At 74.5% G+C, this 55,278-nt stretch carries 54 protein-coding genes (1 of these 54 only partly in view); 22 read left to right on the top strand and 32 right to left on the bottom strand.

What is annotated here, in order from left to right; all coding sequences use genetic code 11:
* Positions 1-257, bottom strand: partial view of an ATP-dependent Clp protease ATP-binding subunit gene (locus F8279_RS07675; RefSeq protein WP_091428017.1) — the beginning only. It extends 2,293 nt beyond the left edge of the window; 257 of the gene's 2,550 nt are visible here — the first part of the coding sequence; the start codon lies at positions 255-257; its stop codon lies off the left edge, out of view.
* Between the two features lie 111 nt (positions 258-368).
* Between F8279_RS07675 and F8279_RS07670 the strand changes: the two genes are divergently transcribed.
* The 5 genes from F8279_RS07670 (at position 369) to F8279_RS07650 (ending at position 5,402) form a co-directional block, all read left to right on the top strand.
* Positions 369-746 (top strand): hypothetical protein, encoded by a 378-nt coding sequence (locus F8279_RS07670; RefSeq protein ID WP_151499489.1) that lies wholly within the window; start codon positions 369-371, stop codon positions 744-746.
* Between the two features lie 175 nt (positions 747-921).
* Positions 922-1,182, top strand: a complete 261-nt coding sequence (locus F8279_RS07665; protein ID WP_091428014.1) for a hypothetical protein — start codon at positions 922-924, stop codon at positions 1,180-1,182.
* An 8-nt stretch (positions 1,183-1,190) separates the two neighbouring features.
* The gene (locus tag F8279_RS07660) at positions 1,191-2,069 is read left to right on the top strand and encodes a hypothetical protein (RefSeq protein WP_091428012.1); all 879 of its coding nucleotides are present in this window, start codon (positions 1,191-1,193) and stop codon (positions 2,067-2,069) included.
* Entirely contained in the window at positions 2,062-4,734 is a 2,673-nt protein-coding gene (locus F8279_RS07655; RefSeq protein WP_151499488.1) for an FtsK/SpoIIIE domain-containing protein, read from the top strand. Before F8279_RS07660 ends, F8279_RS07655 begins: the two co-directional genes overlap by 8 nt.
* Complete coding sequence (locus F8279_RS07650) at positions 4,731-5,402, top strand: hypothetical protein (protein WP_091428008.1); 672 nt, start codon at positions 4,731-4,733, stop codon at positions 5,400-5,402. Before F8279_RS07655 ends, F8279_RS07650 begins: the two co-directional genes overlap by 4 nt.
* Positions 5,403-5,495: 93 nt before the next feature.
* Here F8279_RS07650 and F8279_RS07645 read toward each other — a convergent pair whose 3' ends face one another.
* Together F8279_RS07645 and F8279_RS07640 are read right to left on the bottom strand one after the other, a co-directional pair.
* The gene (locus tag F8279_RS07645) at positions 5,496-6,773 is read right to left on the bottom strand and encodes a cupin domain-containing protein (RefSeq protein ID WP_091428007.1); all 1,278 of its coding nucleotides are present in this window, start codon (positions 6,771-6,773) and stop codon (positions 5,496-5,498) included.
* A 3-nt stretch (positions 6,774-6,776) separates the two neighbouring features.
* Positions 6,777-7,079 carry a hypothetical protein gene (locus F8279_RS07640; RefSeq protein ID WP_026268594.1) on the bottom strand — a complete coding sequence of 101 codons (303 nt, stop codon included), beginning with the start codon at positions 7,077-7,079 and terminating at the stop codon, positions 6,777-6,779.
* A 185-nt stretch (positions 7,080-7,264) separates the two neighbouring features.
* Here F8279_RS07640 and F8279_RS07635 point away from each other — a divergent pair, with 185 nt between their 5' ends.
* Both F8279_RS07635 and F8279_RS07630 read left to right on the top strand, forming a co-directional pair.
* Positions 7,265-8,008 (top strand): PIG-L deacetylase family protein, encoded by a 744-nt coding sequence (locus F8279_RS07635; RefSeq protein ID WP_151499487.1) that lies wholly within the window; start codon positions 7,265-7,267, stop codon positions 8,006-8,008.
* 9 nt (positions 8,009-8,017) lie between these two features.
* The gene (locus tag F8279_RS07630; RefSeq protein WP_151499486.1) at positions 8,018-8,827 is read left to right on the top strand and encodes a DUF72 domain-containing protein; all 810 of its coding nucleotides are present in this window, start codon (positions 8,018-8,020) and stop codon (positions 8,825-8,827) included.
* Here the strand turns inward: F8279_RS07630 and F8279_RS07625 are convergent.
* From F8279_RS07625 to F8279_RS07580, 10 genes are all read right to left on the bottom strand, one after another.
* Positions 8,812-9,240 carry a DUF2267 domain-containing protein gene (locus F8279_RS07625; protein WP_091428002.1) on the bottom strand — a complete coding sequence of 143 codons (429 nt, stop codon included), beginning with the start codon at positions 9,238-9,240 and terminating at the stop codon, positions 8,812-8,814. The two genes, F8279_RS07630 and F8279_RS07625, sit on opposite strands and share 16 nt — an antisense overlap.
* 5 nt (positions 9,241-9,245) lie before the next feature.
* Complete coding sequence (locus F8279_RS07620) at positions 9,246-9,428, bottom strand: hypothetical protein (protein WP_013476990.1); 183 nt, start codon at positions 9,426-9,428, stop codon at positions 9,246-9,248.
* A gap of 95 nt (positions 9,429-9,523) precedes the next feature.
* Entirely contained in the window at positions 9,524-10,393 is an 870-nt protein-coding gene (locus F8279_RS07615; RefSeq protein WP_091428000.1) for a DUF72 domain-containing protein, read from the bottom strand.
* A gap of 47 nt (positions 10,394-10,440) precedes the next feature.
* Positions 10,441-10,839: a TraR/DksA C4-type zinc finger protein gene (locus tag F8279_RS07610; RefSeq protein ID WP_073829706.1), complete on the bottom strand. Its 399-nt coding sequence runs from the start codon at positions 10,837-10,839 to the stop codon at positions 10,441-10,443.
* A 182-nt stretch (positions 10,840-11,021) separates the two neighbouring features.
* On the bottom strand, positions 11,022-11,651 hold the full coding sequence (locus F8279_RS07605) for a uridine kinase (RefSeq protein ID WP_151499485.1): 630 nt from the start codon (positions 11,649-11,651) through the stop codon (positions 11,022-11,024).
* A gap of 98 nt (positions 11,652-11,749) precedes the next feature.
* A complete protein-coding gene (locus tag F8279_RS07600) occupies positions 11,750-12,361 on the bottom strand; it encodes a winged helix-turn-helix domain-containing protein (protein ID WP_151499484.1) in 612 nt (203 codons plus the stop codon).
* Positions 12,362-12,652: 291 nt separating this feature from the next.
* A complete protein-coding gene (locus F8279_RS07595) occupies positions 12,653-13,246 on the bottom strand; it encodes a winged helix-turn-helix domain-containing protein (RefSeq protein ID WP_091427995.1) in 594 nt (197 codons plus the stop codon).
* A 52-nt stretch (positions 13,247-13,298) separates the two neighbouring features.
* The gene (locus F8279_RS07590) at positions 13,299-13,796 is read right to left on the bottom strand and encodes a rhodanese-like domain-containing protein (protein WP_091428185.1); all 498 of its coding nucleotides are present in this window, start codon (positions 13,794-13,796) and stop codon (positions 13,299-13,301) included.
* A 38-nt stretch (positions 13,797-13,834) separates the two neighbouring features.
* Entirely contained in the window at positions 13,835-14,287 is a 453-nt protein-coding gene (locus F8279_RS07585; protein WP_091427994.1) for a cysteine dioxygenase family protein, read from the bottom strand.
* Positions 14,288-14,391: 104 nt separating this feature from the next.
* Positions 14,392-14,769 (bottom strand): signal peptidase I, encoded by a 378-nt coding sequence (locus F8279_RS07580; RefSeq protein ID WP_091427992.1) that lies wholly within the window; start codon positions 14,767-14,769, stop codon positions 14,392-14,394.
* A 70-nt stretch (positions 14,770-14,839) separates the two neighbouring features.
* Between F8279_RS07580 and F8279_RS07575 the strand changes: the two genes are divergently transcribed.
* Both F8279_RS07575 and F8279_RS07570 read left to right on the top strand, forming a co-directional pair.
* The gene (locus tag F8279_RS07575) at positions 14,840-15,232 is read left to right on the top strand and encodes an ankyrin repeat domain-containing protein (protein ID WP_013476997.1); all 393 of its coding nucleotides are present in this window, start codon (positions 14,840-14,842) and stop codon (positions 15,230-15,232) included.
* Positions 15,233-15,255: 23 nt separating this feature from the next.
* A complete protein-coding gene (locus tag F8279_RS07570; RefSeq protein ID WP_192580648.1) occupies positions 15,256-16,236 on the top strand; it encodes a DUF3500 domain-containing protein in 981 nt (326 codons plus the stop codon).
* On the opposite strand, the gene F8279_RS07565 is transcribed toward F8279_RS07570, so the two are convergent.
* The 6 genes from F8279_RS07565 to F8279_RS07540 form a co-directional block, all read right to left on the bottom strand.
* Entirely contained in the window at positions 16,214-16,966 is a 753-nt protein-coding gene (locus tag F8279_RS07565) for a class I SAM-dependent methyltransferase (protein WP_091427989.1), read from the bottom strand. The genes F8279_RS07570 and F8279_RS07565 overlap by 23 nt on opposite strands.
* Positions 16,967-17,018: 52 nt before the next feature.
* The gene (locus F8279_RS07560) at positions 17,019-17,534 is read right to left on the bottom strand and encodes a DUF2231 domain-containing protein (RefSeq protein WP_091427987.1); all 516 of its coding nucleotides are present in this window, start codon (positions 17,532-17,534) and stop codon (positions 17,019-17,021) included.
* A 76-nt stretch (positions 17,535-17,610) separates the two neighbouring features.
* On the bottom strand, positions 17,611-18,327 hold the full coding sequence (locus tag F8279_RS07555; protein WP_225853181.1) for a GAF and ANTAR domain-containing protein: 717 nt from the start codon (positions 18,325-18,327) through the stop codon (positions 17,611-17,613).
* Positions 18,328-18,530: 203 nt separating this feature from the next.
* Positions 18,531-20,825: an accessory Sec system translocase SecA2 gene (secA2, locus tag F8279_RS07550; protein WP_091427984.1), complete on the bottom strand. Its 2,295-nt coding sequence runs from the start codon at positions 20,823-20,825 to the stop codon at positions 18,531-18,533.
* A gap of 152 nt (positions 20,826-20,977) precedes the next feature.
* Positions 20,978-22,066 (bottom strand): zinc-binding dehydrogenase, encoded by a 1,089-nt coding sequence (locus F8279_RS07545; protein ID WP_151499481.1) that lies wholly within the window; start codon positions 22,064-22,066, stop codon positions 20,978-20,980.
* Positions 22,059-23,081, bottom strand: coding sequence for a Gfo/Idh/MocA family protein (locus F8279_RS07540; protein ID WP_091427107.1), 1,023 nt, complete (start codon positions 23,079-23,081; stop codon positions 22,059-22,061). Before F8279_RS07540 ends, F8279_RS07545 begins: the two co-directional genes overlap by 8 nt.
* 247 nt (positions 23,082-23,328) lie before the next feature.
* Between F8279_RS07540 and F8279_RS07535 the strand changes: the two genes are divergently transcribed.
* The 5 genes from F8279_RS07535 to ctaD all read left to right on the top strand — a co-directional run bounded on the left by F8279_RS07535 (position 23,329) and on the right by ctaD (position 29,013).
* Positions 23,329-24,312 (top strand): glucosyl-3-phosphoglycerate synthase, encoded by a 984-nt coding sequence (locus F8279_RS07535; RefSeq protein ID WP_225853182.1) that lies wholly within the window; start codon positions 23,329-23,331, stop codon positions 24,310-24,312.
* A gap of 28 nt (positions 24,313-24,340) precedes the next feature.
* Positions 24,341-25,495 (top strand): glycosyltransferase, encoded by a 1,155-nt coding sequence (locus F8279_RS07530; RefSeq protein WP_091427108.1) that lies wholly within the window; start codon positions 24,341-24,343, stop codon positions 25,493-25,495.
* A gap of 107 nt (positions 25,496-25,602) precedes the next feature.
* A complete protein-coding gene (locus F8279_RS07525; protein WP_091427350.1) occupies positions 25,603-26,055 on the top strand; it encodes a DUF4383 domain-containing protein in 453 nt (150 codons plus the stop codon).
* A gap of 135 nt (positions 26,056-26,190) precedes the next feature.
* Complete coding sequence (locus tag F8279_RS07520; protein ID WP_091427109.1) at positions 26,191-26,922, top strand: ATP-binding protein; 732 nt, start codon at positions 26,191-26,193, stop codon at positions 26,920-26,922.
* 87 nt (positions 26,923-27,009) lie between these two features.
* A complete protein-coding gene (ctaD, locus tag F8279_RS07515) occupies positions 27,010-29,013 on the top strand; it encodes a cytochrome c oxidase subunit I (RefSeq protein ID WP_151499480.1) in 2,004 nt (667 codons plus the stop codon).
* Positions 29,014-29,110: 97 nt separating this feature from the next.
* On the opposite strand, the gene F8279_RS07510 is transcribed toward ctaD, so the two are convergent.
* Complete coding sequence (locus tag F8279_RS07510; protein WP_091427111.1) at positions 29,111-30,244, bottom strand: SigB/SigF/SigG family RNA polymerase sigma factor; 1,134 nt, start codon at positions 30,242-30,244, stop codon at positions 29,111-29,113.
* Between the two features lie 244 nt (positions 30,245-30,488).
* Positions 30,489-31,859: a hypothetical protein gene (locus F8279_RS07505; RefSeq protein ID WP_175438895.1), complete on the bottom strand. Its 1,371-nt coding sequence runs from the start codon at positions 31,857-31,859 to the stop codon at positions 30,489-30,491.
* 233 nt (positions 31,860-32,092) lie between these two features.
* Here F8279_RS07505 and F8279_RS07500 point away from each other — a divergent pair, with 233 nt between their 5' ends.
* Positions 32,093-32,317: a CDGSH iron-sulfur domain-containing protein gene (locus F8279_RS07500; RefSeq protein WP_091427113.1), complete on the top strand. Its 225-nt coding sequence runs from the start codon at positions 32,093-32,095 to the stop codon at positions 32,315-32,317.
* Positions 32,318-32,422: 105 nt separating this feature from the next.
* On the opposite strand, the gene F8279_RS07495 is transcribed toward F8279_RS07500, so the two are convergent.
* The 3 genes from F8279_RS07495 to F8279_RS07485 are packed head-to-tail and all read right to left on the bottom strand — an operon-like array spanning position 32,423 to position 36,386.
* Positions 32,423-33,469, bottom strand: coding sequence for an iron-containing redox enzyme family protein (locus F8279_RS07495; RefSeq protein WP_091427114.1), 1,047 nt, complete (start codon positions 33,467-33,469; stop codon positions 32,423-32,425).
* 51 nt (positions 33,470-33,520) lie between these two features.
* A complete protein-coding gene (locus F8279_RS07490; protein WP_091427115.1) occupies positions 33,521-35,269 on the bottom strand; it encodes a thiamine pyrophosphate-binding protein in 1,749 nt (582 codons plus the stop codon).
* A complete protein-coding gene (locus tag F8279_RS07485) occupies positions 35,262-36,386 on the bottom strand; it encodes a Vms1/Ankzf1 family peptidyl-tRNA hydrolase (protein WP_091427116.1) in 1,125 nt (374 codons plus the stop codon). Before F8279_RS07485 ends, F8279_RS07490 begins: the two co-directional genes overlap by 8 nt.
* 142 nt (positions 36,387-36,528) lie before the next feature.
* On the opposite strand from F8279_RS07485, the gene F8279_RS07480 reads away from it, so the two are divergent.
* Together F8279_RS07480 and F8279_RS07475 are read left to right on the top strand one after the other, a co-directional pair.
* A complete protein-coding gene (locus F8279_RS07480) occupies positions 36,529-37,077 on the top strand; it encodes a hypothetical protein (protein WP_175438888.1) in 549 nt (182 codons plus the stop codon).
* 36 nt (positions 37,078-37,113) lie between these two features.
* Positions 37,114-38,004: an alpha/beta fold hydrolase gene (locus F8279_RS07475; protein WP_091427117.1), complete on the top strand. Its 891-nt coding sequence runs from the start codon at positions 37,114-37,116 to the stop codon at positions 38,002-38,004.
* On the opposite strand, the gene F8279_RS07470 is transcribed toward F8279_RS07475, so the two are convergent.
* A complete protein-coding gene (locus F8279_RS07470; protein ID WP_225853180.1) occupies positions 37,985-38,326 on the bottom strand; it encodes a DUF3817 domain-containing protein in 342 nt (113 codons plus the stop codon). The two genes, F8279_RS07475 and F8279_RS07470, sit on opposite strands and share 20 nt — an antisense overlap.
* A gap of 186 nt (positions 38,327-38,512) precedes the next feature.
* On the opposite strand from F8279_RS07470, the gene F8279_RS07465 reads away from it, so the two are divergent.
* Entirely contained in the window at positions 38,513-39,991 is a 1,479-nt protein-coding gene (locus tag F8279_RS07465) for a glutamate--cysteine ligase (protein WP_091427119.1), read from the top strand.
* A gap of 13 nt (positions 39,992-40,004) precedes the next feature.
* On the opposite strand, the gene bla is transcribed toward F8279_RS07465, so the two are convergent.
* The 3 genes from bla to F8279_RS07450 form a co-directional block, all read right to left on the bottom strand.
* Positions 40,005-40,931 (bottom strand): class A beta-lactamase, encoded by a 927-nt coding sequence (bla, locus tag F8279_RS07460; protein WP_091427120.1) that lies wholly within the window; start codon positions 40,929-40,931, stop codon positions 40,005-40,007.
* Between the two features lie 184 nt (positions 40,932-41,115).
* A complete protein-coding gene (locus F8279_RS07455; RefSeq protein WP_091427121.1) occupies positions 41,116-41,724 on the bottom strand; it encodes a DUF6518 family protein in 609 nt (202 codons plus the stop codon).
* Positions 41,725-41,773: 49 nt separating this feature from the next.
* Entirely contained in the window at positions 41,774-42,064 is a 291-nt protein-coding gene (locus F8279_RS07450) for a helix-turn-helix domain-containing protein (RefSeq protein ID WP_091427122.1), read from the bottom strand.
* A 66-nt stretch (positions 42,065-42,130) separates the two neighbouring features.
* On the opposite strand from F8279_RS07450, the gene map reads away from it, so the two are divergent.
* Positions 42,131-42,904, top strand: coding sequence for a type I methionyl aminopeptidase (gene map / locus F8279_RS07445; protein ID WP_091427123.1), 774 nt, complete (start codon positions 42,131-42,133; stop codon positions 42,902-42,904).
* Positions 42,905-42,958: 54 nt separating this feature from the next.
* Here the strand turns inward: map and F8279_RS07440 are convergent, their stop codons facing one another.
* On the bottom strand, positions 42,959-43,606 hold the full coding sequence (locus tag F8279_RS07440) for a maleylpyruvate isomerase family mycothiol-dependent enzyme (protein WP_091427124.1): 648 nt from the start codon (positions 43,604-43,606) through the stop codon (positions 42,959-42,961).
* A gap of 237 nt (positions 43,607-43,843) precedes the next feature.
* Here F8279_RS07440 and F8279_RS07435 point away from each other — a divergent pair, with 237 nt between their 5' ends.
* Positions 43,844-44,467, top strand: coding sequence for a calcium-binding protein (locus F8279_RS07435; protein ID WP_091427125.1), 624 nt, complete (start codon positions 43,844-43,846; stop codon positions 44,465-44,467).
* Between the two features lie 123 nt (positions 44,468-44,590).
* Positions 44,591-47,413 (top strand): AfsR/SARP family transcriptional regulator, encoded by a 2,823-nt coding sequence (locus F8279_RS07430; protein WP_091427126.1) that lies wholly within the window; start codon positions 44,591-44,593, stop codon positions 47,411-47,413.
* A 5-nt stretch (positions 47,414-47,418) separates the two neighbouring features.
* Here F8279_RS07430 and treZ read toward each other — a convergent pair whose 3' ends face one another.
* From treZ to glgX, 3 genes are read right to left on the bottom strand one after another with little or no spacing between them, the layout of a single operon-like run.
* Positions 47,419-49,152 (bottom strand): malto-oligosyltrehalose trehalohydrolase, encoded by a 1,734-nt coding sequence (treZ, locus tag F8279_RS07425; RefSeq protein WP_091427127.1) that lies wholly within the window; start codon positions 49,150-49,152, stop codon positions 47,419-47,421.
* Positions 49,149-51,449, bottom strand: a complete 2,301-nt coding sequence (gene treY / locus F8279_RS07420) for a malto-oligosyltrehalose synthase (protein WP_091427128.1) — start codon at positions 51,447-51,449, stop codon at positions 49,149-49,151. Before treY ends, treZ begins: the two co-directional genes overlap by 4 nt.
* A 3-nt stretch (positions 51,450-51,452) precedes the next feature.
* The gene (gene glgX, locus F8279_RS07415; protein WP_091427129.1) at positions 51,453-53,573 is read right to left on the bottom strand and encodes a glycogen debranching protein GlgX; all 2,121 of its coding nucleotides are present in this window, start codon (positions 53,571-53,573) and stop codon (positions 51,453-51,455) included.
* Between the two features lie 315 nt (positions 53,574-53,888).
* Here glgX and F8279_RS07410 point away from each other — a divergent pair.
* Positions 53,889-55,278 (top strand): glycosyltransferase family 4 protein (locus F8279_RS07410; protein WP_151499479.1); only part of this gene is annotated, 1,390 nt, incomplete at its 3' end.

Genomic DNA, 55,278 nt, shown 5'->3' with positions numbered 1-55,278 from the left:
GCGCCGGCCCGGCGTACCAGGTCGCGCAGCGGCTCGCGCTGCAACGCCGCCCAGAGCAGGTGGTCGGTGTCCAGGTCGTTGCTGTGCTTCTGAGCGGCCCGGCGGGCCGCGTCGGCGAGCATCTCCCGGGCGTCCGCGGTCATCAGGCGCGTGATGTCGACCCGGTGCGCCGGCCGGCGTCCCCCCTCGCCCCGGCCGAAGTATCGGGCCAGGAACTCGTCCCAGGGGTCGTTGCCGAAGTCACCCGGTCCCATCATCTCGTCCTCCGCAGTCAGTCGGCACGACCGGCACCTGGCACGCGCGGCACGGTCGGCGGTGGCTACCCGGCGGTCGGCGCGACAAACGCGGCCGGATGGCAGGCTGGGGGCATGGAGAGCAGACCGCTGCTGATCGTGGACGGCGCGAACGTGGTGGGCTCGCGCCCGGACGGCTGGTGGCGGGACCGGGCCGGCGCGGCGGCCCGGCTGCGCGACGCGCTGGCGCCCGTCGGCGAGGCGGGCGTGCCGCCGGAGCTGCCGCCGCCGGTGCAGGTGGTGCTGGTGGTGGAGGGCGCGGCCCGGCACGTGGCGCCCGGGCCCGGCGTGGAGGTCGTCTCCGCACCCGGCTCCGGCGACGACACGATGGTCGAGCTGGTCGCCGCCGCGCCTGATCGGCGGCGGGTGGTCGTCACCGCCGACCGGGAGCTTCGCGAGCGGGTGGCCGCGCTCGGCGCGGAGGTACGCGGCCCGCGCTGGCTGGGCCGTTAGGCCGGCCGGTCCCGTCCGCAGGACCGAGCAGCCCGCCGACGGGACCAGCGGCGAGGTCTTCGCGCACGTCAGGACCGGAACCGGACAGCGGGGTCGCAACGCCGCGAGGGTGGATGTTCGTCCACCCGCCGGGATGGGTTGTAATGGAGATCTCTTCCGCCCCCAGGAGGTCCCCGTGGCGAGCGTCGCCGAGCTGAAGGCCGCCATCGATGTCGCTCTCCAGCAGATCGGTGACGGCCAGACAGCGGTGCAGGCAGCAGGCGAGAAGCTGGCCGAGGCGCAGCAGACGCTGGCCGGCGCGCTGGAGGGCAGCGGCCACGAGACGGTCGAGGCGGCCCAGGCGTCGCTGACACAGGCCGGCCAGGAGTTGGAGGAGTGTCTGGCCGCGACACTCGTCGCGGTGGAGCAGGCTCAGATCTACGTCGCGACGCTCTGAGGCCGGCCGTGTCCATCGTCGAGGACATCGGCGCGCAGGTGCGCGCCGCCGCCGAGGAACTGCCGCTGGCACAGCTCGCCGCCGCGCTGGAGAAGCTCGGCCAGGCGCAGGAGCGGCTGCGCTGGGTACGCCAGGAGTCGTCCGACCCGATGGGGGTGCCGGAGCTGTCCTCGGCCACCGAGCACGCCGAGACCGCCGGCTACGCGCTGCGCGTGGCGCAGGAGCAGCTCACCGCGTACCTGGCCGCGATCGGGCTGGCGCCGGACGGCGCGCGGCCGGCGCCGCCGGGCGAGCGGCCGCCGAAGCACGACACGCCACGCGGCGAGGACCCGCCCGCACCGGGCCCGGCCGCCGAGCCGGGCGAGCAGCCGGCGGTACGGCGCTGGTGGGCGGTGCGGGTGGCGGAGCTGACCGGCGGCCGGGAGGGCGCGCCGGACGAGCCGGACGAGCGCGTCGAGGACTCCCACGAGCTGCTGCGCCGGGTGGTCGCCGGGATCCGCTCCGGCGACCGGGACCGGCTGCACCGCGAGCTGCGCCGGGCGCACGCCGACGTGGGGCTGGGGCTGGCCGCGATCACCCCGCCGCTGCTGCGCGAGCTGGCCGGTGAGCTGCTCGGCCATCCGCCCCGCGCGGACGACCTGCCCCGGCTGCGCGGCGCGCTGGACTCCCGGGTCCGCGACCTGCTGCCCGGACTGCCGCGGCCGGTGCTGGACACGCTGCTGACCCGGGTGTGCCGGATGCCCCCGCCGCGCCGCGACGACGACGCGGAGCAGCCGCACGCGGCCGACCCGGCGGTCACCGCGGGCGTGCTCGCCGGCGTACTGCTCGACCGGCTCGGCCGGGATCTGCCCAAGGACACCGACGATCGGGAGCCGTCCCGTGGCTGACGTCCGCGCGCAACTGGTGACGCGGGTCCGGGGGATGCTCTCCGAGGCCCTGGGCGCCACCCGTACCCGGCTCACCGCCGCCGAGGCCGAGCTGGCCGCCGGGCGGGACCGGCTGGCCCGTACCCGTAAGGCCGCCGCGGCCGTTCCCGCCCGGGTGGGCGCCGCCCGCGACCGGCGCCTGGCCGAGATCGACGCCCGGCACACCGCCCGCCTCGCCGAGCTGGCCCGCCGGGCCGCCGCCGCCGCGGAGCGGGAGGCGCCGGGCGCGGCGTCCGCGCCCTGGGACCGCTGGCGGGCCACGCCCGCCGGCCGGTCCGAGCCGCCCGGCGCGTTGCGCGTCGGCACGGTACGCCTCGACGGCGCCGAACCGGTGCCGGCGCTGGTCCCGCTCCTGGACGCCGGACACGCGCACCTGGGCGGCGGCGACCGGGACGGGCTGGCCGCCGTGGTGCCCGCGCTGCTGCTGCGCTCGGTCGGGCGGGCCGACCCGGGCGCGGTACGGCTGTACGGGTACGACCCGGAGCACCTGGGCGGCGGCCTGGCCGGGTTCGCGCCGCTGGGCACGGCCGGGCTGCTCACGTTCGTCGGGCCGGGCGGACTGGGCCGGCTGCTGGACGACCTGGTGGAGCAGATCCGCCGGATCAACGCCACGGTTCTCGCCGGTGAGTACGGCTCGCTGCGCGAGCTGGCCGCCGCGACCGGACGCCGCCCGGAGCCGTGGCGGGTGGCGGTGCTGCTCGGCGGCGACGAGTTGTCCCGGCACGAGCGCGGCCAGCTCGACCGGGTGGTACGCACCGGGGCCGCCTGCGGCGTGCACCTGGTGGTCCGCGGCATCGAGTTGCCGGACGACCCGACTGTCACCCGGATCACCGTGGAGCCGGACGACGCCCGGGTGGCCGGGCTGCCGGTGGTGCTCGACGCGCCGCCGCCGCCCGCCCTGGTCACCGAGACGTGCCGTACCGTCGCCTCCCGGGTGGCCGCCGGCCCGCCGCCGACGCCGTTCACCGACCTGCTCCCGCCGCCGGACGAGTACTGGCGGGAGGACTCGGCGCACGGGCTCAGCGCCCCGGTCGGCGAGGGCCCGCACGGGCGGCAGGTGCTGCTCACGCTCGGCGACTACCCGCCGCACGCGTTGATCGGCGGTCCGTCCGGCACCGGCAAGACGAACCTGATCTTCGCCTGGATCGGTGCGCTCGCCGCCCGCTACTCCCCCGCCGAGCTGGAGTTCTATCTTCTGGACTTCAAGGAGGGCGTGTCCTTCGCCCGGTTCGCGCAGGGCCGGCGCGACCCGAGCTGGCTGCCGCACATGCGGCTGGTCGGCATCAACGTCAACACCGACCGGGAGTTCGGCCTGGCGCTGCTGCGCTTCCTCGCCGACGAGCTGCGCCGGCGCGCCGACGCGGCGAAGAAACACGAGGTCACCAAGCTGGCCGAGCTGCGCGCGGTGGACCCGGACGGGCACTGGCCGCGCATCGTGGCGGTGGTCGACGAGTTCCAGGCGCTGCTCGCCGGCCGGGACGTGGTCGCCCGGGAGGCCGCCGACCTGCTGGAGGACCTGGCCCGGCGGGGCCGGTCGCAGGGCATCCATCTGGTGCTCGCCTCGCAGGACGTGCGCGGCATCGAGGCGCTGTGGGGCCGGCCCGCGCTCGTCGCCCAGTTCACGCTGCGGATCGCGCTGCCGAAGGCGCTGCGCATCCTGGCCGAGCGCAACGACGCGGCGCAGTCGCTGCCCCGCCACCACGCGGTGATCAACGCCGAGTCGGGCCTGGCCGAGGGGAACGAGGTGGCCCGGATCCCGTCGGCGAGCGACTGGGAGACGTGGAGCGAGCTTCAGCACCGGCTGTGGCGGATGCGCCCGCAGGACGCCGCGCCGGCCCGGCTGTTCGACGGCGACGCGATCCCGAAGCTGGCCGACGCGCCGGACTTCCGCGCGCTGACCGCGCCGGAGCAGGGCGTGCCGCGCAGCCCGGTGGCGCTGCTCGGCGAGATCATCGACGTGCAGGCCCGCTCGGCGGCGCTGCGGCTGCCCCGCGCGCCCGGCCGCAACCTGGCGGTGCTGGGCACCCGGGTGGACGAGGCGTGCGCGGTGCTCGACGCGGCCGCCCGGTCGCTGGCCCGGCAGTACCGGCCCGGCACCGCCCGGTTCTCCATCGCCTGTTTGGACCCGGACGCCGACCCGGCCGCCCGCGCCCTGTACGAGGACCTGGAAGGCGACGCCTCCTGGTACGACGAGGAGACCGTGCCGGAGCTGATGGCCGAGGTGGGTGACGGGCTGGGCGCGCCGGGCGCGGCGCGTACCCCGCACTTTCTGCTGCTGTTCGCGGTGGACGCGGCGGCCGCGGCGCTCGCCGGCAAGGCCGGTACGCGGACCGGGCTGGAGCAGTTGCGCCGGATCCTGCACGACGGGCCGGAACGGCGTACGCACGTGCTGGCGTGGTGGCGTGGGGTGGCCCGGATGCGGGTCGACCTGGGCGGCGCGGGCGCGCGCACGGATCAGATCGGCGCCTGGGTGGCACTGGACGTGCAGGGCGGTGAGCTGGGCTCCTCGCTGTATCCGGGCAGCGGGGGGCCGGACTGGTATCCCCGGCCGTGGCGCGGTCTCTACTTCGACCGGGCGGTGCACCGCACGGGACAGGTGATCATCCCTTATGGTCCCTCCCGATGAACGAACCGGTTGCCAGTGAGACGTACAACGCGCAGATCCGCCGGCTCGCCGAGCTGACCGCCCGGGTGTCCGCTCAGCGGGCCGAGGCGCACACCTGGTACGCCCAGCAGGTGGCCGCCGCCGAACGGGCGGTGGCGGAGGCGATTGAGCAGGTGCGGCAGGCCGAGGCGGAGGTGGCCGAGGCGTCCCGGCTGGTGGAGCGCGTCGACGGCGAGGTGACTCACCTGTGGACGCAGTTGCGGGCCCGGCTGGGCATGGGCGCCCGGCGGCTCGGTGACCCGCCCGGCCCGGTACGCGGCGCCGCCGGTGACCCGGTGCCGCTGCTGCGGGCGGTCCGGCAGCTGCTGGAACGCACCGGGGCGCCGGGTGAGCTGCCCGGCTCGGTGAACCCGCTGCTGGTCGCGTGCGGCATCGGCGGGGCGCTGGTGGCGTACGCGCTGGGGGTGGGTGCGCGGGCGCTCGCCGCCGGTTCCAGCGGTGATCTGGCGGTGGGCCTGCCGGTGCTGGCGCTGGTGGTGACGCTGCTCGGTCCGGTGATCGGGCTGGCGCCGGCCCGGCTGCTGGCCGACCGCCGCCACGCGGTGCTGACGCCGCGCCCGATGATCCTGGTGGCCGCCTCCGGCCTGGTCACGACCCTGCTCCTGCTCACGGTGACCTACACCCGCTGACCACCGCCCCTCCCGCCGGCCCGCACGGCGTCGATCATGAGGTTGGCGGCGCGACACGCGTCGCACCGCCGGTCAACCTCATGATCGCGCCCGTCAGGCGGGGGTCAGGACCGCCTCCTTCAGCAGGCGGCGGGCCAGGGTCAGACGGTCGGCGTCGTCGTCCAGGCCGGGCAGGTCGCCGACCCTCGTCACCTCGCCGGTGAGCAGCGCGCGCAGCGCGGCCTCGCAGGTGCCGGGCAGCGTGAGCGTCCGGTCGGGCACGCGCAGCGTGACCCGTCCGTCGACGGCCGGGGTGAGCTGCCAGCGCAGTCCGCCACGCACCGCCACCTCGCTGTCCGCGCTCAGCCGGGCCAGCGCCTCGGCCTGGGCCAGCGGCCGGATCGGCGCCGGGCGGGAGGCCGGCCAGACGCGGGCGCGCAGCCGGCCCGCCACCGCCGCCGGGTCGGCGCGCAGCAGCCAGTCGCGCAACGCCTCGACGGTCTCGGTCAGCTCCGGCTCGATCGCGTCCGGGTCGGCCAGGTCGAGCCCGAACGGCAGGCTCGCGCGCAGCCGCGCGTCCTCGGCGGCGAGCGCGAGCAGCTCCTCGACCACGGCGTACCGGGTCAGCGCCCGGATGCCCACTGTCAGGTGCAGCGAGCTGGACTCCTGCGCCTGGGCGCTGTGCAGCCAGCCGCGCGGCAGGTAGAGCGCGTCGCCCGGTTCGAGCACGACGTCCAGCTCGGGGCGCCCGTCGGCGGTCGCGGAGACCTCGTCGGCCCGGCCGCCCCAGGGCTGGCGCTCCAGCGGGTCGGCCAGCACCGGCGGGTGGATCCGCCAGTGCTTGCGTCCGTCCACCTGGAGCACGAACACGTCGTGGGTGTCGTAGTGGGTGGCGAAGCCCTGGCTGCCGGCCGGGGTCAGGTAGGCGTTCACCTGCAGCGGCTGGGCCAGCGCGGCGCCGAGGTCGCGGACGAAGTCGACGAGCGCCGGCCAGGTTCGGTGCAGGCCCTGCAACACCAGCGTCGCGCCGTCGGCGTACAGCGCCAGCACCTTCTCGTCGAGGACCTGGTCGCCGATCTCGGCGCCCGCGCCACCGCCGCCGGTGTAGCGCGCCGCCGGCACCAGCTGGCCGTCCTTCGCGACCCTGAGGAACGGGGTACGAAGGCCGCGACGGCTGAGCAACTCGTCGGCGTCGGCGGGGCTGAGCAGGTCGGTGAAGCCGTCCGGGTTGGGCAGTTCGGCGGCGCGGGACAGCAGCGGGCTGCGCCCCCAGTGGTCGGCGGCGAACTTGGCCGGCTCCACCGCCACGCACCGGGCCAGCGCCTCGGTCGCGGACAACGGAACCGCCGGGCGGCCGTGGCCACCCGGCGGGTCGACGTGCGTGGTGCTCATGTGTCAGGCGCTGCCGTCGGCGCCGCCGTCGTGCTGGCCGGGGGTCGCGCCGCCGTCGGCCGGACCCTCCGCGCTGCCGTCCGCGCCACCGTCGTGCTGACCCGGGGTCGCGCCGCCGTCAGCGGGGCCCTCGGCGCCGCCGTCCGCGCCACCGTCGTGCTGACCCGGGGTCGCGCCGCCGTCGGCCGGACCCTCGGCGCCGCCGTCCGCGCCACCGTCGTGCTGACCCGGGGTCGCACCGCCGTCGGCCGGGCCCTCCAGGCCGCTGCCGCCGCTGCTCTGGATGTCGTCGTCGTTCAATGCCATGGGTGCTCCCTCGGTGTGCCGCCCCGCGTGGTGCCGGGGTCCGTGTGCAGCGGGTGGTACCCCACGCCCGATCTTCTCTAACCACACCGTAGACGCCCGGACGCCGCCGCACGGACGGTTCCCGGGGCAAGCGGCCGGACCGGGCGGATGCCAGGATGGCGGGAGGACGACGCGAGGAGACGCACGTGACGCAGCCGGAGCCCCTCACCCCGCTGACCGAGGACTGGCAGCGGGCGCTCGCAGTGGTGGCCCACCCCGACGACCTGGAGTTCGGCGCCGCCGCCGCGGTGGCCCGGTGGACCGGGCAGGGCAAGGAGGTCGTGTACTGCCTGCTCACCAGCGGCGAGGCGGGCATCGACGGGATGTCGCCGGAGCGCGCCCGCGTGGTGCGCGAGGAGGAGCAACGCGCTTCCGCCGCCGTGGTCGGGGTGTCGCAGGTCGAGTTCCTCGGCCTGCCCGACGGGCTGCTGGAGTACGGCGTGCCGCTGCGCCGCGCGATCGCCGAGGTGGTGCGCCGGCACCGGCCGGACGTGGTGCTGACGAACAACTTCCGGGAGACCTGGGACGGGGCGTACGCGCTGAACCAGGCCGACCACATCGCCTGCGGCCGGGCCACGCTGGACGCGGTCCGCGACGCCGGCAACCGGTGGATCTTCCCGGATCAGCTCACCGGCGGCACGCAGCCGTGGTCGCGGGTCCGCGAGGTGTGGGCGGCCGGGTCGCCGGCGGCCCGGCACGGGGTGGACGTGACGGACACGTTCGACAGGGGCGTCGCGTCGCTGCGGGCCCACGGTGCATACCTGAGCGGCCTCGGCGACGGCAGCTTCGACGCCGAGGAGTTCCTGGAGGGCATGGCCAGGCCGGCCGGGCGCCGGCTCGGCGCGCGGTTCGGCGCCACGTTCGAGGTCTTCCCGATCAACCTTCAGTAGGGCACGGAGATGTTCCTGGTCGGCACATCGGGCTGGCAGTACCGGGACTGGCGGGAGCGGTTCTACCCGGCCGGGCTGCCACAGCGGCGCTGGCTGGAGCACTTCGCCGCGCGGTTCGCCACGGTCGAGGTGAACAACGCGTTCTACCGGCTGCCGGAGCGGGACACATTCGTCGCGTGGCGGGAGCGTACGCCCGGCGACTTCTGCGTGGCGGTGAAGATGAGCCGTTACCTGACCCACGTGAAGCGGCTGCGCGACCCGGCCGAGCCGGTGGCCCGTTTCCTCGACCGGGCGTCCGGGCTGGGCGACCGGCTGGGGCCGGTGCTGGTGCAGCTCCCGCCGACGCTGCGGGCCGACCCGGACGCGCTGGCCGGCGTGCTGCGCCTGTTCCCCGCCGACGTGCGGGTGGCGGTCGAGCCGCGGCATCCGTCGTGGTGGACCGACGAGACCCGGCGGGTGCTGGAACGGCACCGGGCGGCGCTGGTCTGGGCCGACCGGCTCAGCCGGCCGGTGACCCCGCTGTGGCGCACCACCGACTTCGGTTACCTGCGGCTGCACGAGGGCCGGGCCCGGCCGTGGCCGCGCTACGGCCGGGCCGCGCTGGCCGGCTGGGCGCGCCGGCTGGCCGGGGCGTTCGGCGACGGCGAACCGGCGTACGTCTACTTCAACAACGACCCGGGCGGCGCGGCGATCGTCGACGCGGTCGCGTTCGCCGGACTGGCCCGGCGGGCCGGGCTGCCGGTGTCGCGGACACCTGCGGCCCGCCCCGCCGAGGGGGCGGGACGGGCCGGGCCGGTGCCGGATCAGGGAATCATCTGACGCAGGTCACCCGGCATGGTGGCCTTCACGTCCTCCCACTCGCCCTGGGTGACGTGCCGGCGCAGCGTGTCCAGCACGACCTGCACCACCCGCTGCGCGCCGCCTTCGACGTCGTACGGGAAGCCCTGGCGCACCTCGTACAGGAAGTCGTCGCGGTTGAGCTTGATCGGCACGTTCTCCGGCTGCCAGCCGTCGAAGTAGATCCCGCGCACCAGCACCGGCAACTGCTGGGCGAACTCGGTGCTCTCCTGCACCGGCAGCCGGTCCCGCAGCAGGTGCAGCACGGTACGCAGCGCCGCGTAGGACTGGTTGCGCCGTTCCTTCGGCCAGCCGTACGCGGACTCGATCTCCTTGAGGATCACGTTCGTCTTGTCCAGCGAGGACTCGAACGCGGACAACAGCTGTTCGGCCATCGGGCTCACCCCCGTGCTTCGGTCTCCCAGCGTCGGTCGTCGGCGCGGCGCGGCGGACCGCTGGGGCCCCGCCACAACCGGGTCGGGCTGAACCGGCCGGGCCGTTCGCCCCGCCGTGCCGCCTCGGAGCTGCCGACCACGTGCAGTACGCCACCGCGGCGTCGGTCCGCCACCACCCGTACCGTCATGACCCACCTCCTCGTCACGGCGCCCGAGCCGGCGCCCACTGCCCATGCTGCGGCGGGCGCGGGTGAGCCGGCCTCACCCGTACCGGGTGAGACGCTCAGGCGTCCAGCAGGCCCGCGAGCGTGGTGCCGTTGCGCTGCGCGTAGTCCTGGTAGCAGTTGTTCATCAGCACGTGCGTCTGCTCGGCCTGGCCGGCCAGCTCGCGCAGCTTCGGCGCCCAGTCGCGCAGCTCCCGCTTGGAGTAGTCGTAGCCGAACTTCTCGTGGATGTCCTTGCTGGTCCACTTGTCGCTGTGCCCGTGGAACCGGACCACCGCGAGGTCAGCGGTGGCCGCCAGCACCGGGGGGATGGACGACTTGTGTCCCTGCGGCATGTCCACGCAGACGAACGGCAGCTCGTGCTCGCGCAGGAAACCGAGCGTCTCCTCGGCGTTGTCGCCGTCGAACCAGGAGGCGTGCCGGAACTCGAAGACCGGGCGCAGCGGCGCGCACCGCCGCGCCACTTCCAGCAGGTACTGCTTGTTGGCCCGCTTGATGGTGAACCAGGGCGGGAACTGGAACAGCAACGCGCCCAGCTTGCCGGCCTCGACGAGCGGGTCGAGTGCGGACAGGAACCGGGTCCAGACCTCCTCGTACGCCTGCGCGGGCAGGTCGTCCGGGTAGACGTTGCGCTTGTCGGTCTCGGGGCGCAGGTCCTTGTAGAGCGCGGAGACGCGGGTGGGGTGGCCGGTCAGCAGGCTGAACGCCTTGACGTTGAACGTGAACCCGGCCGGGGTGCGCTCGGCCCACAGCCGGGCGGTCCGCTCGGCCGGTGGCGAGTAGTAGGTGGCGTCCACCTCGACCAGCGGGAACTGCCGGGCGTAGTAGGACAGCCGCTTCTCCGGCGTGTCGGCGCTCGCCGGGTACCAGCCGGAGTCGAGCAGGGTCCGGTCGGTCCACGAGGCGGTGCCCACCTTTATCTCACCCATGGCAGGAGTCCACCGCGTCGGGGACCGACCGGCAACCGGAGCGGCGTTCAGGCCGCCCGCCGCTCCCGGGTCTGCTTGCAGGCCACGCAGGAGGTGGCGGACGGGAAGATCTCCAGCCGCTCCACCGGGATCGGGGCGGTGCAGCCCTCGCAGAAGCCGTAGGTGCCCTCGTCCAGGCGGGTCAGCGCGTGCTCGAACTGCGCCCGCCGCTCCAGGATGGTGCGCAGCAGCGACTGGGCGGTGTCCCGCTCGGCGGTCTTGGTGCCGCTGTCGGCCTGGTCGTCGCCGGCGGTGTCGCCGACCTCCACCAGCCGCAGCACGTGGCTCTGCGCCAGCGTGTGCTCGTACTCGGCGGTCAGCTCGTCGTACCGCGACCGCAGGGACTGCCGGATCTGGTCGGCCTCCGCCTGGGAGCGGCCGGTGGCTGTCGTGTCGTGGACGAGCATCGCTGCCTGCCTTTCCTACGTCCTCATACCGGACCGGGGCGGCCAGCGCCCCGGACCCGGTCCGACTGTGGAAGCGCGGGCTACGAGATCACCCGTGCTCTGTGAGCCGGGCGATTACCCCCGCCCACGGCGGGCCAAACCGGCTATTTCCTGAGTGTTTCCGGTGAGTCCGCAGCCGCTGGTCAGGCGGCCTCGACGAGTGCCGGACGGCGCGGGTCGTCGGCCCGGACCACCACGTCGGCGAAGGACGCGGGGACGACCTCGTCGGCGTAGCGGGCGAAGGCGGGCAGCGTCCAGCGCAGCGCCGGGTCGGTACGCCGCGCGAGCGCCGCCGGGGAGAGCACGAGATGGACCGTGACGTCGAACGGCAGCGCGCCGCCGAGCAGCAGCGCACCGCTGACCAGGACCACGCCGCCGGGCGGCAGATCCACGTACGCGGCCCGGCTGGCCCGGTCGGCGGCGGCGTCCCACAGCGACGGCAGCAGCCGGCCCGAGCCGTCCGGACCGGCCGGGTCGAGCACCTCGCGGCGCAGCCCCGGTTCGTCGAGCCAGCCCTCGTAGTAGGCGTCCGGGTTGGTGCGGCCGTACTCCAGGCGTACCGAGGCGGGGCGGAGGAAGTCGTCGGCGCGGACGTGCAGCACCGGCCGGCCGGCGGCGCGCAGCGGGTCGACGAGCGCTTCGGCGAGCGCGTCCGGCCCGGCGGCGGGCGGGCCGTCCACGGCGACCCGCAGCCGGCCGGGCGTCCCGGTGCGGGCGAGACGCCCGGCCAGCTCGGTGACGAGCAGGTCGGGGCTGATCGGGCGCACGCGCATCGGACCATCGTGCCGCGCGGGCGCGCCGGTCACCACATGATCGCTCCGGGCGGTCGGGGCTCCGTCCGGCGGCGGTCGTCGGGTGGTGGTTCGGGTGGTCAGCCCGTGGGGTCGATGGTGACCCGGGCGTCGTCGGCGAGCCGGTAGCCGACGCCGTAGACGGTGGTGACGAGCGGGACGTCCACGCCGACCTTGCCGCGCAGCCGGCGTACGTGCACGTCGACGGTGCGGACGCCGGCGTGCTCGTATCCCCAGACCGCGTTGAGCAGTTGCAGCCGGGTGAACACCCGGCGCGGGTGGGCGACCAGGTGCAGCAGCAGGTCGAACTCCAGGCGGGTCAGCGGCAGCGGCTCGCCGTCACGCAGCACCGACCGGGACGACGCGAGGATGTGCAGGGTCGGGATGGTCGGGGCGAGCGGACGCGCCGGAGCGCGGCCGGCCGGAACGGCGTCGGGCCGGCGTTCGGCCGGGACCGTGCCCGCGCTGACCACCGCGTCGCCGCGTTCGAGCATCTCGCGGGCGGCGTCGAGCAGCCGGAGGGCGGCCGGGGTGAGCGACTCCTCGCAGGCCAGGGGGATGTTGAGGGTGACGGTGAGCATGGGCGCGGCGGCGGTGTTGGCGGGACGACGCTGGCCGCCGGGGGGACGACCGGGGACCGCGGGTTGGGACGTATGCCATCCGGCGCGCGACGAGGCGGGGCTGACCGACATGGTCCTCCTTGGGCTGGTCCGGGTATCTCCCCACGGCCCGGGACGCCGCTTCATCGATGCTTCCCGGCGTCTCTGCGAGGGTCAAGGGGCGGCCGCGTTGCATGAATGTGACATTTGACGAACACATCGCAGCCGTGCGCTCGCTCTGCGTGCGAGGCCCGTTGATTACAGCAGAGCACCGATTCGCGGTGGTACGGGGGGTCTCCCCGCGGGTTCACAATGGCGGATCGGCCGCAGACGTGGACGCGGCGCACCCCGGGTCCGGGTGCGCCGCGTGCCGGTCGGCCGAGGTCAAGCGTCGCGGTCCACGACGATCTCGGCGTCGTCGGCGAGGCGGTAGCCCACGCCGTACACGGTGGTCACCAGCGGCGTGTCCGGCCCGAACTTGGCCCGCAGCCGGCGGACGTGCACGTCGACGGTGCGCGCCACCGCGTGTTCGTAGCCCCAGACGTTCGCGAGAAGTTGCAGGCGGGTGAACACCCGGCGGGGATGTTCGGCGAGGAACAGCAGCAGGTCGTACTCGATGCGGGTCAGCGGGATCTCGGCGCCGCCGTGGCGGACGCGCCGGGTGCCGGTGAGGAGGCGCACGCCGCCGGGGGCGGGCGCCACGAGGGCGGGCGCGTCGCCGCGGCGCAGGTCGAGCACGGTACGGGCGGCCGGGCGGTCGTCCGGTCCGGCCGGCCCTTCGCCGGACGCGGCCAGCCCCTCCCCGGATGCGGCGAGTTCGTCGAGCAGGTCGACCAGGCGCGCGAGGCCCGGCGTCAGCGGCCCGGCGCCCAGGTCGAGCGTGATGGTGAGCGTCGGTGCGGTACGCGGCCGGGGCGGCACGGCCCGGTCGGGGCGGCCCGATCGGGCCGGACGGGTGGTGAGGGCGACGACGGACATGGGAGCCTCCTGTGCGGGCGGTCGCCCCGCCCCGCCGGATGCGGCGGGACGGTCAGCGGAGCGCCCCGCCGGCGGTGACCGGGGGCGCGGCGGACGAGGGTCGGGTCGGCGGGGTGGGACCGAGGGTGGGCAGGCCGGCGATCTGCCAGGCGGCGAAGCCGCCGACGACGTCGGTGGCCCGGTGCAGGCCGATGTCCTGGAGCGCGGCGGCGGCCAGCGACGAGGTGTAGCCCTCCTGGCAGAGCACGATCACCGGGACGTCGTAGCCGGTGGCCTGCGGCAGCCGCGCCGCGCAGCGCGGGTCGAAGCGCCACTCCAGCACGTTGCGCTCGACCACGAGCGAGCCGGGCACGGTGCCCTGCGCGGCGCGCTGTGCGGCCGGGCGGATGTCCACCAGCAGCGCGCCGCCCCGGCACGCCAGGTGGGCCTGCTCCGGGTCGAGGCGGTGCAGCCGGCCCCGGGCGGCGGCGAGGATCTCGTCGATGCCCCGCGAGCCGGGCGGCGGGACCGGACAGCGCTCGGTTGCGGTGGTGGGGGTCTGCTGCGCCATCGTGGCGTCCTTCCGTTCGTCGGGGTTGCGGGGGCGGCTCACCAGGCCACGCCGGCTCGGGCGACCTCGGCGACCCGGAGCCGGCCGGCGACGAGGTGGTAGCGGGTCATCCGGGTCAGCGCCGGGCGGTACACGTGCACGCTGACGGCGGGCTCGTCGCCGCGGTTGGTGACCTGGTGCACGTGCCGTACGCCGAAGCGCCGGCCGGCGCCGGCGGCGAGCCGGTGCGGGCGCAGCCGCCCGCCGCTCACCGTCTCCTCGGTGAGCACGCCGGCCACGACCAGGAACGCGCCGGCCGAGCCGCCGTGGTCGTGCAGGTCGGTGCCCTGTCCGGGCAGCCAGCTGAGCGCCCACACCTCGTGCTCGTCGCCGGCGTCGAGCCGGGCGTACCACCGCTCGGACGCCTCGAAGCGCAGCGGCACCGGCCAGCCGTCCGGGTCGGCCCAGCGGGCGGCGACGGCGAGCAGGTCGGCGGGAACGGTGCTGGTCATCGGCGGGACGTCCTCACGGTGCGGAGCGGATGTGCTCCCCCAGCTTAGACGGTAAAGCCTATCGGTTTAGTAGGTAATACCGAATGCTGGGACGAGGGGCGTACTCACCGTCGCACCGGCGGATCCACCTTGTAACCCGGCACCGACGGCCAACGGACGGTGAGCACCGTGGACTCTCGCTCGGCGTACCAGGAGTGGTCCACGCCCCGGCCCCACACCACGTAGTCACCGGGCGCGCGCAGCACCACCGTCCGGTCCGGCAACTCGATCCGGAACGCGCCGCTGATCAGCACCAGCAGGGCGGTACGCCGCTCGCCGGTGGCCCACCGGGACCGGGTCTCCCCCGCCGGGTGCACGCCCCACTTCACCTCCACGTCGGTGCTGTGCCGCACGTCCCCGGCCGGCTTGAAGTGGCCCAGCAGCCAGCCCGCGTCGGTCGCGCCGTCCACCGCCGCGTTGCCCACGTACACCCGATCGTCCATGCGTGCGCCTCCCGTACCCGGCTGCGCAAGCTACCAGGCGCGTCCGGCCGCGACGCCATAGCCTGGGCGGATGCCCGACGAACTCGACGACGAGACCATCGCCTTCGCCCACCGGATGTTCGACCTGGCGCGGGCCGGCGCCACCGAGGAACTGGCGGCCAACGTGGACGCCGGGCTGCCGGTCAACCTCACCAACGCCAAGGGCGACACGCTGCTGATCCTCGCCGCGTACCACGCCCACCCGGACACGGTGGCCGCGCTGCTGGCCCGGGGCGCCGACCCCGCCCGGGTGAACGACCGGGGGCAGACCGCGCTCGCCGCGGCCGTGTTCCGGCGCCAGGAGGCAGCGGTCCGCGCGTTGCTCGACGCCGGCGCCGACCCGGACCACGGCGGCCCGTCAGCGGTCGAGACCGCCCGGTTCTTCGAGCTGCCCGACATGCTGGCGCTGCTCGGCCGCGCATGAGCGGCGGGCGGTATACAGGGACGGTGGAGGATCCCGTACCCGAGCAGATGCGCGCGGCGGCCGAGGCGTTCCTCGCGGCGCTGGACGAGCCGGCCCGCGACGCCGCCCGGCACGCCTTCGACGACGAGCCCGCCCGGCGGTGGCTGGAGTACCGGCCACGGCCCCGTCCCGGTGTCGCGCTCGCCGGCCTGGACGTCACCGCCCGCAAGGCCGCGCACCGGCTGCTCGCCACGGCGCTCAGCCCGGCCGCGTACGCGCAGGCCATAGCCGTGATGGCGCTCGAAGAGGTGCTGGACCGGGCCGAGGACTGGCGGCGCGGCCGGCACAGCGGCGACTACTGGGTGGCCGTCTTCGGCGACCCGGCCCGCGACGACGACTGGGCCTGGCGGTTCGAGGGACACCACCTGTCGGTGAGCATGACCGTCGCCGACGACCGGGTCTCCCCCGCCCCGGTCTTCCTCGGCGCCAACCCGGCCACCGTCCGGCACGCCGGACGCCCGGTCTCCCGGCCCCTGGGCCCGGAGGAGGACCTGGCCCGCGAGCTGCTCGACGCGCTCGGACCGGGGGGCCGCTCCGCCGCGATCATCGCCGAGGAGGCGCCCGCCGACATCATCAGCGCCACCCGGGCCGCGGCCCCGGACCGGCTCGACCCGCTCGGCGTACCCCGGGGGCGGCTGCGACCGACCGGCCGGGCGCTGCTCGACCGGCTGGTCGCGCTCTACCTGGACCGGCTGCCACCGGAGCTGGCGGCCCGCGAGTCCGGCCGGCTCGACGGCGGCGAGCTGCACTTCGCCTGGGCCGGCCCGGTCGAGCCGGGCCGGCGGCACTACTACCGGGTGCAGGGCGAGGACCTGCTGATCGAGTACGACAACACCGCCGACGACGGCAACCACGCGCACACGGTGCTGCGCCGCCCCGCCGGTGACTTCGGCGCCGACGTGCTGGCCGCGCACCACGCCGCGGCGCACCCGCCCGGCCCGGTCAGCCCCGGCGCGCCTCGATGAGGAAACGGCGGGCGTACGCGACGAACGGTCCCTCGGCGCGGATCCGCTCGTCCAGGCGGCGCAGCTCGTCCCGGTAGCGGCCCACCGTGAACCCGGGCACCGTCCAGACCACCTTGCGCAGGAACCAGACCACCGCGCCGATGTCGTGGAAGACGGTACGCAGCGTGGCCTCACGCAGGTCGACAACGGTCAGTCCGGCGGCCCGCGCGTCGGCGACAGCCACCCCCGGATGGCGGTGCTCCGGCGGCGGCAGCGGCCCGAGGATCGCCTCGCTCAGCTCCCGCACCGTGCCGGGGCCGATCTGCTGGGACAGGTAGGCGCCGCCGGGCCGCAGCACCCGGGCCACCTCGTCCCACCAGGTGTGCACCGGGTGACGGCTCACGACCAGGTCGAACGTGGCGTCCCGGAACGGCAGCGGCGGCCGGTCGCCCACCCGCACCACTGTCGCGCCGAGCGGGCGAAGGTTGCGCCGGGCCACCGGCACGTTCGGCGGCCACGCCTCGGTGGCGACGAGCAGCGGCGGCGGCACGGGCACCTCGGCGAGCACCTCTCCCCCGCCGGTGTCGATGTCGAGCGCCGCCTCGACGGCGGCCATCCGGTCGCCGACCAGGCGCGCGTACCCCCAGGACGGGCGCTCCTCGGTGGCGCGACCGCGCAGCCAGTCGAAACCCCAGCCCTCGACCGGCGCCGCCTCGGCTTCGGCCACCAGTTCCTCGAACGTGCGGACCATGCCCGCGAGCCTGCCGCCCGGCGGCGGCAGCGGCAACGGATTTCGGCCGGGGTCAGAACGGGCGCGGACGGGGACGGGCGATCTCGACGGTGGACCCGGCGGGCACGTCACCGAACGTCTCGAAGCCGGTCGGCTCGGTGGCCCCGACCCGGTCGAACTGCTGCATCAGCCGGGCGCCCAGCGCCACGCCGACCGCGCCGACCGCCAGCGCGACGAGTTCGGCGGCGAGCAGGACACCCGTCGCGCCCCGCTGCGGCGCGCTGGCCCGGATCAGGCACGACAGCAGGAACAGCGCGGCCATCACGGCGTTCACGAGGTTGAACGTCAGCACGGTCCGGCTGGTGCGCCCGGCGCGGACGTCCCACAGGTCGACCATGCCGGCGACGGTGGTGAGACCGGCGGCGACGAGCGCGGCCACCGCCGTCCAGTAGCCCACCTCGCCGAGGAACGCCGGACCGCCCGCCACGTCGGCGAGGTCGAAGACCGCGGCGCAGACGAACAGGCCGAACGGGAACGTGACAAGCATCGGTTGGATCGGATGCCCCTGCACCCGCAGCCGGCTCTGCATCGCTTCCTCCCCAGGTCGGCGCAGCTCACCAGTCCAGAGTGCTACCCGAGGCGCCGCGAGGCGAAACGACTGTCGCTCAGTTGTCCCGGGGGCGGGAGACGGTCAGCACGAGCCGCTCGGCCACCTCACGCAACGGGATGTCCAGAGAGGAGGCGGCGCTGCGCAGCACCCGCAGCGCCTCCGGGGCGGGACAACCGCGCTGCGTCATGATCACGCCGACGGCCTGCCCGACCACTCCCTCGGCCAGCAGCGAGTCGTCGATCTCACCGGCCCGGCTGGCGGCCCGCTCGCGGTCGCGCGCGGCGGCCAGCAGCAGCCCGGCGTGCTCGGCGAGCAGCATCGCGGTGAGCTGGTGCCGGGGGGTGAGCGCGTCGGGCGACTCGGCGTACAGGTTGATCGCGCCGATGACCTGCTCGTCCACGTCGACCGGCGCGGAGATCACCCCGTGCACGCCGAGCACGCGGGCCCGCTCGCTCCAGGCCGGCCAGCGCGTCTCGTCGGACAGCCCGCCCGCGATGATCATCTCCCGGCGGCGGATCGCTGTCATCGCCGGCGTGTCCGGGCCGTGCCGCAGGTCGTCCAGCTCGGCCCGGTCCGGGTCGGAGGCGGCCACGCCGGCGGGCTCACCGGCGCGCAGCACGGTGAAGCCGCAGCAGTCCACGCCCGGCACGGCGTCGCGGGCGATCCGGACCAGGCGGTCGAGCGCCTCGTCGAACCCGGCCACGCCGATCAGGCCGGCGGTCAGCTCGCGCAGCAGCGCGGCCGTCTCCAGCACACCGAGGTTGTCGATCATGGGTTGGCGCGTGTCGAGGTTCACCGGGCCAGGGCCTCCACCGTTCCCGCGTACGTCCACGCGGTCTCCCCGTCCGGCACCGTTGCCTGTCCCATGTCCGTCCCTCCTGTGGCCGGGCCCCGGCCTACTACCCTCGCAGACCGCGGGTGAAACCGCGCAAAAAGGCCCCTCCCGGTTGCACCGGAAGGGGCCTTCGGCTCCGGTCAGCGCGACCCGGAGATGAGCCGCCGGCCCACCGAGGCGATCAGCCGGTCCAGCTCCGACCCGAACGGGTTGTCGTGCACCAGGTACGTCCAGGTGGCGCTCGGCCGGACCAGCTTCGACGAGTCCGGCTCCCAGCCCTCGTCGAACTCGGTCTCCTCGAACGTGGCCACGGTCCGCGTCTCGATCTCGGGCACCAGCGCGTTGAACGCGGGCACCGCGCTCCGGTGGAACTCGTCGAGCGGGTCGAGCCGGCCCAGCGCCCGCAGGTGCACGCCCTCGCGCACCTCGGACAGCTCGGCCAGGTGGTCTGCCCAGAGCCGGTCCAGGTGGTAGAGGGCGATCTTGCGGGCCACGTCGGCGAGCAGGTCCTCGTCCATCTCGCCGGCCTTCTCCGGCACCCGCTCCAGCAGCATCAGCGCGGCGATGTCGCTGGTCAGCAGCCGCTCCCGGCGCTCGGCGAGCGCCTTGCGCTGCTGCTCGATCACCTGGCTGTAGCGCCACGTGTTGCGGTGGATCTCGTGGTTGACGCCCTCGGCGACCCGCTGGGCGTGCTCGACCGCGTAGTCGACCTGCGGATCGGTGACCAGGCCGTCCGCGTTCATCCGGGGCGAGGCCGGCACGGTGTCGCCGGCGTGCCGGACCACCAGGTCGTCCTCCAGGCTGACGAAGAACACCGACCCGCCCGGGTCGCCCTGCCGGCCGGCCCGGCCGCGGAGCTGGTCGTCGACCCGGCGGCTGTCGTGCCGGCCGCTGCCGATCACGTACAGGCCGCCCAGCTCGGCCACCCGGTCCCGGTCGGCCTGGTCGCTGCCGCCCAGGCGGATGTCCACGCCCCGGCCGGCCATCTGGGTGGAGACCGTCACCGCGCCGTACGCGCCGGCCTCCGCGATGATGCCGGCCTCCTCGTCGTCGTTCTTGGCGTTGAGGACCACGCAGGACACGCCGGCGGCGTTGAGCGCGGCGGCCAGCCCCTCGGACTCCTTGACGTCGAGCGTGCCGACCAGCACCGGCCGCCCCGCCTGGTGGCAGCGCGTGATCTCGTCGACCAGCGCCTCCTCCTTCTCGGCGCGGGTGGCGTAGATCCGGTCCGGCTCGTCCTCGCGTACGCAGGGGGTGTTCGGCGGGATCACCGCGACCTCGAGGCCGAAGAACTCGCGGAGCTGGTCGCCGACGAGCACCGCGGTCGCGGTCATGCCGCAGACCGTCGGGTAGAGCGCGATGTACGCCTGCACGGTGATCGTGCCCAGCACCTCGCCCTCGGCGCTGGCGTCCAGCCCTTCCTTCGCCTCCACGGCGGCCTGGAGCCCGTCCGGCCAGCGGCGGCGCTGGGCGACCCGGCCGCGCATCTCGTCGATCAGCTCGACCGAGTCGTCCCGGACGATGTAGTCCACGTCCCGGTGCAGCAGGGCGTGCGCGTGCAGCGCCACGTTCACCGCGGAGAGCTGCCCGACGTGCTCCTCGTCGTACAGGTCGATGCCGCCGAGCTTGGCCTCGACGGTGGCCAGGCCGACCGAGGTGAAGGCGACACTGCGGCCGTCCTCGGCGACGGTGTAGTGCTTGCCCTTGCGCAGCCCGCGCACCAGCGCGGCGGCCGCGTGCACCGGGTCCTGCTCGCCGCCGACCGCGCCTGCGAGCACCATCGGCACCCGGGCCTCGTCGATCAGGATCGAGTCGGCCTCGTCCACGATCGCGGTCTTCAGCGGCGGCTGCACCCGGTCGGCCAGGTCGGTGACGAGCTGGTCGCGCAGGAAGTCGAAGCCGGCCTCGCTGACCGAGACGTAGGTGACGTCGCAGGCGTACGCGGCGCGCCGCTCCTCGGGCGTGGACGCCTCGTTGACCCAGCCGACGCTGAGCCCGAGCAGGTCGTAGACGGGCGTCATCCACTCGGCGTCGCGGCGGGCCAGGTAGTCGTTGACGGTGAGCACGTGCACCGGGCCGTTGCCCAGCCGCACGTGCCCGTACGCGGCGACCGTCGCGGTGAGCGTCTTGCCCTCACCGGTGGCCATCTCCGCGACCTTGCCGGACAGCAGCGCCATCGCGCCGAGCAGCTGCACGTCGTAGGGGCGCTGGTCGAGCCCGCGCCGGGCCGCCTCGCGACCGATCGCGCAGATCTCCTCGTACCCCGTGGCCCGGCCGGCGGCCTCGGTCAGCTCCGCGTCGGAGAGCTGTTCCAGGTCCGCCTCGCGCGCCTCGATCGCCGGCAGCAGCTTCTCCAGCGGCGCCAGGTCGACTGTCGTCCCCGGGCGCTGGAGGAACCGGCGGAACCTGGTCTTCAACCGTTGCGACACACCCATGAGCGGCAACGGTACGCGAACCGGAGCCGATTGTGACCCCCGCCCGCCGCGCGCCGTGCCCACCCCTTCCGCTCCGCTTCCGTCGATCATGAGGTTGACGGCATTTCGCGTCCGTTTTGTCACCGTCAACTTCATGATCGACGGAGTGGGGGTCAGGGGGTCAGGACTACCTGGAGTTCTGTGCGGCGGCGTTCGGCCAGGTCGGTCAGCAGGGTGGGGGCCTCGTCCAGGGGGACCACGGCCGAGATCAGGTGCTTGCGGATCACGTCCCCGTACTGGCGCAGCAGCTCCACCGTCTCGGCGGACAGCCGCTCCCGGTCCCAGGTCGGGGCCAGCCCGCGCGGCACCCGGCCGATCTGCGCGCAGCGCAGCGACAGCCCGTTGTGGTGGAACTCCTCACCGAGCCGGACCGCGTCCGCGCCGGCCTGGTAGAACGCCAGGTCGATCACCGTGCCCTGCGGGCGCAGCAGGCGCAGCGCGAGCTGCAACGCCCAGTCCTGGCCGCGGCACTGGAAGACCACGTCCGCGCCCCGGTCCCCGGCGGCGTGGTTCCACCGCGTCTTCAGCACCACGGCCGGGTCGTCCGCGTCCGGGTCGAGCGTGTCCAGGCCGAGCGCCTCGGCGACCTGCCGCCGCGCCGGTGTCGGGTCGACCACGACCACCGAGGCGGCGCCGTGGCGGCGGGCGAACAGGGCGGTCAGCAGCGCCACCACGCCGCTGCCGACCACCGCCACCCGGCGCCCGCGTACGCCGTCGCCGAGCGTGCGCACGTCGGCGCCGCACAGGTCGGCGGCGGCGTGCAGCAGCCCGTTGGCGCAGATCGGGCCCATGTGCGCGACGTACACGCCGAGCAGCGGGTCCAGGTCGTCGGGCAGCGGCACGAACCGCTCGGTGAGCGGGTCGGCGACCCAGCCGCTGCGGTGGCCGTACGTCATGGCGCCGACCTCACCCACCGCGACGGCCGGGGTGCGGCTCTCCACCACGCGCCCGACCTGCATGTAGCCGAGCCGGGTCACCGGGTACGGCGTGCTCGCCTCGCCGGGCCGGAACAGCCCCAGCCCGGCGTCCCAGGTGACGTTCAGGTAGGGGTTGGTGCCCTTGACGAAGCTCAGTTCGGTGCCGGCCGACACGCCGCTGTAGAGCGTCTCCACCCGGAACGTGCCCTCGCGCAGCTCCGGCGCGTCCAGTTCGGCCAGCTCGACCCGGCCGGGGCCGCCGACCACCACCACCCGGTCACGCATCGACGCTCACCCCCGCGTCCGCGGCCGGCGCGGTGAGCCGGGACGCCGGGCCGGTCGGCAGCGCCACCGGCCGGCCGGTACGCGCCGACTCGGCCACCGCGAGCGCGAGCCGGTGGGTGCGCAGCGCCTCGGCGTACGGCACCCGGACGTCGTCACCGAGGCCGCACACCGCGTCGACGAAGGCCCGGTCCACTGCGACCCGCGCGCTGTCCGGGTCGGCGGGCAGGTGGCGCTCGCCGTCGGCGTCGCGGACGGTCAGGCCGTCCTCGGCCAGCCACAGCGCCAGCCCGTCGGCGAGGATCTCCACGCCGGCCCGGTGCTTCCAGCCCAGCACGCAGGACGCGGCGAGCGTGCCGACCGCGCCGGAGCCGAAGCGCAGCGTGGCCGCGGTGACCGAGTCGATGTCGGCGCCGTCGACCGGCGGCGGGCTGCCGTCGCCGTACGCGGTCACCTCGACCGCCTCGCCGGCCAGCAACCGGACCAGGTCCAGCACGTGCGCGGCCTGCTCGACCACCGGGCCGCCGGAGCGGTCCCGCCGCGCCCACCAGGCCACCGGCGGCACCTTGTCCAGCCAGGCGCCGTTGACCATGCGCACCGGCCGGTCGGCGAGCAGGCGCCGGGCCTCCTCCACCACGTGCAGGTAGCGCCAGTGGTGCCCGACGCCGGTGAGCAGCCCTCGCTGCTGCACCAGCGCCGCGACCCGCTCGGCGGTGTCCAGGTCCAGCGCCACCGGCTTCTCCACGAACATCGGCACCCCGGCGGCGACCACCGCCTCCTCGGCCGGGCCGTGCGCGAACGGCGGCACGCAGACGTACACCGCGTCCGGGCCGGCCGCGAGCAGCTCGTCCACGTCGCGGAACACCCGGCCGCCGTACGTGCCGGCGAGCGCACCCGCCGCCTCCGGCGCGACGTCCGTCACGCCGAGCAGCTCCACGTCCGCGAAGCCGGTGAGCACCCGGGCGTGGCGTTGCGCCACCCCGCCGGCCCCGACAAGTCCCACCCGGCAGGTACGCATGGACCACAACCTCTCGCACGACTGGAAAGACTGCGGACACCACTCCCCCCGGCGGCGTCGCGCCAAACTCCGCCGACGTGTGCAACGCAACGTTCATCCGCCCGGAACCTCCCGGTACGCGCCAGGTGATCAGGATGATGGGCAAGATCCGGTTAGCGCGGATGCGGGATTGGGAAAACCATGGTCCGCGATTCCACCATCTATGGGGGTGCCCGTGCGGGAATCAGATTCGACCGTCTCACCAGTGGTGGAGGCGTGGGCCACGTACCGCACCAGCACCGCCGCCGACTGGCCGGCGCGACGGCTGGTACGGGCCAAGGGCGCGAGCCGGGTCAGCGTGGTGCTGCCGGCCCGCAACGAGGAGGCGACTGTCGGCGCGATCGTGTCGACCGTCCGGGAACACCTGATGGACCGCGTACCGCTCGTCGACGAGCTGATCGTGGTGGACTCCCGCTCCACCGACCGGACCGCGCAGGTGGCGCGGGCGGCCGGCGCCGAGGTGGTCAGCCAGGACGCGATGACGCGCGGGCTGCCCCGGCTGACCGGCAAGGGCGACGCGCTCTGGGCCGGGCTGGCCGCGGCCGAGGGGGACGTGGTCGCGTTCGTCGACGCCGACCTGCGCGAGTTCCGCCCGCACTTCGTGACCGGGCTGCTCGGACCGTTGCTGACGGACCCGAGCGTGGAGTTCGTGAAGGGCTTCTACCACCGGCCGCTGGTCGGTGCGACGAGTGTGGAACCCGACGGTGGCGGACGGGTGACGGAGCTGATGGCCCGGCCGCTGCTCAACCTGTTCTGGCCGGAGCTGGCCGGTTTCGTGCAACCGCTCGCGGGCGAGTACGCCGGCCGCCGTGAGGTGCTGGAGCGGGTGCCGTTCGTCACCGGGTACGGCGTCGAGACGGCCATGTTGATCGACCTGCTGGAACTGGTCGGGCTGGACGCGCTGGCCCAGGTCGACCTGGGTGAGCGCAAGCACCGGCACCAGGACACCGCCGCGCTGGGCCGGATGTCCGCACAGATCATGCTGACCGCCTGGTCGCGGCTGCAACGACGCGGATGGGCGGCCCCGGGGGTGGCGCCGACCGCGCTGCTGACCCAGTTCCGCCGGGGCGGCTCGGAGACGCTGCCCAACTTGGACCGCGAAATCGTGGTCAACGACGTGTCGGTGCAGGAACGCCCGCCGCTGGCGCAGTTGCGCCACCGTCTCCCCCGCCGCCGGGTGGCGGCCGCGTGAGCGGGGAAACCCGGAGAGAGGACAGCGCATGACGCTCACCGTGCTGATGAACGCCGGGCCGTGGCTGTCCGTGCCGCCGCCGGGCTACGGCGGCATCGAGAACGTGATCGCCACGCTGGTGCCGGAGCTGCGCCGGCTGGGCGTACGGGTGGTGCTCGCCTCGGTGGAGAGCAGCACGCTGCCGGTCGACGAGAAGATCACGGTCTTCCCGGACGGCCAGTTCCACGCGTTGCAGCGGCCGTACAACCAGGTCTGCGGCGTCTCCCAGGCGCACCTGTCCGGGGTGGTGCGGGCGCTGCACGCCCGCGACGACATCGACCTGGTGCACGACCACGTGGAGGCGGTCGGGCTGGCCACGCTCGCCGCGATGGGCCCGGACGCCCCGCCGGTGCTGCACACGCTGCACTGGGACCTGGCCAAGCACCCGGAGCTGTACGGCAACCTCGACGGCGGCGACCGGGTACGGGTCAACGGGGTGTCCGCGTCGCAGCTGGCACGCGCGCCGCAGGCGCTGCGTGCGCACTCGGTGGGGCACGTGCACCTGTCCACCCCGCTCGCTGTCGACGCCGACCGGCACGCGCCGGTGGCGAAGGGCGACCACGTGGTGATTCTCGGCCGGATCAACCCGGGCAAGGGGCAGGATCTGGGCGCCCGACTGGCGCAGGAGGCCGGGTTCCGGCTGGTGCTGGCCGGGCCGGTCGGCCCGTACCACCGGCCGGAGGATCTGGCCGCGGCCGGCGACGAGGCCCGGCAGAACCCGGACGTGCGTTTCTTCTACGAGCAGGTGGCGCCCTACGTCGACGGCGACCGGGTGCGCTGGGTCGGCACGGTGGCCGGGCGGGAGCGCGACGATCTGGTCGCCTCGGCGCGGGCGTCGCTGTTCCCGCTGCGCTGGGAGGAGCCGGGCGGCACCGCGGTGGTCGAGTCGCTGTCGCTCGGCACGCCGGTGGTGGCCACCGCCCGGGGCTGCCTGCCGGAGCTGATCGAGCACGGCCGCACCGGCCTGCTCACCGGCGACGAGCAGGAGCTGGGTGACCTGGTGCTCGCCGCCGGCGGGCTGGAGCCGGCCGAGTGCCGGCGGGAGGCGGCCCGGCGGTTCACCCCGGCCCGGATGGCGCAGCGGTACGTGGAGCTGTACGACCGGGTCCGGACGGGCGCGGCGAAGCCGTTGCAGCCCGCCTGAGCGTCGCCGGCCCGGCCGCCCCGCGCGGCCGGGCCGGCGTTTGCCCCCGGCGGCCGCGGGAATCCGGCGCTTCCCGCGGTGGCGAGGAGGCCGGCGTGACGAACTCGATGGCGCACTCCCGGGCACGGCGCAACCCGGCCGACGGGCGGGCGCCGGTACGCCGGATCGCCTCCGGGTTCGCCGTGCTCCTGCTGCTGCTCGGCGCGCTGGGCTTCGTGCCGGGCGTCACCGGCGACTACGCGGATCTTCGCTTCGCCGGTCCGGGCTCCGGCGCCCGGCTGTTCGGTGTGTTCCAGGTCTCGGCCGTGCACAACCTGGTGCATCTGGTGCTGGGGGTGGCTGGGCTGGTGCTGGCCCGTACCGTCGCCGGCGCCCGCACGTTCCTGGTCGGCGCCGGCGCGGTCTATCTGGTGCTCTGGCTCGCCGGGCTGGCGATCGACGGACGCGACGCGGCGAACGTGCTCGCGGTCAATTCCGCGGACTCGTGGCTGCACCTGCTGCTGGGCGCCGCCATGCTGGCGTCGGGGCTGGTCGCGGCGCGGCGCGGGGACCGCCGCTGACCTGCGCCCCGGCGGCCCGGATGCCCGGTTTCGCCGGCCCGGGGCGCGGGTACGTCCGTAGTCCTCCGGCTGCGGGAGACGGGCGAAGCGCCCCGGCCGGGCGACCCTCCCCGACGAGATGGAAACGAGGCGGCGATGGTGACCCGGATCAGGTGCGAGGTCCGCGACGAGTCGCCGGTCACTGTCGTAAGGCTGGCCGGAGCGCTCGACCTGCACACGATGCGCGCGGTGCACGAGGTGCTCGACCGCTGCCTCGCCGCGCAGCCGGACGCCCTGGTCGTCGACCTGGAGGAGATCGAGGTCGGCGAGCCGCTGGCGCTGTCCGTCTTCGCCGCCGCCGCGCGGCGCGCCGCCGACTGGCCGGCGGTGCCGATGGTGCTCGCCGCTCCCTGCGCCGAGACGGCGGCCTGGCTGAACGAGACCACCGCCTGCCGGGTGGTGCCGGTACGCCGGGACTGCGCCGAGGCGACGGCGCTGGCCGGCGCGTCGGCCGCGCCTCGGCTGCGGGTCCGGCTGGAGCCGGTCGCCGGCGCCTGCCGGCGGGCCCGGGAGCTGGTCACCGAGGCGTGCGGTAAGTGGAACGTGCCGGAGCTGGCCGGCCCGGCCTCGCTGGTGCTCAGTGAGCTGGTCGGCAACGTGGTGCGGCACGCCGGCACCCCGATGCAGGTGACGCTGACGCTGCGCCGGCCGTACCTGCGGGTGGCGGTGATGGACGGCAGCCCGGCCGACGCCCGCGCCGCGAGCAGCCGCGATCCGCGTGCCGAGGGCGGCCGCGGGCTGATGCTGGTGCGCGAGCTGACCCAGCGCTGGGGCAGCACTCCGGTCGGCGCCGGCAAGGTCGTCTGGGCCATGCTCCCGGCGAACTGACCGAATTCTCCGCTCTCGCCTGGTTACATGGACAGAGGGCCGGGTACGCCCGCCCGTCCTGTCTGTCGTCACACGGGGTGAGATGCCATGCCCAAGCGGGTAGTCACGGAACCGGCACGAGACCGGGGGCCCGCGATCCTCGCGCCGGCCCGGTTCGGGGGCTACCCCGGGCCCGTGCGGGAAGCGGTGAAGGGCAACGCGCTGTGGCGGTTGCTGCGGACCACCGACGCCAAGCAGATCGGCCTGCTCTATCTGGTCACGTCGTTCCTGTACTTCATCGTCGGCGGGATCCTGGCGATGGTCATCCGGGTGGAGCTGGCCCGGCCGGGGATGCAGCTCGTCTCCCCCGAGCAGTACAACCAGATGTTCACCATGCACGGCACGATCATGCTGCTGCTGTTCGCGACACCGATGTTCTTCGGGTTCGCGAACTATCTGGTACCGCTGCAGATCGGCGCCGCCGACGTGGCGTTCCCCCGGCTCAACGCGTTCGCGTACTGGCTCTACTTCCTCGGCGCGCTGATGGTGATGGGCGGGTTCGCCACCCCGGCCGGGGCGGCGGACTTCGGCTGGACCGCGTACACGCCGTTGAGCACCGCGCAGCACTCCCCCGGCGTCGGCGGGAACCTGTGGGTGGTCGGCCTGGCCGTGTCCGGCCTGGGCACGATCCTCGGCGCGGTAAACCTGATCACCACGATCGTGACGTTGCGCGCGCCCGGCATGACCATGTTCCGGATGCCGATCTTCACCTGGAACGCGCTGCTCACCAGCGTCCTGGTGATCTTCGTGTTCCCGCTGCTGGCCGCCGCGCTGATGGCGCTCGCCTCGGACCGGCTGCTGCACTCGCACGTGTACGACCCCACCACCGGCGGGCCGATGCTCTGGCAGCACCTGTTCTGGTTCTTCGGCCACCCCGAGGTCTACATCATCGCGCTGCCGTTCTTCGGCATCATCACCGAGATCATCCCGGTGTTCTCCCGTAAGCCGATCTTCGGCTACACCGGCCTGGTGCTGGCCACCGTCGCCATCACGGTGCTGTCGATGACGGTCTGGGCGCACCACATGTTCGCCACCGGGCAGGTGCTGCTGCCGTTCTTCAGCATCCTGAGCTACCTGATCGCGGTGCCCACGGGGGTGAAGTTCTTCAACTGGATCGGCACCCTGTGGAAGGGGCAGCTCACGTTCGAGACGCCGATGCTGTTCGCCATCGGCTTCCTGGTGACGTTCCTGCTCGGCGGCCTGACCGGGGTGCTGCTGGCCAGCCCGCCGGTGGACTTCCACGTGCACGACACCTATTTCGTGGTGGCGCACTTCCACTACGTGCTCTTCGGCACCATCGTGTTCGCCGCGTTCGGCGGCCTCTACTTCTGGTTCCCGAAGATGACCGGGCGGATGCTCGACGAACGGCTGGGGAAGATGCACTTCTGGACCATGTTCATCGGCTTCCACGCGACGTTCCTGGTGCAGCACTGGCTGGGCAACGAGGGCATGCCCCGCCGCTACGCCGACTACCTGCCCGGCGACGGCTTCACCACGCTGAACATGATCTCCAGCATCGGCTCGTTCGTGCTCGGCGCGTCCACCCTGTTCGTGATCTGGAACATCTGGAAGTCGTGGCGGTACGGCGCGATGGTCACAGTGGACGACCCGTGGGGCTTCGGCAACTCGCTGGAGTGGGCCACCACCTGCCCGCCGCCGCTGCGCAACTTCGACCGGATGCCGCGCATCCGCTCGGAGCGGCCGGCGTTCGACCTCAAGTACGGCCCGCTGGTCGCCGACCTGGGCCGGGACCTGCCGCAGCGCACCACCAAGCCGCCGCAGACCTTCCGCGAGGAGATGCACCACGAGCGGCACGAGCCGGAGTCGCCGTCGGCCGGCGGCGCGTACGGCGCGCCCGAGGCGGTGGACTACCAGCCCGCGCCGCAGTCCGGCGCCCGCCCGGTGGAGGTGCCGGCGCCGGAGGAGGTGCGCCGGCCCAGCTTCGAGGAGACCGACGAGCCGGAGGGCAGCGCGCTCAACGCCGAGCGCGACGAGAAGCCGAACGACAGGTGGCGGCACCCGCGCGGGCACGGGGACACCCGGGAGAACTGAGATCCGGACGAGGGCCGGCGCCGTCGGGCGCCGGCCCTCTCGTCGTACGCCGCGCGCCGGCTCCCGTGGCGGGAGCCGGCGCGGTACGTGCGGTGGATCAGTCGGCGGCCGGCAGTCCGGCCGCGGTGAGCGAGCGGCGCACCGCCGGCTGCACCCGGGTCAGCCGCAGCGGCACCCCGGTACGCGCGGCGGCCTCCCGGCCGGCCATCAGCGCGGCGATCCCGCCGGCGTCGAAGCCACCGGCGCCGACCAGGTCGACCACCACCTCGCGGGGTTGCCCGGTGACCGCCTGGAGCACCGCCCGGCGCAACTGGTCCGCGCCGGCCCGGTCCACCTCGCCGCCGACCTCGACGACCACCCGGTCGCCGTTCTGCTTCACCGAGATGCGTGCCCTGCCCGGTTCGGCCTCGGCCGCGCCGTTCTGCCAGGGCGGCGGCGCGTCGGCGAGCATCGCCTGACGCAGCCAGGTCAGCGCCCGCGACAGCAGCCGGGACACGTGCATCTGCGAGATGCCGAACCGGGCGGCGATCTCCGCCTGGGTCTGGTTGCCGTAGAAGCGCATCGCCAGGATGCGGCGCTCCCGCCACGGCAGCCGGTGCAGCAGGCCGCTGACGGTGACCCGGTCGTCCACCGACTCCAGCGCGTGGTCGGACTCGCCGACCAGGTCGCCGAACTCGGCCGAGCTCTCCCCGCCCACCGGCGCGTTGAGCGAGGCCGGGCTGTAGCCGGCGGCCGACTCCAGCGCGGCGAGGATCTCCTCCTCCGGCGTCTCCAGCCGGGCCGAAAGCTCGGCCACCGTGGGGGCGCGGGACAGCTCGCTGGTCAGCGTCGCCGTCGCCTGGCCCACCTCGAGGATCAGGTCCCGCAGCCGGCGCGGCACGTGCACACCCCAGGTGCGGTCGCGGAAGTGCCGTTTGATCTCGCCGACGATGGTGATGGCCGCGTACGCGGTGAACGAACCGCGTTCCGGGTCGTACCTGTCGACGGCGTTGACCAGGCCGAGACGGGCCACCTGCTCCAGGTCCTCCAGCGGCTCACCGCGCCCGCGGTAGCGGCGGGCGAGCCGGCCGGCGAACGGCAGCGCGAACCGGACCAGGTCGTCCCGCGCCTCCTGCCGCCGCTCCGGTGGCAGTCCCTCGATCCGGGCCGCGTACGCGAGCGCCGCCGCGTCCAGGTCCTCCAGACCCCGGTCGGTGGTCGGTGGTGTGGGTGTGGTGGTCTGTCCGAACATCCGCGCCCCCTCGCCGAAGAGCCCCCGCCCGGTCGGAACCGGTCGTGCGCGTGGTCGGACCACGCACCGGGTGAGGAAGTTGGGTTACGTGACGGATACGTCGAAAGCGGTGGCTGCCCGCCGCACGGCGTCGTGGGCCGTTTCGCGGCGAGCGGTCTTCCCGCTCCGTAGGTACTCAATCACGGACCGCAGGATCGCGAGGAAGTTTCGCCAGGTTGGCCGTAGAGCCGTTCCCGGCAGCCGGTCAGCAGACCAGCAGGCCCTGGTGGGCGCCCGCGTCACGTAGCGCGGTGAGGGCCTCGGCCATCCGCAGCGGCAGCGGCGCGGGCAGGTCGCAGGGCTGGTTGCGCAACACCTCCGTGGCACGTCGGGTGGGTACCGAGGCCACCGGGTAGCCGCGGGCGGCACCCCGGTCCAGGGCCCGCCTGCGGCGCCCGAAGCCGGCCACCGCCAGCCACTGGGGCAGCCCCGCGTACGCGGGCGAGCGCAGGCCCGGCGGCTCCGGCAGCACGTCCACCGAGCTGAACGGCTCGCTGCCGGCCAGCCACCACTCGACGCCGGCCACCCGGCGCGCGGTGGCGTTCTCGCACCAGTAGGGCACCAGGCCGGCTCGCAGCACCTGCGCCGGGTCGAGCAGCCGGCCGCACTCCACCACCAGCCGGTTCCCGGTCTTGCCGGCCCGCCGCAGCCAGCGCCGGTACAGGTCGGCGGTCACCGCGCTCAGCGCGTCCGGCTGCGGCACGACCACCCGGTGCAGCGGATGGCCGTGCCGGTCGCCCCAGGAGCGGGCGTCGTGCTCGAAACCGGGCTCCACGCCGTGTTCGGCGAACGCGCCCGCCACCGTGACCTCCGGCGCCTCCCAGCGCGTCTCGTCCCCGCCGGCGGCGCGCAGGACCTGGCCGAGGGCGCGGGCGTCCGGGTGGAAGTCGACCGGGTCCAGGCCGCCGGCCGGGCAGCCGGCCTGGAAGCTGTGCCCGTCGCCGCAGTCGCGTACCGGCCAGGTGCGGGCGTCGTGCAGCAGCAGCACCGGCGCGGCCGGTTCGAGCCGGTCGGCCAGGAAGTGCGCGTACGCCTTCGGCAGCGTGCGCCAGCGCACCGCGAACGTCACCGCCGCGCCGGCCGCCGCACCTCGGCTGGCCGGGCAGTGCACCTGGCGTACGTGTACGCGCGGGTTGCGGTCGAGCAGCCGGGCGGCCAGCGTGGCCCCGTGCGCGAACGCGGCGTCCGGGCGGTCCACCGCGCCTCGGCTCCACTGCCCGGCGACCTCGAACCCGGCCGGTAGCCAGGGCACGCCGAGCGCCACCGCGAGGTGGGCGGCCGCGCCGTGCGGCGAGCCGAGCACCACACCCGGCCAGCGCCGGTCCGGGTACTGTCCGGCGAACCACCCGGCCACCCGCTCGGCGTCCACCGCGGCGATCTGGTCGGCGGTGAGCGCCGCCCGCCCGGCGGCCCGGACGGCGGCGGCACGGCGTACCGGCTCGGGCGCCCCGGTGAGGCGGGACAGCGCGCCCGGATGGCCGAGGTCGCCGCAGTCGTCGCCGCGCAGCGCCCGGGCGGTCGCGGCGACCAGGACCCGGGCGGCGCTGCCGGGCACCACCACCCGCTCCACGGGCAGCCCCGCGCCGCTGACCGGCGTCCGTTCGACTCGTTCGCTCACCACGCGGCCCGGCTTCCCGTCCCTCTGGGGTCTAAACGGGGCATCTCCCCACGGGTCAGGACCAAGGCCCGCCCGGTAACGGCACCGCCCGCGACACCCAGGTACGCCGTCGCGCCGCGTGCCCGCCGTCGCGGGCGCAACAGCGCTCGGGTGCGGGTTTGGGCCGGACCGGGACGGGCACTGCACCGCGCATGCCCGACGACGAGAGCACCCCGGCGGCGACCATCACCCCGTACCGGGACGGACCACTGCTGGTACGCGGCGACTTCGCGCTGGTCACGCCCGAGGGCACGCCGATCGAGACGCGCCGGGGCACCGTCGCGCTGTGCCGGTGCGGCAAGAGCGCGATCAAGCCGTTCTGCGACGGCACGCACAAGGTGGCGGGCTTCCGCGCCGACAGCGACCGCGAGGGCTGACTCCCACCGCCCCTCCCCCGCGATCTTGCACTTGGGCACCCGGCAATCCTCGCGAACCGGGCACCACGGGGGCCACAACCGCAAGATCGCGGGGAACGGGGTGGGTCAGGCTGCGGCGAGGACCTCGGCGGGCGGGCGCAGCGAGGACTCCCCGGCCGACCAGGCGTCGAGCAGGTGCGCGGCGAACAGGGCGTCCACGGCCAGCGCGGCGGCGGCGCCGAACAGCACGTCGGACACGAGCGCCGGCTCGGCCCGGACCAGCCCGCCGCACATGTCGTACGCGGCGACCTGCTCGTGCACGGCGTCGGCCTCGACGTGCTCGTCGTAGAAGCGCGTGGCCACCGCGTCGAAGCCGAGCCGGCGCAGCCCGTTGCCGTAGCGGCGGTTCGGCAGCGACGAGGTCATCTCGTACGCGGCCAGGTGCCCGAGCAGTGCCCCGCGCAGCCGCCGGTGCAGGCCGAACAGCGACATCAGGTTGTTGGTCGCCAGCGTCACCGCCGGCACCCGGTCCAGGTGGGCGGCGTAGCCGGTGTCCAGGCCGAGCCGGTCCATCGTGGTGCGGAACAGCTCGGCGTGCATCCGGTCCAGCCGGCCGTTGCCGTACTCGTCGGTCTGGATCTCCACGAGGGCGGCCTTCGCCGGCCCGCCGAGGCGGGGCAGCGCCCAGCTGTGCGGGTCGGCCTCGCGCAGGTGGTAGATCGAGCGGTGGGTGACGAACTCGCGGAACCGGCCGAGGTCGGCGCGGCGTTGCAGCGCGGCGGCGAGCGGCGGGCCGTCGTCGGCGGCCACCAGGTCGGCCAGCGCGCCCGGCACGGCGGCCGGCAGCACCGCCGGCGACGGGCCGGCCAGCTCGCGCAGCGCCGCCTCGAACGGCCGCTCGGCGCGGGCGCGCAGCGCCAGCAGCGACGGCTCCCACTCCCACGCCTCGTCGACGCCGGACCAGCCCCGGTAGTGCAGCTCGTAGCAGAGGAACAGGGTGAGCTGGAGATCCTCGTCGGTCAGCGGCGCGGCCACCGCGTCGAATGCGGCGCCCAGCCCGGCCGGCAGCTCCCGGGGAGCGTCGCGCAGCGCGGCCAGCAGCGCGGCGGAGACCGGCCCGCGCGCCGTGGGTAGCGGGGCGGGGCCGTAACGACGGTCGGCGGCGACGGACATGGAACCTCCCGGGACGGTTGTGCCTGGTCGCAGTGCCCCGGAGTGATCCGGCTAAACGACCTCGTCCGCCGCGATGGCCTCGGTCTGGATCACCCGCTCCCGCACCCGGCGGGCGGCGTCCCCGTCGGTCACCAGGCCGCGCAGGTCGGCCAGCGCCGGTTCGGGCGCGTCCAGCGGCACGGCCGGGTCCACCACCGCCTCCAGGACGGCCGGCCGGTCGGCCGCGAGCACCTCGTCCCAGGCGGGTCCGACCAGGTCCGGCCGGTCCACCCGGACGCCGTGCAGCCCGAGCAGGCGGGCCCACCCGGCGTACGGCACGTCGGAGCGCCGCCCCCCGGGCGTCCGCCCGCCGCCCACGCCGGACTGGTCCCGGTTGTTCAGCACCAGCACGATCAGGCGGGGATCGCGCCACCGCGTCCAGTGGTGGGCCACAGTGATCAGCTCGGCCAGGCCGTTGAGCTGCATCGCGCCGTCGCCGAGCAGCGCGAGCACCGGCTCGTCCGGGCGGGCCAGCTTGGCCGCGACCGCGTACGGCAGGGCGCAGCCCGTCGAGCCGAGCGTGCCGCACAACTGCGCCCGCACCCCCGGCGGCAGCTCCAGGTGCCGGGCGTACCAGTAGATGACCGAGCCGACGTCGACGGCGACGCCGGCGTGCCGGGGCAGCCGTGCGGACAGCTCGCGGAGCACGAGCTGCGGGTTGACCGGCTCGGCCGGGGCGGCGGCGCGCTCGGCCGCGGTCTCCCGCCACCGGTCCACCATCTTCTCCACCATGCCGCGCCACTCGCGGTGGGGATTCTCCGGCACCCGGGTCAGCAGCGCCCGCAGCGTCTCGGCGGCGTCGCCGACGAGCGGCACGTCCACCGGGTAGCGGGTGCCGATGCGCCGGCCGTCGATGTCGATCTGGATGGTGCGTACCTGGCCCGGCATCGGGAACCAGTCGGTCCACGGGTCGTTGGTGCCGATCATCAGCAGCGTGTCGCAGGAGCCCATGAGCTGCGCGGCGGCGGTGGTGCCGACCTCGCCGAGCACGCCGGTGTGGAACGGCAGCCGCTCGTCGAGCACCGGCTTGCCCAGCAGCGACGTGGCGACGCCCGCGCCGAGCCGGTCGGCGAGCGCGACGATCTCCTCGGCCGCGCCGTGCGCGCCCTGGCCGACGAGCATCGCCACCCGCCGCCCGTTGCCGAGCAGCGACGCGGCGGCGTCCAGGTCGGCGTCGTGCGGCAGCACCCGGGCCAGCGGCTCGCCGGGCGTCGCGGTGACCACCCCGGCGGTCTGCGGCAGCAGGTCCGGTACGGCGGTGACCTGCAACGCGCGCGGCAGCACCACGCAGGTCGGGCTGCGGGTCGCCGCGGCGGTACGGAACGCCTGGTCCAGCAGCGTCGGCACCTGTTCCGGGCTGCGGCCGTAGCGGACGAACTGGTTGCACACGTCGCCGAACAGCCGGCTCAGCCCGATCTCCTCGTGCGCGCCGCCGAGCGGGCCGGTGACGTCCTCGCCGATGATCGCGACCACCGGCTTGCTGTCGAGCTTGGCGTCGTAGAGCCCGTTGAGCAGGTGCACCGCGCTCGGGCCCTGGGTCGCCAGGCACACCCCGACGCCGCCGGTGAACTTCGCGTGCCCGGTGGCCATGTACGAGGCGGTCTCCTCGTGCCGGGCGGGAACGAAAGCCGGGTCCCCGCCCGCGTCGTCGAGCGCGCCCACGAGCGGGGCGATCGCCGCGCCCGGACAGCCGAAGACCCGCGGCACCCGCCAGGCCCGCAGGCGTTCGACCACCAGGTCGGCGACGATGCGCTCAGCCATTGCCCCGCCCCGGCGTGCTCGCGTCGACGTAGCGCAGCACCGCGCCGACCCCGTCGGTCAGCTCCGGCGCCTCCTCGGGCGCGAGCACCGTGAGGTCCGCGTCGGTGCCGATCAGCGCGCGCAGCAACGCCGCGTCGGCGCGTACCCGCTGCGGGTCGGCCACCGACATGCCGGCCAGCTGCGCCGGGTCGGTGGCGATCTCGGTCGGCTCGGGGCCCACCCACAGCTCGCCGTCGGCCGACGGGTCGTCCACGATGAGCATGGTGTCGACCTGGTTGCGTTGCAACGCGGAGACCACGGCGTCGAGTCCGGCGCCGACGTCCTCCTGGACGCCGAAGCGGTCCAGCGCGGCGGCGATCCGCCGGTCGGCGACCTCGGCGACGGTCTGCACCGTGATGTCGTCCATCAGCGTGTCGTCGGCGCCCACGTCACGTGCGCCGGCGTCGGTGCGCACCAGCACGTCCTGCCAGCGCGCGGGGAGCTGGGCGGCGATCATGCCGGTGGCACGGACGTCCCCGGCCACCACCACGACGTCCGCGCCGACCCGCTCGGCCAGGTCGGCGGTGGCCGCCGCGGCGTCACCGGCGTTCTGATGCCACGCCTCCATGGCGGCGCGCTGGTAGCGGGACTGCGACCAGCCGCCCGGCTGCACCCGGCGCAGCTGGCGGCTCTGCCCGCCCTGCACCTGGGCCCGCCGGGGCACCCCGCCGGCGCTGACCGCCACGGCGTCCGCGCCGGTACGGTCGGCCAGTACCCGCACCCAGGCCACCTGCTCGCCGCGCTGGGCCACGAGCGGCATGGTGTGCGGCAGCGCCGACCAGCTCGCCAGGTCGCGCAGCGGCGGCGCGGAGAGGTACTCGGTGAGCACCACGCGGCCCCGGCTGGCGAACACGGCGATGCCGTAGTCGCCGGGCATCGGCTGGTGCCGGCGGACGACCTCCTCCACCGCCTCGACGGTGACCGGGTCGGCGCCCTGCCCCAGCAGATCGCCCTTGAGGGCCCGCCAGCGCAGGTCGACCTGCGCTCGCGCGTCCTGGGTGTCGCGGGAGGCGTCCATGTACACCGAGCACCACGGCCCGGGACGGTCGTAGAGCGGGCGCAGGAAGGACAGCTGCATGCTCGACCCCTTTCCGGCTCGGCCGCACGCATACCCGCGCCCCGGCGGAGTTCACCTGCCGGCTCCCCGGGCGTGACCACCGTTCATTCACGTCGTTCAACCCGAAGGGCCGATACCATCTGTGCACGGAACGGGACTCTCGGTGGTGAACATGGACACGGAGCTGTACACCCGACGCGTCGTCCGCCCGACGGAACGCGTCGTCACCGGGCGTCTGGTCCGGTTGATGGAGGGCTACGCCCGGGAGGTACGGGTCGGGCAGCCCGCGCTGGTCGCGGTGCTCACCGCCGCGGGGGTGGTGGGGCTGCTGCTGAAGGTGGTGCGCGCGTTGCTCAGCAGCGGCGGCGGCGGGGCGCGGCGCAGCTTCAAGGAGCTGAAGAAGGGGCCGGAGTTCCTGGTCACCCCGGTGCGGGTACGCGACGCCACCGGCCGGCTGGTCGAGGTCGAGCTGCACGGCCACCTGCCGCAGAGCGCGCTGCACCCCGGCGACCACGTCCAGCTCACGCTGCGGGCGCAACGCGACGAGGACCTGCCGCCGCGGATCGAACGGATCGTCAACCTGACCACCGGCCAACTGCTGACGCCGCGTACCGCCACGCTCTGGTCGCACCTGGGGCCGGCGCTGCTCCTGCAGGCGATGCTCGGCGCCGTGCTGCTGTTCGGCGTGGCCGCCTGCTCAGCGCTGACATAGGTTTCCCCGTCGCCGGTGGCGGGCACCGCTGCGGCCATGTTCCCCGGCTTCACGCTCACCGAGATCGACGTCGGCGCGGTCCGCCTGCGCGTACGCCACGGCGGCTCCGGGCCGCCCGTGGTGCTGTTGCACGGGCACCCGCGTACCCATGCGACCTGGCACCGGGTGGCGCCGCGGCTGGCCGCGCGGCACACGGTGATCTGCCCGGACCTGCGCGGCTACGGCGGCTCGTCGAAGCCGCCGAGCGACCCGGAGCACACGGTCTACTCCAAGCGGGCGATGGCCGCGGACGTGGTGGGCCTGCTCGACGCGCTCGGGCACCGCCGGGCCGCGGTGATCGGTCACGACCGCGGCGCCTACGTGGCCATGCGGACCGCCCTGGACCACCCGGACCGGGTGAGCCGCCTCGGCGTGCTCGACGGGGTGCCGATCGGCGAGGCGCTGGCCCGCTGCGACGCCCGGTTCGCCGCCCGCTGGTGGCACTGGTTCTTCCTCGGTCAGCTCGCCAAGCCGGCCGAGCGGGTGATCAACGCCGATCCGGACGCCTGGTACGGCGGATCACCGGAGGAGATGGGCGAGCAGGCGTACGCCGACTACCGGCGCGCCATCGGTGATCCGGCGACTGTGCACGCCATGTGCGAGGACTACCGTGCCGGGCTCGGCCCGGACCGGGCGGCCGACGACGCGGACCGGGCCGCCGGGCGCCGGATCGCCTGCCCGGTGCTGTTCGCCTGGTCCGAGCGCGACGACATGGTCGACCTCTACGGCGACCCGGCCGCCATCTGGCGCGACTGGGCCGACGACGTGCGGACCGCGTCGATCCCGTCCGGGCACCACATGGCCGAGGAGGCGCCGCGGGAGCTGACCGACGTGCTGGCCGGCTTCCTCGCGGAGGAGGTCGCCGCGGTCAGCGACCCGCGGGGGTGAGCGGCTGCTCCACCGGAGCCGGCGCGTCGAGCAGGCCCCGGCGGCTCGCCCAGCGCTCGAACAGCACCGTGGCGAACGGGGGCACCGCGCTGGCCAGGGCCAGCCCGGTCTGCACGAGCGTCCAGCGGCGCCGTAGGGCCACCACGAGCGTCAGCACGCCGTAGACCACGAACAGCGCGCCGTGGATCGGGCCGAAGATCTTCACGCCGATCTCGTTGCCGGGCGGGCCGTACTTGACCGCCATGCCGGCCAGCAGCGCCGCCCACGAGCATCCCTCGGCGAACGCCGCCACCACGAACGCCCGGATCCACCCGTCGCGCATCAGCCACTCCCCTTCGCCGTCGGCGGCCATGCTAGCCGCCCGGGCCGGGCCGCCCGGACGGAACCCGCTGCCCCGCGACGGGGATCACCGGGGCCGCCACGGGGTAGAGAAAAGGGCCTCCGGGCCTTTCCTGACCCGTCACTCCGTGCGAGGTTGGGGAGAACCAACGGTGACAGGGTGGTGACCATGGGCGAGGACGTCGGCGTGCGTACCTTCAGCCGGGAGGACCGGGCCCGCTATCGCGACAAGGTCCGGCGGTGCCTGGACGTGTTCGCCGAGATGCTGCGCGAGTCCCGGTTCGACGTGGAGCGGCCGATGACCGGCCTGGAGATCGAGCTGAACCTGGTCGACGACGGTTTCGACCCGGCCATGCGCAACGCCGACGTGCTGGAGGCGATCGCCGACCCGGCGTTCCAGACGGAGCTGGGCCAGTTCAACGTGGAGATCAACGTCGAGCCGCGGCGGCTCGCCGGCACCGGCACCGCGGCGTTCGAGGAGCACGTCCGGGCCAGCCTGAACGCCGCTGAGGAGAAGGCCCGCACGGTGGGCGCGCACATGGTGATGGTGGGGATCCTGCCGACGCTGCGCCCGGAGCACCTGACCGCCGAGACGCTGTCGGCGAACCCCCGGTACGCGCTGCTCAACGAGCAGATCTTCGCCGCCCGCGGCGAGGACCTGCCGATCGCGATCAGCGGAGTGGAGCGGCTGGCCACCACGGCCGACACGATCACGCCGGAGGCGGCGTGCACCAGCACCCAGTTCCACCTCCAGGTCAGCCCGGCGCAGTTTGCCGACTACTGGAACGCGGCCCAGGCCGTCGCCGGCGTCCAGGTGGCGGTCGGCGCGAACTCACCGCTGTTCTTCGGCCGGGAGCTGTGGCGCGAGACCCGGGTGCCGCTGTTCCAGCAGGCCACCGACACCCGGGCGGAGGAGATCAAGGCCCAGGGCGTACGCCCCCGGGTGTGGTTCGGCGAACGCTGGATCACCTCGGTGTTCGACCTGTTCGAGGAGAACGTGCGCTACTTTCCGGCGCTGCTGCCGGTCTGCGACCCGGAGGACCCGGCGGCGACGCTGCACAGCGGCGGAGTGCCGAAGCTGGCCGAGCTGCGCCTGCACAACGGCACCGTCTACCGGTGGAACCGGCCGGTCTACGACGTGCTCAAGGGCCGGCCGCACCTGCGGGTGGAGAACCGGGTGCTGCCGGCCGGGCCGACGGTGCTGGACACGGTCGCCAACGGCGCGTTCTACTTCGGCCTGGTGCGGGCGCTCGCCGAGTCCGACCGCCCGCTGTGGTCGCAGATGTCGTTCAGCGCGGCCGAGGAGAACTTCAACGCCTGCGCCCGGCACGGCATCGACGCCCAGGTGTACTGGCCCGGGCTCGGTTACCTGCCGGTGACCGAGCTGGTGCTGCGCCGGCTGCTGCCGATGGCCCACCACGGACTGGACCGGTGGGGCCTGGACCCGGCGGAACGGGACCGGCTGCTCGGCATCGTCGAGCAGCGCTGCCTGACCGGCCGCAACGGCGCGACCTGGCAGGTGGAGACGCTGCACCGGCTGGAGTCGGCCGACCACATGGACCGGCCGGCGGCGCTGCGCGAGGTGGTCCGCCACTACGTCGACCTGATGCACAGCAACCGGCCCGTGCACGAGTGGCCGATCCCCTGAGCCGGGCCTCCCGTCAGCGCAACGCGGTCACTGTCGCCCGCGCTGCCTGGGCGACCAGGGCGTCGTCGGGCTCCGCGTCGCGGCTGTCGCGACTGGTCATGACCGCCAGCACGATCGGCGCCCGGTCCGGCGGCCACACCACGGCGATGTCGTTACGGGTGCCGTACCCGCCGGTGCCGGACTTGTCAGCCACCTGCCAGCCGGCCGGCACGCCGGCCCGGACCAGCCCGCTCCCGGTGGTGCTGGCCCGCATCCAGCCCAGCAGCAGGTCGCGGTCCGCGGGCGGCAGGGCCTCACCCAGCGCGTACGCCCGCAGCGAGCCGGCCATCGCGCGGGGCGTGCTGGTGTCGCGCTCGTCGCCGGGCGTGGCCGCGTTGAGCTCCGGTTCGGCACGGGCGGGCCGGGTGACCCGGTCGCCGGCCTCCCGGAGCGCCCGCTCGAAGCCGGCCGGGCCGCCGAGCGCGTCGAACAGCAGGTTGCCGGCGGTGTTGTCGCTGTACCGCACCGCCGCCTCGGCGGCGTCCCGCAGCGTCATCCCGGTCTCCACGTGCCGTTCGGTCACCGGGGAGTGCGCCACCAGGTCCACGCGCCGGTAGCGGACCACCCGGTCCCGCTCGGCGTCGGACGTGGCGGCCAGCATCGCGCCGGCCGCGAGCGCCTTGCACGTCGAGGCGTACGCGAACCGCTCGTCGGCGCGGTGTGCGAGGGTGCGGCCGGTGCCGGTGTCGACGGCGAAGACGCCGATCCGGGCACCGGAACGCCGCTCCAGGGCGGCCAGTTCCGCAGGCGGGGGCACCGACTCGGCGCTCGGTGTGGCGTTCGGCGTGGATGCGGCCGGGGCGCTGGTGGGCGGTGCGGCTTCGGGCCGGTCCGTCGTGCAGCCGGCCACCAGAGCCGTTGCCGTGAGCATCGCCGCCGCGAACACCTGCCGTCGGATCATCCGTTTCCTCCCCCGTCGTCCTGACCACGCCGCTCTCGGATCATTGTCGCCGATCCCGGTCGGGCCACCGGGCCTGCCGCCTCGGCCGGCCCGGTGGCCCGCAGCCTTTGGCCGGCCCTGCCGCTCGCTGCCTCGACCGGCTCGCATCCTCGGCCGGCGATGGCCCGTCGGCCGACGGGGCAGGTCAGCCCGCGACGGCGGAGAACGCGACCGCGCCCGCCGCGGCCAGCGGCAGCGCCACCGCGGCGGCCAGCAGCCGTACCCGGGCGGACCGGCCGATCAGCACCACCAGCAGCACGGCGAGCCCGAGGTCGATGGCCACGTTCCACCAGGCGCCGGGATAGCCGGACCGCGACTTCAGCGCGAACCGCAGCGCCTCCTCGACGAACACGGCCACCGGAAGCGCGGTCCCCACGACGCGCCGCCATCCCTCGGTCCGCGCCCAGATGCCGGCGACGCCGAACACCACGCCCGCCACCACGCCGAACGCCATCCAGACGATCGAGGTGAGCGCCCAGATCACGGCGAGGTCGTCGCCCTGGAGCAGCGTCGCCGCCAGGTAGTAGCTGGGCACGGCGACGATCAGCAGGACGCTGGCGGCCACGGCGGCGCGCACCGCGCCCGTCCGGATCCACCAGCCCAGCGCGAACGCGGCGACCGCCCAGGTGGCGGTGGAGTTGCCGAGTTCGGCGAACGGGAACGGCACCCACTTGATCCAGACGAAGTCCAGGAAGCCGAGCAGGAAGCCGGCGACGGGGACGACGAGGGCGACGGCGCGACGCGTGGGTGGCATGCGTCGGAGCTTACATACTCGGTATGCTCTCCTCGCCGACAGGGCGGCCCTACGAGGCCAGGCGCCGCTCGGACGGCGCGAGACGCACCGCCGCCTCGGATCGGTTGATCTCCGACCACACCTCGTCGAGGGAGAGGCCGAGGACGTCGGCGATGGCCGCGATGGTGGGGAACGCCGGCGTGGCGACCCGGCCGGACTCGATCTTCCGGAGCGTCTCCGGGGAGACGCCCGCGTCGAGCGCGGTGAGCAGCATCGAACGCTCACCCCGGGCACGCCGCAGGAGCGCGCCGAGGCGCTGCCCGCGCTCGACCTCGGCGGGGGTGAGGGGCAACCGGACCATGCCAGGATTCTAATACCGGGATAACATGACCGGGATACTTATTGGTTCCGCGAGAAAGGCGCCCGCATGATCGAGATCCTGAGCCCCACGGACGTACGGCGGGCGCGGGACACCGGCGCCCTGGTCGCCCACATCCTGCGGACGCTGCGCAGCAGCACCACTGTCGGCACCAACCTGCTCGACATCGACAGGCAGGCGCAGCGCATGATCGTCGAGGCCGGGGCGCAATCCTGCTACGTCGACTACGAGCCGTCGTTCGGGCGCGGGCCGTTCGGCCACTACATCTGCACCTCGGTCAACGACGCGGTGCTGCACGGGCTGCCGCACGACTACGCGCTCGCCGACGGCGACCTGCTGAGCCTCGACCTGGCCGTCTCGCTGGGCGGGGTGGTGGCCGACTCCGCGATCAGCTTCCTCGTCGGCGACGCCCGGCCCGCGGAGAGCGTCGCGCTCATCGACGCGACCGAACGGGCGTTGCGCGCCGGAATCGCGGCAGCCCGTCCCGGCGCCCGCGTCGGCGACCTCTCGCACGCCATCGGCTCGGTCCTCACCGAAGCCGGATACTCGGTGAACACCGAGTTCGGCGGCCACGGCGTCGGGTCGACGATGCACCAGGACCCGCACGTGTCGAACACCGGGCGACCCGGGCGCGGCTACACGCTGCGTCCCGGACTGCTTCTGGCGCTGGAGCCGTGGGTCATGGCGGACACCGCCACGTTGGTCACCGACGCCGACGGGTGGACGCTGCGCAGCGCGACCGGCTGCCGCACCGCGCACAGCGAGCACACCATCGCCATCACCGACGACGGCGCGGAGATCCTGACGCTGCCGAAGCCGTGAACGTCGCTGCGGCAGGCGTCCGCAGCTCTCCCGCGTTCCCGCCGCCCGGCGTCCTCAGGCGGCCGTGCAGCGCTCCCGCAGCGTCTGCACGCCGGGCCCGGTGAGGTCGTCGCAGTAGGCGGCCCGCCCGGCCATCGCCATCATCAGCGCGACAGTGGTGCCGCTGACCAGCGGGCCGGCGCCGGCGGTGAACGGCCCGTCGGTGGCCTCCACCCGCAGGCCGTTGATCGCGCTGCGCCCGGCCACCGTGAAGTCCCGCCCCGCGAAGAACCGGGCGACAGGCGTGACGGCCTCGACCGACGGCGTCCGTGTCAGGCCGAGTGGACGCCGGATGTCCTGGGCGTGCACGACCACCTCACCGAGCCACGCCTCGGTCGGCCCGAACGTCGACGTGGTGCTGCCGATGATCCGGCGGAACCGGTCGAGCGTCTCCCCCGGGTCGGCGCCCCGGTGCTCGGCCAGCCGGCGGTCGTTGTGCAGGTCGAAGTCGAACCGGGCGCCGAGCACGCTGGCGACCCAGCGGGCGCGGCCGACGCTCGCCGCCGCCGTCATGTGCGCGAGCGTCTCCTCCACCGTCCACCGGCCGCACAGCGAGCGCCGCGCCCACTGCGCCGCGTCGAGTCCGGCGAGATCGTCGGCGAGGGCGGCGCGTTCGGCGTGCGCGAGCCCCCACAGCTCGCGGCGGGTCAGCGTGTCGGACATGGAACCTCCAGAGTCGTGCCGTCAGAGGTTGGACCGCCCCCTCTCGACGAACTCACCGCTCCCCGCCCCGTCGATCTTGGAGTTGCGGTGGTTCGCGAACCGGACATGTGCGACCTTCGAGGCGCCGCAACTCCAAGATCGGCGCCGAGGGCGGGCCGGGTTCAACGTTTGCCGCACGTCCGTCCAACGGTCGTCGGTGACGCTTCTCGCACACATCAACCGCAAGGGAGAAGCGTCATGTCACACGGTTACCTCTCCACCCCCCGTACCGGCGCAGCCTCGGCGGTCGGGGCACTCGTCCTGGCCGTCGCGGGCCTGACCGGCGGCGCCGCCCCGGCGTCCGCGGCCTACATCGTCCCCGCCGACTGCGGCCCCTACTCCGGCGCGCCGGTGCCGGCCGGATACAGCCCGGAGTACGTGCCGCTGGGCGGGCGCTACGTCAGCAACAACGCCAACGGCCCGGAGTTCATCATCGGCACGACCGCTCGCGACGTCATCGTCGGAAGCGTCAACGACGACATCATCTGCGGCCTCGCCGGCAACGACGACATCAAGGCCAACACCGGCGACGACATCGTCTACGGCGGGCTGAACGGCGACGACATCTGGGGTGACCTGGGCAACGACAACCTCCACGGCGACGGCGGCGCCGACACCATCCACGGTGACCGCTTCATCGGACCCAGCGCCCTGGACGGCAACGACCGCGTGGACGGCGGCAGCAACGACGACCACCTCTTCGGCGACAAGGGCGTGGACACCCTGGTCGGCGGCCCCGGCGTGGACGACGGTGACGGTGGCCCGGACGTGGTGGCCGACGACTGCCGGGCCAGCGTCGAGACCGTGACCAACTGCCCGTGACCCCGTCGGCACGGCGGTCCGCGGGGCTCGGACAACGGGCCCCGCGCACCGGTGCGCCGTCGCCTGTCGGATCGTCGTCAGGCCCGGTCCGACCGCCACCGCCTGCGGCTAGCGTGACAGTCCGTGGCGGTGGAGTTCCGGGTGCTCGGCGACCTGGACGTCCGGATCGACGGCCGGGCGGTCCGGATCGGTCACGCCCGCCAACAGTGCGTCCTCGCCGCCCTGCTGGTCGAGCCCAACCGTGTCGTCGCGACCGGACAGCTCATCAGCCGGGTCTGGGGCGACGAGGTGCCGGACGGCGCCGCCGCCACCCTGCGTGGCTACCTGTCCCGGCTCCGCCAGGCGCTGGCCTGCGCCGACGAGGTCCGCATCGTCCGGCGCCATCCCGGCTACCTGCTCGCCGTCGACCCGGACCGCGTCGACCTGCACCGCTTCCGCGAACTGACCGAGCAGGCCCGGCGCGCCGGGGACGACGCCACGGCGATCAGCTGCCTCGAGCGGGCGCTGGGGCTGTGGCGCGGCGAGGCGTTCCACGGGCTGACCACCCCGTGGCTGGTGGCCTACCGGCAGACCCTCGACCGGCAGCGGCTCGCCGCCGCGCTGGACCGCAACGACATCGCCCTGCGTCGCGGCCGGCACGCCCGTCTTCTCCCCGACGTCCTGGCACTGAGCAGCCGGTACCCGTGGGACGAGCGCCTCGCGGCGCAGGCGATGCTCGCCCTGTACCGGTGCGGACGGCAGGCCGACGCCCTTGAGCACTTCCACCGGATGCGCCACCGGCTGGCCGCCGAGATCGGCACCGACCCCAGCCCGCCGCTGGCGCAGCTCTACCAGCAGATCCTCACCGCCGACGCGGCGATCGCGCCGCCGGACCCTGTGGGAGGCGGCGAACCGACCGCGACGGCAACCGGCGGGCCCGGCGCGGCGCGGGATGCGGGCGTGCCCCGGCAGCTACCCGCGTCACCAGGGGTCTTCGCCGGCCGGACCGCCCAGCTCGCGCGCCTCGACGAACAACTCGCAGACGTCGGACGCCCGGACGGCGCCGGGTCGCCGGTCGTGATCTCGTCCATCGGTGGCGGCGGTGGCGTCGGCAAGACCTGGCTGGCCCTGCGCTGGGCGCACGCCAACGCCGATCGCTTCCCCGACGGGCAGCTCTACGTCAACCTGCGCGGCTTCGACCCGACCGGCGACCCGGTCGGATGGCCGGTGGCGGTGCGCGGCTTCCTCGAAGCGCTCGGTGTCGAACCGGCACGCGTCCCGGCCGATCCGCAGGCCCAGGCGTCGCTGTACCGGACGCTCGTCGCCGGCCGCCGGCTGCTGGTCGTCCTCGACGACGCCCGCGACGCCGCCACGGTGATCCCGCTGCTGCCCGGCACCCCCACGAGCGCGGTCCTGGTGACCAGCCGCCGGCAGCTGGCCGGCCTCGTCGTCACCCACGGCGCGCGACCGCTGCCGCTGGACGTGCTGCCCGACGACGAGGCCCGCGAGCTGATCGTGCGACAGGTGGGCGCCGCGCGGGTGGCGGAACAGCCGGACGCCGTCGCCGGCATCGTGCGGTTCTGCGGGGGTCTGCCACTGGCGCTCGGGATCGTGGCGGCCCGTGCGGCACTCCACCCCGATCTCCCGCTGTCGTCGGTCGCGGCGGAGCTGACCACGGCGGCGAGCCCGCTGGACGCGCTGGCCGGCGACGAGGTGACCACGAACCTGCGGGTGGTGCTGTCCCGATCGCTGGCGGCGCTCACGCCGGCCGCGGCGGAGGTGTTCACGCTGCTCGGCCTCGCCCCGGGGCCGGACATCAGCCGGGCCGCGGCGGCCGGCCTGACCGCCCGTACGCCGGACGAGCTGCGCCGGCCGCTGCGCGAGCTCGTCGACGCGCACCTCGTGCAGGAACACGTCGCGGGCCGGTACCGCATGCACGACCTGGTCCGGACGTTCGCTGTCGAACGGGCGGCCGGGGACGAGGCCGGTTCCCGGTCCGCGCTGCGCCGGCTGGTCGACCACCATCTGCACACCGCGCACGCGGCCGCGCTGCTGCTGTCCCCGCAGCGCGACCCGCTGACCCTCACCCCCGCCGCGCCGGGGGTGACCGTCGAACGGCTCGACGACCTGGCGGCGGCGCTGGCCTGGTTCACCCGCGAGCACCAGGTGCTCCTCGCGATCATCGAGTACGCCGCCGGCAACGGCCTCGACGCCGCGGCCGGGCAGCTCTCGTGGACCCTGGCCACGTACTTCGACAGGCAGGGCCACTGGCACGACTGGGCCGCGGTGGCCCGCCGAGCGGTCGAGGCGACCGGGCGCTCGGGTGACCGCCCGGCGCAGGCCCAGGCGCACCGGCTCCTGGCCGGGGCCTGCTCCAACCTGGGCCGGTACGCCGAGGCGCAGCGCAACCTGCTCGCCGCGCTGGACCTGTTCGCCGCGCTGAGCGACGACGAGGGGCGGGCGCACACCCACTTCGACCTCAGCATGCTCCACGACCGGCAGCGGCAACCCCGCGAGGCGCTGCCGCACGCCCGGCGGAGCCTCGCCCTCTACGAACGGGTCGGGAGCCCGCTCAAGCAGGCGGTCGCGCTCAACGCGATCGGCTGGTACCACTCGCAGCTCGGCGAGCACCACGACGCGATCACGTTCTGCCGCCGCGCGCTCGCCCTCTCCGAGCAGGCCGGGAGCGCGTACGGGCAGGCGAACACGTGGGACAGCATCGGCTTCGCCCACCACCACCTGGGCGAGTACGCGCAGGCGGTCGAGTGTTTCCAGCAGTCCCTCACCCTGTTCGCCGAGATCGGCGACCGGCATGCCGAGGGCATCGTGCTGGACCACCTCGGCGACACGTGGGCCGCGGCCGGGCGAACGGACGCGGCCCGGGACGCCTGGCGGCGGTCACTCGCGCTGTACGAGGAACTCGGTCACGCCGACGCCGAGGCGGTACGGCGCAAACTTCACCGGTGAGACGGTCAGAGCGCCACGATCGCGGCGCTCTCCGGCGGCAGCTCGATGCCGTCGCGCATGACGGTGACGCCTTCGGACGTGGCGAGCAGCACGCGGCGCACCACCCCGGGCAGGTTGATCCGCTGCGCCCGGCCGGCCAGGTTCGCCACCACGAGCGTGTCGCCGCGCCGCATCACCAGGAACCGGTCGCCATGGCGTACGTCGACCCGGTCCAGCCGGGGGTCGGACAGGTCGGCCCGGGAGCGGCGCAGCGCGATCAGCCGCCGGTACAGGTCGTACGTCTCGCGGTGCTCCGGCTTGTCCAGCTCGGCCCAGTCGAGCCGGGACCGCAGGAACGTCTGCGGGTCCTGCGGATCGGGCACGTCTTCGGTGGCCCAGCCGTGGGTGGCGAACTCCCGCCTGCGGCCGGTGGCGACGGCCGTCGCCAGTTCCGGCTCCGGGTGGCTGGTGAAGAACTGCCACGGCGTGGAGGCCGCCCACTCCTCCCCCATGAACAGCATCGGCGTGAACGGCGCGGTCATCAGCAGTGTCGCGCCGACGCGCAGCAGCCCGGGCGACAGCGCGGCGGAGATCCGGTCGCCGGTGGCCCGGTTGCCGATCTGGTCGTGGTTCTGCAGGTACGCCACGAAACGGTGGCCGGGCGTGCGCTGCCGGTCGACCGGACGGCCGTGGCTGCGGCCCCGGAAACTGGACCAGGTGCCGGCGTGGAAGAACCCGCCGGTCAGCACGTCGGTGAGGCATTCGAGGGAGCCGAAGTCGCCGTAGTAGCCCTGCCGCTCCCCGGTGAGCAGTGTGTGCAGCGCGTGGTGGGCGTCGTCGTTCCACTGGGCGTGCAGGCCGTACCCGCCCAACTCGCGGGGCGTGATCAGGCGCGGGTCGTTGAGGTCGCTCTCGGCGATCAGCGACAGTGGCCGCCCGAGGTGCGTCGACAGCGCCTCCACCTCGGCGGCGACCTCCTCCAGCCAGTGCACGGCCCGGCCGTCGGGCATGGCGTGCACGGCGTCCAGCCGCAGCCCGTCGACGTGGTAGTCGCGCAGCCAGGTCAGCACGCTGTCGGCGATGTAGCGGCGTACCCCGTCGGAGTGCGGGCCGTCCAGGTTGACGGTGCGGCCCCAGGTGTTGCTCTGCTCGGTGAGGTACGGCGCGAACCGCGGCGCGTAGGCCCCGGAGGGCCCGAAATGGTTGTAGACGACGTCGAGGATCACCCCCAGGCCCTTGGCGTGGGCGGCGTCGACGAACCGTTTCAGGCCGTCCGGGCCGCCGTACGGCTCGTGCGGGGCGTACCAGCAGACGCCGTCGTAGCCCCAGTTGTGCTCGCCGTTGAACGCGTTGACGGGCAGCAGCTCGACCATGTCGACGCCGAGGTCGACCAGGTGGTCGAGCTTGGCGATCGCCGCGTCGAACGTGCCTTCCGGGGTGAAGGTGCCGATGTGCAGCTCGTACAGCACGCTGCCGGGCAGCTGCCGGCCGGTCCAGGCGGCGTCGGTCCAGCCGAACGCCGCGTGGTCGTAGAGCCGGCTGGGGCCGTGCACCCCGGCCGGCTGCCAGGCCGAGCGGGGGTCGGGCAGCGCCTGGGCGTCGTCGTCGAGCAGGAACGCGTAGTCGGTGCCCGGCCCGGTGCCGGGCACCTCGACCCGCCACCAGCCGTCCGGCCCCTGACGCATCGCGTGGTCGGCGACGCCGGGCAGGCGCAGCCGCACCCGGGCGGCCTCGGGCGCCCACACCGTGAACTCGGTCATGCGGCGGCCTCCACAGAGTCGGTGGGTGCGAGGAGGGCGACGGGATAGGTGCTCAGCAGATCATCGAGGAGCAGCTCAGAACCACTGTAGACCCGCCCGGTGAACAAGTCGGTGCACTGATGAACGGGAAGTGACACGGTCGTGTCCCGCCAGCCGCCGGAGCGGGCCAGCCGCAGCGGCAGCCGGGTCGCCACCGCGACCGCGCCACCCCGGTCGAAGGCCACCGCGTGCGCGGCGGCCGGGCCGCGCGCCGGCACCGGCCGGTAGCCGCCGAACAGGTCCGGGCGGTCGCGGCGCAACCGCAGCGTCCGTGACACCACGAGCAGCTTGGCCGCCCCGTCGCCGGCCACCGCGGGCCGCCAGCCGGCGTCGAGCCGGGCCAGCACGTCCCGGCGTACGGCGAAGTCGACGGGCCGCCGGTTGTCCGGGTCGACGAGCGAGTTCTCCCACAGCTCGGTGCCCTGGTAGACGTCGGGCACACCGGGCATGGCGAGCTGCACCAGCTTCTGCCCGAGCGCGTTCGACCAGCCGGGCGGGGTGATCTCGGCGGCGAACGCGGTGATCTGCGCGTGCAGTTCCGGGTCGTCGTACATCCGGTCGACCAGGGCGTGCATCTCGTGCTCGAAGGCCGGGTCCGGGTCGGCCCAGCTGGTGGTGACCGACGCCTCCCGGGCGGCCTTCTCGGCGTACCCGTGCAGTCGTTCCCGTTCGATCGGCCACGCCCCGACGGCGGTCTGCCAGAGCAGGTGGGCCAGCGCGGGGTCGGCCAGTGGCGCGCGCGACATCCAGTCGGCGACCCGCTCGGCCCAGCGGCCGGGCAGCTCGGACAGCACCGCGAGGCGGGCGCGGACGTCCTCGCCGCGCTTGGTGTCGTGGGTGGACAGCGCGGTCATGCTCGCCGGCCAGCGCACGTGCCGGCTGGCGGCGAACCGGTGCAGTTCGGCCGGGGGCACGCCGAAGTGGGCCGGGCTGCCGCCGACCTCGTTGAGGGCGACGAACCGGCTCCACCGGTAGTACGCGGTGTCCTCCACGCCCTTGGCCATCACCGCGCCGGTGAACTGCGGGAACCGGGCGGCCAGCTCGTGGCCGGGGTCGCGCAGCCGGGCGGTGACCGCGTCCAGCACGCCGGTCAGGTCGGGTCGGCGGCGGCCGGCCTCGCTGCGGGCGGCGGCCAGGTGCCGGGCGCCCTCGGGCGGGTAGCCGCGGTAGACCGGGAAACAGGCGGCCAGCTCGGCCAGAGCGGCCCGGACCTGCTCGCCCGGCAGCTCCGGCACGAGCGCGGCCAGCCGGGTCAGCTCGGCGGCGAGCAGCCGGGTGGCGGCCTCCAGCTTGGTGGCGTGCGTCAGGTCCGGCCAGGAGGTGTGCCGCCCGGTCAGCCGGCCGTCGAGCGTGGTGAACTCCGGTTCGGCGTCCGGGTCGACGAACAGCCCGGACACGGCGGCCAGCGCGTCGTAGCCGGTGGTGCCGTCGACCGGCCAGTCCGGCAGGTCCTCGCCGTACTCCAGGATCTTCTCCACCACCAGCCAACGCTCCGGGGCGGCGGCGCGCAACCGGGCCAGGTAGCCGGCCGGGTCGCGCAGCCCGTCCGGGTGGTCGACGCGGATGCCGTCGACCTCCCCGGCGTCGACCCAGCGCAGGACCTCCGCGTGGGTGGCGTCGAACACCTCCGGGTCCTCCACCCGCAGGCCGGCCAGGTCGGACACGGCGAAGAACCGGCGGTACGTCAGCTCGGCGTCGCCGCGCCGCCAGTTCACCAGCTCGTAGTGCTGCCGGTCGTGCACCTGGCGGGGCGTCCCGTCGCCGGTGCCGTCGGCGACCGGGAAGCGGTGCTCGTGGTAGCGCAGCTCCCCGTCGACGAGCTTCAGGTCGTCGAGCGCGTCGGCGGTGTCGGCGAGCACCGGCAGCAGCAGCCGCCCGCGGTCCCAGTCGATGTCGAACCAGCGCGCGTACGCCGAGTCGCGTCCCCGCCGCAGCACGTCCCACCAGGCCGGGTTGGCCTCGGGCCGGGCCACCCCGGCGTGGTTGGGCACGATGTCCACGACCAGGCCCAGCCCGGCCGCGCGCAACGCCCGGACCAGCCGCGCCCGGGCGGCCTCGCCGCCGAGCTGCGGGTTGACCGCACGGTGGTCGGCCACGTCGTAGCCGTGCGTGGAGCCGGGGGTGGCGGTGAGCAGGGGCGCGGTGTAGAGGTGGGTGACGCCGAGCGCGGCGAGGTAGCCCGCCAGCTCGGCCGTGGCGTCCAGGTCGAAGCCGGGCCGCACCTGGACCCGGTAGGTCGAGCGGGGGGTGTCGGGCATGGCTCAGGCCGTCCTCTCCAGGACCAGCAGCGAGCGGTCCGGCACGCAGACCGTGCCGCCCGCCTCGACGAGCGTCGTCTTCTCCGGATCGGGTTCCGCGGTGCTGATCACCAGCTCCCACCGGGTGCCGAACTCCTCGCCGGGCAGCGTGAAGTCCAGCGGCGCGTCGTGCGCGTTGAACAGCAGCAGGAACGAGTCGTCCCGGTGGCGCTGGCCGTACTGGCCGCGCTCGCCGATGCCGTCGCCGTTGACGAACAGGGCCACCGAGCGGCCGAAGTCGTTGCCCCAGTCCTCGCCGGTCATCTCCCGGCCGTCCGGGGTGTACCAGGCCAGGTCCGGCAGCCCGGAGCCGGCGGCCCGGCCGCCCACCGGCAGACCGGTGAAGAACCGGCGGCGGCGGAACACCTGGTGCCGGTTGCGGAAGTCGGTGAGCCGGCGGACGAAGTCCAGCAGCTCGGTGTCGGCCCGGTCCCAGTCGACCCAGGCGAGCTCGCTGTCCTGGCAGTAGGCGTTGTTGTTGCCGCGCTGGGTGCGGCCCAGCTCGTCGCCGTGGCCCAGCATCGGCACGCCCTGGGACAGGATCAACGTGGCCAGGAAGTTGCGCCGCTGCCGCGCGCGCAGCGCGCGTACGCCGGGGTCGTCGGTCTCCCCCTCGACGCCGCAGTTCCAGGACCGGTTGTGGCTCTCCCCGTCCCGGTTGTCCTCGCCGTTCGCGTCGTTGTGCTTGTCGTTGTAGGAGACCAGGTCGGCGAGCGTGAACCCGTCGTGGCAGGTGACGAAGTTGATGCTGTGGAACGGGCGGCGGCCGTCGTCCTGGTAGAGGTCGGCGGACCCGGAGATGCGGGAGGCGAACTCGGCGAGCGTGGCCGGCTCGCCGCGCCAGAAGTCGCGTACGGTGTCGCGGTACTTGCCGTTCCACTCGGTCCACTGCGGCGGGAAGTTGCCGACCTGGTAGCCGCCGGGCCCGACGTCCCACGGCTCGGCGATGAGCTTGACCCGGCCGACCACCGGGTCCTGCTGCACCACCTCGAAGAACGTGGACAGGCGGTCCACCTCGTAGAACTCGCGGGCCAGCGTGGCGGCCAGGTCGAACCGGAAGCCGTCGACGTGCATCTCGGTCACCCAGTAGCGCAGCGAATCCATGATCAGTTGCAGTGAGTGCGGGCTGCGCACGTTGAGGCTGTTGCCGGTGCCGGTGTAGTCGACGAAGTAGCGCCGGTCTTCCTCGGAGAGCCGGTAGTAGCTCGGCGTGTCGATGCCCTTGAAGCTCAGCGACGGCCCGAGGTGGTTGCCCTCGGCGGTGTGGTTGTAGACCACGTCGAGGATGACCTCGATGCCGGCCGCGTGCAGCGCCTTGACCATGCCCCGGAACTCCTGCACCTGCTGGCCCAGGCGGCCCAGCGCGGAGTAGCCGTGGTGCGGGGCGAAGAAGCCGATCGTGTTGTAGCCCCAGTAGTTGCGCAGCCCCAGGTCGGCCAGGCGGTGGTCGTGCACGAACTCGTGCACCGGCATCAGCTCCACCGCCGTGACGCCGAGCCGCTTGAAGTGCTCGATCATCACCGGGGAGGCGATCGCCGCGTACGTGCCGCGCAACTCCTCCGGGATGCCCGGGTGACGCATCGTCAGCCCGCGCACGTGCGCCTCGTAGATCACCGAGTGGTGGTACGGGGTGCGCGGCGGCCGGTCGTTGCCCCAGTCGAAGTACGGGTTCACCACCACCGACTTCGGCATGTACGGCGCCGAGTCCTCGGTGTTCATCCGGTCCGGGTCGCCGCCGACCTCGTAGTCGTAGACCGACGGGTGCCAGGTGACCTCCCCGTCGACCGCCTTCGCGTACGGGTCGAGCAGCAGCTTGTGCGGGTTGCAGCGCAGCCCGTCGGCCGGGTTCCACGGCCCGTGCACCCGGTAGCCGTAGCGCTGGCCGGGCTCGACTCCGGGGATGTAGGCGTGCCACACGTACGCATCGACCTCGCGCAGCTCCACCCGGCGCTCGGTGCCGATGTCCCACTCGTCGAACAGGCACAGCTCGATCTTCTCGGCCACCTCGGAGAAGATCGCGAAGTTGGTGCCCATCCCGTCGTACGTGGCGCCGAGGGGGTAGCTCTCGCCCGGCCAGACCTGCATGTCGCTCCTTCGGCCCATGATCGTGAGCGCACCGGACAGGGGGCACCGCCGATGCGCACGCCGGTGATGCCCAGTCGTACCCCCCGTCAATCCACCCGTTCGGACCGTAACCGAATCCGCCCTCCTGAGGCCGGGCAGACGTTCGGGTGTCATCCGTCACGATCGTCCTTTTGGAGATGCGGACCGGCGGCAGATGGACTTTCCTGGATCCGGACCCACGCGCGCGGGCCCGCCCGGCCGTTCGGCCACCCCTCACCACCGCTCGTCGCCGCCACCGATGCCGGCGTGCCTCACCATGCATGGACGGAGATCGACGTGACCACTCTGCGGGTCGGCGCTCAGCCCGCCACCGCGACGGACCGGCTCCACCGGCCCACCCTCACCTCCCGCCCGGCCCCGCCGTCGCCGGCCGGGGCGGGGCCCCGGACCCGGCGCATCCTGATGCTGTCGTGGGAGTACCCGCCGGTGCTCGTCGGTGGCCTCGGCCGCCACGTCCACGCGCTGTCGGTCGCCCTGGCCGCCGCCGGGCACGAGGTCACGGTCGTCACCCGCCACGCCGAGGGCGCCCCGCTGGAGGAGTACGCCGACGGCGTCCGCATCGTCCGCGCCGCCGAGGACCCCGTCACGTTCCCCCTCGCCACCGGCTCGCTGCTGGCCTGGACCATGGCCTTCAACCACACCCTCACCCGAGCCGCGCTACGCGCCACCGAATCCGGCGCCTACGACGTCGTCCACGCCCACGACTGGCTCGTCGCGCACACCGCGATGACGCTGCGCGAGCACCTGGACGTACCGCTGGTCACCACCATCCACGCCACCGAAGCCGGCCGGCACCAGGGCTGGCTGCCCGAGGAGATGAACCGCACCATCCACGGCGTCGAGCACTGGCTGGCCGGCGAGTCCGGCCGGGTGATCGTCTGCTCCGGCTACATGCGCGACGAGGTGGGCGCGCTGTTCGGCGTGGACGCGGCGCGCGTGGACGTGGTTGCCAACGGCGTCGACCCGCACCGCTGGCGGGTGCCCGCCTCGGCGGTCGCCGCCGCCCGGGCCCGGTTCGCCGCCGACGGTCCGCTGATCACGTTCGCCGGCCGCCTGGTGTACGAGAAGGGTGTGCAGCACCTGCTGGCCGGGCTGCCCCGGCTGCGCGAGCGGCACCCCGGGCTGCGCGCGGTGATCGTCGGCGACGGGCCGTACAAGGCGGACCTGGAGGCCGAGGTGCACCGCCTCGGGCTGGGCTCGACTGTCAGCATGCCCGGGTTCCTCGGCGGCACCGATTTGCCCGCCGTGATGGCCGCCTCGGACTGCTTCGCGGTGCCGAGCATCTACGAGCCGTTCGGCATGGTGGCGCTGGAGGGGGCAGCCGCGGGCGCGCCGCTCGCAGTGGCCCGTACCGGCGGGCTGGCCGAGATCGTCGAGCCGGGCGTCACCGGGATGACGTTCGCCCCGCACGACCCGGACGGGCTGGCCGAGGCGGTGCACACGCTGCTGTCCGACCGGGACCGGGCACGTGCGCTCGCCCGGCGGGCCCGCGCCATGGTGCACGACAGGTACGGGTGGGCCGCCATCGCGTCCCGCACCGCCGCCGCGTACGCCGCCGCCGTCGCCGGTGACCCGGCGTTCACCGCCGCCCGCGCCAAGCACCGCATGGAACACGGCCGAGCCACCCCGCGAGTCCCCGAGGGCAACCTCCTGACCGCCGCTGGCC

The sequence above is a fragment of the Micromonospora sp. AMSO1212t genome (assembly GCF_008868145.1).
Lineage (GTDB): Bacteria > Actinomycetota > Actinomycetes > Mycobacteriales > Micromonosporaceae > Micromonospora > Micromonospora tulbaghiae.
This window is presented reverse-complemented; position numbering and strand designations above follow the sequence as displayed.

Bases quoted from the DNA above. Each gene is read 5' to 3' on its own strand.
- F8279_RS07440 (WP_091427124.1), bottom strand. From the start codon at position 43,606: ATGTCCGACACGCTGACCCGCCGCGAGCTGTGGGGGCTCGCGCACGCC.
- F8279_RS07575 (WP_013476997.1), top strand. From the start codon at position 14,840: ATGCCCGACGAACTCGACGACGAGACCATCGCCTTCGCCCACCGGATG.
- map (WP_091427123.1), top strand. From the start codon at position 42,131: ATGATCGAGATCCTGAGCCCCACGGACGTACGGCGGGCGCGGGACACC.
- F8279_RS07595 (WP_091427995.1), bottom strand. From the start codon at position 13,246: ATGTCCGTCGTCGCCCTCACCACCCGTCCGGCCCGATCGGGCCGCCCC.
- F8279_RS07510 (WP_091427111.1), bottom strand. From the start codon at position 30,244: ATGTTCGGACAGACCACCACACCCACACCACCGACCACCGACCGGGGT.
- F8279_RS07590 (WP_091428185.1), bottom strand. From the start codon at position 13,796: ATGGCGCAGCAGACCCCCACCACCGCAACCGAGCGCTGTCCGGTCCCG.
- F8279_RS07640 (WP_026268594.1), bottom strand. From the start codon at position 7,079: ATGGCATTGAACGACGACGACATCCAGAGCAGCGGCGGCAGCGGCCTG.
- glgX (WP_091427129.1), bottom strand. From the start codon at position 53,573: ATGCAGGTCTGGCCGGGCGAGAGCTACCCCCTCGGCGCCACGTACGAC.
- F8279_RS07650 (WP_091428008.1), top strand. From the start codon at position 4,731: ATGAACGAACCGGTTGCCAGTGAGACGTACAACGCGCAGATCCGCCGG.
- F8279_RS07530 (WP_091427108.1), top strand. From the start codon at position 24,341: ATGACGCTCACCGTGCTGATGAACGCCGGGCCGTGGCTGTCCGTGCCG.
- F8279_RS07490 (WP_091427115.1), bottom strand. From the start codon at position 35,269: ATGGCTGAGCGCATCGTCGCCGACCTGGTGGTCGAACGCCTGCGGGCC.
- treZ (WP_091427127.1), bottom strand. From the start codon at position 49,152: ATGACCGAGTTCACGGTGTGGGCGCCCGAGGCCGCCCGGGTGCGGCTG.
- F8279_RS07620 (WP_013476990.1), bottom strand. From the start codon at position 9,428: ATGACGGTACGGGTGGTGGCGGACCGACGCCGCGGTGGCGTACTGCAC.
- F8279_RS07500 (WP_091427113.1), top strand. From the start codon at position 32,093: ATGCCCGACGACGAGAGCACCCCGGCGGCGACCATCACCCCGTACCGG.
- F8279_RS07615 (WP_091428000.1), bottom strand. From the start codon at position 10,393: ATGGGTGAGATAAAGGTGGGCACCGCCTCGTGGACCGACCGGACCCTG.
- F8279_RS07585 (WP_091427994.1), bottom strand. From the start codon at position 14,287: ATGACCAGCACCGTTCCCGCCGACCTGCTCGCCGTCGCCGCCCGCTGG.
- F8279_RS07455 (WP_091427121.1), bottom strand. From the start codon at position 41,724: ATGCCACCCACGCGTCGCGCCGTCGCCCTCGTCGTCCCCGTCGCCGGC.
- F8279_RS07625 (WP_091428002.1), bottom strand. From the start codon at position 9,240: ATGGCCGAACAGCTGTTGTCCGCGTTCGAGTCCTCGCTGGACAAGACG.
- F8279_RS07555 (WP_225853181.1), bottom strand. From the start codon at position 18,327: ATGATCGACAACCTCGGTGTGCTGGAGACGGCCGCGCTGCTGCGCGAG.
- F8279_RS07605 (WP_151499485.1), bottom strand. From the start codon at position 11,651: ATGCGCGTGCGCCCGATCAGCCCCGACCTGCTCGTCACCGAGCTGGCC.
- F8279_RS07465 (WP_091427119.1), top strand. From the start codon at position 38,513: ATGGGCGAGGACGTCGGCGTGCGTACCTTCAGCCGGGAGGACCGGGCC.
- F8279_RS07645 (WP_091428007.1), bottom strand. From the start codon at position 6,773: ATGAGCACCACGCACGTCGACCCGCCGGGTGGCCACGGCCGCCCGGCG.
- F8279_RS07670 (WP_151499489.1), top strand. From the start codon at position 369: ATGGAGAGCAGACCGCTGCTGATCGTGGACGGCGCGAACGTGGTGGGC.
- F8279_RS07545 (WP_151499481.1), bottom strand. From the start codon at position 22,066: ATGCGTGACCGGGTGGTGGTGGTCGGCGGCCCCGGCCGGGTCGAGCTG.
- treY (WP_091427128.1), bottom strand. From the start codon at position 51,449: ATGCCCGACACCCCCCGCTCGACCTACCGGGTCCAGGTGCGGCCCGGC.
- F8279_RS07475 (WP_091427117.1), top strand. From the start codon at position 37,114: ATGTTCCCCGGCTTCACGCTCACCGAGATCGACGTCGGCGCGGTCCGC.
- F8279_RS07495 (WP_091427114.1), bottom strand. From the start codon at position 33,469: ATGTCCGTCGCCGCCGACCGTCGTTACGGCCCCGCCCCGCTACCCACG.
- F8279_RS07630 (WP_151499486.1), top strand. From the start codon at position 8,018: ATGTTCCTGGTCGGCACATCGGGCTGGCAGTACCGGGACTGGCGGGAG.
- F8279_RS07520 (WP_091427109.1), top strand. From the start codon at position 26,191: ATGGTGACCCGGATCAGGTGCGAGGTCCGCGACGAGTCGCCGGTCACT.
- ctaD (WP_151499480.1), top strand. From the start codon at position 27,010: ATGCCCAAGCGGGTAGTCACGGAACCGGCACGAGACCGGGGGCCCGCG.
- F8279_RS07580 (WP_091427992.1), bottom strand. From the start codon at position 14,769: ATGGACGATCGGGTGTACGTGGGCAACGCGGCGGTGGACGGCGCGACC.
- F8279_RS07525 (WP_091427350.1), top strand. From the start codon at position 25,603: ATGGCGCACTCCCGGGCACGGCGCAACCCGGCCGACGGGCGGGCGCCG.
- F8279_RS07540 (WP_091427107.1), bottom strand. From the start codon at position 23,081: ATGCGTACCTGCCGGGTGGGACTTGTCGGGGCCGGCGGGGTGGCGCAA.
- F8279_RS07560 (WP_091427987.1), bottom strand. From the start codon at position 17,534: ATGCAGAGCCGGCTGCGGGTGCAGGGGCATCCGATCCAACCGATGCTT.
- F8279_RS07435 (WP_091427125.1), top strand. From the start codon at position 43,844: ATGTCACACGGTTACCTCTCCACCCCCCGTACCGGCGCAGCCTCGGCG.
- F8279_RS07610 (WP_073829706.1), bottom strand. From the start codon at position 10,839: ATGCTCGTCCACGACACGACAGCCACCGGCCGCTCCCAGGCGGAGGCC.
- bla (WP_091427120.1), bottom strand. From the start codon at position 40,931: ATGATCCGACGGCAGGTGTTCGCGGCGGCGATGCTCACGGCAACGGCT.
- F8279_RS07565 (WP_091427989.1), bottom strand. From the start codon at position 16,966: ATGGTCCGCACGTTCGAGGAACTGGTGGCCGAAGCCGAGGCGGCGCCG.
- F8279_RS07485 (WP_091427116.1), bottom strand. From the start codon at position 36,386: ATGCAGCTGTCCTTCCTGCGCCCGCTCTACGACCGTCCCGGGCCGTGG.
- F8279_RS07470 (WP_225853180.1), bottom strand. From the start codon at position 38,326: ATGCGCGACGGGTGGATCCGGGCGTTCGTGGTGGCGGCGTTCGCCGAG.
- F8279_RS07600 (WP_151499484.1), bottom strand. From the start codon at position 12,361: ATGTCGGTCAGCCCCGCCTCGTCGCGCGCCGGATGGCATACGTCCCAA.
- F8279_RS07450 (WP_091427122.1), bottom strand. From the start codon at position 42,064: ATGGTCCGGTTGCCCCTCACCCCCGCCGAGGTCGAGCGCGGGCAGCGC.
- secA2 (WP_091427984.1), bottom strand. From the start codon at position 20,825: ATGGGTGTGTCGCAACGGTTGAAGACCAGGTTCCGCCGGTTCCTCCAG.